The sequence below is a fragment of the Streptomyces sp. NPDC051211 genome (assembly GCF_040689505.1).
Lineage (GTDB): Bacteria > Actinomycetota > Actinomycetes > Streptomycetales > Streptomycetaceae > Streptomyces.
This window is the reverse complement of the sequence record NZ_JBFBAV010000004.1, coordinates 57,672-114,295: the sequence shown is the minus strand read 5'-3', so window position 1 is coordinate 114,295 and position 56,624 is coordinate 57,672. Positions and strand designations below refer to the sequence as shown.

At 72.8% G+C, this 56,624-nt stretch carries 50 protein-coding genes (2 of these 50 cut by a window edge); 23 read left to right on the top strand and 27 right to left on the bottom strand.

Going from position 1 to position 56,624, the window contains the following annotated elements; translation table 11 throughout:
- On the bottom strand, positions 1-473 hold the 5' portion of the coding sequence (locus tag AB0447_RS06775) for a GNAT family N-acetyltransferase (protein WP_366475435.1). The gene continues 67 nt to the left of window position 1, outside the view; only the first 473 of its 540 coding nucleotides appear in the window; the start codon lies at positions 471-473; its stop codon lies off the left edge, out of view.
- A gap of 547 nt (positions 474-1,020) precedes the next feature.
- On the opposite strand from AB0447_RS06775, the gene AB0447_RS06770 reads away from it, so the two are divergent.
- Positions 1,021-1,551 (top strand): tetratricopeptide repeat protein, encoded by a 531-nt coding sequence (locus tag AB0447_RS06770; RefSeq protein ID WP_366475434.1) that lies wholly within the window; start codon positions 1,021-1,023, stop codon positions 1,549-1,551.
- Positions 1,552-1,635: 84 nt separating this feature from the next.
- On the opposite strand, the gene AB0447_RS06765 is transcribed toward AB0447_RS06770, so the two are convergent.
- The 6 genes from AB0447_RS06765 to AB0447_RS06740 all read right to left on the bottom strand — a co-directional run bounded on the left by AB0447_RS06765 (position 1,636) and on the right by AB0447_RS06740 (position 7,285).
- On the bottom strand, positions 1,636-2,034 hold the full coding sequence (locus tag AB0447_RS06765; RefSeq protein ID WP_366475433.1) for a roadblock/LC7 domain-containing protein: 399 nt from the start codon (positions 2,032-2,034) through the stop codon (positions 1,636-1,638).
- A gap of 151 nt (positions 2,035-2,185) precedes the next feature.
- A complete protein-coding gene (locus tag AB0447_RS06760) occupies positions 2,186-2,803 on the bottom strand; it encodes an ATP/GTP-binding protein (protein WP_366475432.1) in 618 nt (205 codons plus the stop codon).
- A complete protein-coding gene (locus AB0447_RS06755; RefSeq protein WP_366475431.1) occupies positions 2,803-3,180 on the bottom strand; it encodes a DUF742 domain-containing protein in 378 nt (125 codons plus the stop codon). Before AB0447_RS06755 ends, AB0447_RS06760 begins: the two co-directional genes overlap by 1 nt.
- A 15-nt stretch (positions 3,181-3,195) precedes the next feature.
- Positions 3,196-3,639: a roadblock/LC7 domain-containing protein gene (locus AB0447_RS06750; RefSeq protein ID WP_366475430.1), complete on the bottom strand. Its 444-nt coding sequence runs from the start codon at positions 3,637-3,639 to the stop codon at positions 3,196-3,198.
- Entirely contained in the window at positions 3,639-6,371 is a 2,733-nt protein-coding gene (locus tag AB0447_RS06745) for a nitrate- and nitrite sensing domain-containing protein (protein ID WP_366475429.1), read from the bottom strand. The genes AB0447_RS06750 and AB0447_RS06745 overlap by 1 nt, the downstream gene beginning before the upstream one ends.
- 134 nt (positions 6,372-6,505) lie before the next feature.
- Positions 6,506-7,285 (bottom strand): MHYT domain-containing protein, encoded by a 780-nt coding sequence (locus AB0447_RS06740; protein ID WP_366475428.1) that lies wholly within the window; start codon positions 7,283-7,285, stop codon positions 6,506-6,508.
- 188 nt (positions 7,286-7,473) lie between these two features.
- Here AB0447_RS06740 and AB0447_RS06735 point away from each other — a divergent pair, with 188 nt between their 5' ends.
- Positions 7,474-8,073, top strand: a complete 600-nt coding sequence (locus AB0447_RS06735) for a methyltransferase domain-containing protein (protein ID WP_366475427.1) — start codon at positions 7,474-7,476, stop codon at positions 8,071-8,073.
- 156 nt (positions 8,074-8,229) lie between these two features.
- Here AB0447_RS06735 and AB0447_RS06730 read toward each other — a convergent pair whose 3' ends face one another.
- Positions 8,230-9,150, bottom strand: coding sequence for an oxygenase MpaB family protein (locus AB0447_RS06730; RefSeq protein WP_366475426.1), 921 nt, complete (start codon positions 9,148-9,150; stop codon positions 8,230-8,232).
- 229 nt (positions 9,151-9,379) lie between these two features.
- Here AB0447_RS06730 and AB0447_RS06725 point away from each other — a divergent pair, with 229 nt between their 5' ends.
- Complete coding sequence (locus AB0447_RS06725) at positions 9,380-10,123, top strand: hypothetical protein (RefSeq protein ID WP_366475565.1); 744 nt, start codon at positions 9,380-9,382, stop codon at positions 10,121-10,123.
- Between the two features lie 191 nt (positions 10,124-10,314).
- Entirely contained in the window at positions 10,315-10,776 is a 462-nt protein-coding gene (locus AB0447_RS06720) for an SAM-dependent methyltransferase (protein WP_366475425.1), read from the top strand.
- Between the two features lie 52 nt (positions 10,777-10,828).
- Here the strand turns inward: AB0447_RS06720 and AB0447_RS06715 are convergent, their stop codons facing one another.
- Positions 10,829-11,374 (bottom strand): MOSC domain-containing protein, encoded by a 546-nt coding sequence (locus tag AB0447_RS06715; protein WP_366475424.1) that lies wholly within the window; start codon positions 11,372-11,374, stop codon positions 10,829-10,831.
- An 18-nt stretch (positions 11,375-11,392) separates the two neighbouring features.
- The gene (locus tag AB0447_RS06710; protein ID WP_366475423.1) at positions 11,393-11,578 is read right to left on the bottom strand and encodes a hypothetical protein; all 186 of its coding nucleotides are present in this window, start codon (positions 11,576-11,578) and stop codon (positions 11,393-11,395) included.
- A gap of 222 nt (positions 11,579-11,800) precedes the next feature.
- Between AB0447_RS06710 and AB0447_RS06705 the strand changes: the two genes are divergently transcribed.
- Both AB0447_RS06705 and AB0447_RS06700 read left to right on the top strand, forming a co-directional pair.
- Positions 11,801-14,803 carry a DEAD/DEAH box helicase gene (locus AB0447_RS06705; RefSeq protein WP_366475422.1) on the top strand — a complete coding sequence of 1,001 codons (3,003 nt, stop codon included), beginning with the start codon at positions 11,801-11,803 and terminating at the stop codon, positions 14,801-14,803.
- On the top strand, positions 14,800-16,038 hold the full coding sequence (locus AB0447_RS06700) for an SWF or SNF family helicase (RefSeq protein WP_366475421.1): 1,239 nt from the start codon (positions 14,800-14,802) through the stop codon (positions 16,036-16,038). The genes AB0447_RS06705 and AB0447_RS06700 overlap by 4 nt, the downstream gene beginning before the upstream one ends.
- 14 nt (positions 16,039-16,052) lie before the next feature.
- On the opposite strand, the gene AB0447_RS06695 is transcribed toward AB0447_RS06700, so the two are convergent.
- The 6 genes from AB0447_RS06695 to AB0447_RS06670 all read right to left on the bottom strand — a co-directional run bounded on the left by AB0447_RS06695 (position 16,053) and on the right by AB0447_RS06670 (position 23,930).
- Positions 16,053-17,450: an FAD-dependent oxidoreductase gene (locus AB0447_RS06695; protein WP_366475564.1), complete on the bottom strand. Its 1,398-nt coding sequence runs from the start codon at positions 17,448-17,450 to the stop codon at positions 16,053-16,055.
- 54 nt (positions 17,451-17,504) lie between these two features.
- Positions 17,505-18,677 (bottom strand): polysaccharide pyruvyl transferase family protein, encoded by a 1,173-nt coding sequence (locus tag AB0447_RS06690; RefSeq protein WP_366475420.1) that lies wholly within the window; start codon positions 18,675-18,677, stop codon positions 17,505-17,507.
- A 235-nt stretch (positions 18,678-18,912) separates the two neighbouring features.
- Positions 18,913-19,947, bottom strand: a complete 1,035-nt coding sequence (locus tag AB0447_RS06685) for a glycosyltransferase family 4 protein (RefSeq protein WP_366475419.1) — start codon at positions 19,945-19,947, stop codon at positions 18,913-18,915.
- 7 nt (positions 19,948-19,954) lie between these two features.
- On the bottom strand, positions 19,955-22,150 hold the full coding sequence (locus tag AB0447_RS06680) for a glycogen debranching N-terminal domain-containing protein (RefSeq protein ID WP_366475418.1): 2,196 nt from the start codon (positions 22,148-22,150) through the stop codon (positions 19,955-19,957).
- Positions 22,151-22,481: 331 nt separating this feature from the next.
- Positions 22,482-23,504, bottom strand: coding sequence for a DUF6745 domain-containing protein (locus AB0447_RS06675; protein WP_366475563.1), 1,023 nt, complete (start codon positions 23,502-23,504; stop codon positions 22,482-22,484).
- 99 nt (positions 23,505-23,603) lie between these two features.
- Positions 23,604-23,930 carry a hypothetical protein gene (locus tag AB0447_RS06670; RefSeq protein ID WP_366475417.1) on the bottom strand — a complete coding sequence of 109 codons (327 nt, stop codon included), beginning with the start codon at positions 23,928-23,930 and terminating at the stop codon, positions 23,604-23,606.
- A gap of 199 nt (positions 23,931-24,129) precedes the next feature.
- Here AB0447_RS06670 and AB0447_RS06665 point away from each other — a divergent pair, with 199 nt between their 5' ends.
- The 7 genes from AB0447_RS06665 to AB0447_RS06635 all read left to right on the top strand — a co-directional run bounded on the left by AB0447_RS06665 (position 24,130) and on the right by AB0447_RS06635 (position 31,867).
- Positions 24,130-25,092 (top strand): STM4015 family protein, encoded by a 963-nt coding sequence (locus AB0447_RS06665; protein ID WP_366475416.1) that lies wholly within the window; start codon positions 24,130-24,132, stop codon positions 25,090-25,092.
- Positions 25,093-25,102: 10 nt separating this feature from the next.
- On the top strand, positions 25,103-26,239 hold the full coding sequence (locus AB0447_RS06660; protein ID WP_366475415.1) for an STM4014 family protein: 1,137 nt from the start codon (positions 25,103-25,105) through the stop codon (positions 26,237-26,239).
- Positions 26,240-26,264: 25 nt separating this feature from the next.
- The gene (locus tag AB0447_RS06655) at positions 26,265-27,071 is read left to right on the top strand and encodes an STM4013/SEN3800 family hydrolase (RefSeq protein ID WP_366475562.1); all 807 of its coding nucleotides are present in this window, start codon (positions 26,265-26,267) and stop codon (positions 27,069-27,071) included.
- On the top strand, positions 27,068-28,480 hold the full coding sequence (locus AB0447_RS06650; RefSeq protein WP_366475414.1) for an STM4012 family radical SAM protein: 1,413 nt from the start codon (positions 27,068-27,070) through the stop codon (positions 28,478-28,480). Before AB0447_RS06655 ends, AB0447_RS06650 begins: the two co-directional genes overlap by 4 nt.
- Positions 28,481-28,485: 5 nt before the next feature.
- The gene (locus AB0447_RS06645) at positions 28,486-29,379 is read left to right on the top strand and encodes an STM4011 family radical SAM protein (RefSeq protein WP_366475413.1); all 894 of its coding nucleotides are present in this window, start codon (positions 28,486-28,488) and stop codon (positions 29,377-29,379) included.
- 142 nt (positions 29,380-29,521) lie between these two features.
- Positions 29,522-30,325 (top strand): VOC family protein, encoded by an 804-nt coding sequence (locus AB0447_RS06640; RefSeq protein WP_366475412.1) that lies wholly within the window; start codon positions 29,522-29,524, stop codon positions 30,323-30,325.
- Positions 30,326-30,526: 201 nt separating this feature from the next.
- The gene (locus AB0447_RS06635) at positions 30,527-31,867 is read left to right on the top strand and encodes an NAD(P)-binding domain-containing protein (RefSeq protein ID WP_366475411.1); all 1,341 of its coding nucleotides are present in this window, start codon (positions 30,527-30,529) and stop codon (positions 31,865-31,867) included.
- Positions 31,868-31,888: 21 nt separating this feature from the next.
- Here the strand turns inward: AB0447_RS06635 and AB0447_RS06630 are convergent, their stop codons facing one another.
- From AB0447_RS06630 to recQ, 7 genes are all read right to left on the bottom strand, one after another.
- On the bottom strand, positions 31,889-32,950 hold the full coding sequence (locus AB0447_RS06630; protein ID WP_366475410.1) for a tryptophan dimethylallyltransferase family protein: 1,062 nt from the start codon (positions 32,948-32,950) through the stop codon (positions 31,889-31,891).
- A gap of 266 nt (positions 32,951-33,216) precedes the next feature.
- A complete protein-coding gene (locus tag AB0447_RS06625; protein WP_366475409.1) occupies positions 33,217-34,566 on the bottom strand; it encodes a cytochrome P450 in 1,350 nt (449 codons plus the stop codon).
- 9 nt (positions 34,567-34,575) lie between these two features.
- Positions 34,576-35,169, bottom strand: coding sequence for an ATP/GTP-binding protein (locus AB0447_RS06620; RefSeq protein ID WP_366475408.1), 594 nt, complete (start codon positions 35,167-35,169; stop codon positions 34,576-34,578).
- Positions 35,144-35,521, bottom strand: a complete 378-nt coding sequence (locus AB0447_RS06615) for a DUF742 domain-containing protein (protein ID WP_366475407.1) — start codon at positions 35,519-35,521, stop codon at positions 35,144-35,146. Before AB0447_RS06615 ends, AB0447_RS06620 begins: the two co-directional genes overlap by 26 nt.
- The gene (locus AB0447_RS06610) at positions 35,518-35,919 is read right to left on the bottom strand and encodes a roadblock/LC7 domain-containing protein (RefSeq protein WP_366475406.1); all 402 of its coding nucleotides are present in this window, start codon (positions 35,917-35,919) and stop codon (positions 35,518-35,520) included. The genes AB0447_RS06615 and AB0447_RS06610 overlap by 4 nt, the downstream gene beginning before the upstream one ends.
- Complete coding sequence (locus AB0447_RS06605) at positions 35,916-37,169, bottom strand: ATP-binding protein (protein WP_366475405.1); 1,254 nt, start codon at positions 37,167-37,169, stop codon at positions 35,916-35,918. The genes AB0447_RS06610 and AB0447_RS06605 overlap by 4 nt, the downstream gene beginning before the upstream one ends.
- Before the next feature lie 463 nt (positions 37,170-37,632).
- Positions 37,633-39,648: a DNA helicase RecQ gene (gene recQ / locus AB0447_RS06600; RefSeq protein WP_366475404.1), complete on the bottom strand. Its 2,016-nt coding sequence runs from the start codon at positions 39,646-39,648 to the stop codon at positions 37,633-37,635.
- Positions 39,649-39,807: 159 nt separating this feature from the next.
- Here recQ and AB0447_RS06595 point away from each other — a divergent pair, with 159 nt between their 5' ends.
- The gene (locus tag AB0447_RS06595; RefSeq protein WP_366475403.1) at positions 39,808-41,079 is read left to right on the top strand and encodes a cytochrome P450; all 1,272 of its coding nucleotides are present in this window, start codon (positions 39,808-39,810) and stop codon (positions 41,077-41,079) included.
- Between the two features lie 39 nt (positions 41,080-41,118).
- On the opposite strand, the gene AB0447_RS06590 is transcribed toward AB0447_RS06595, so the two are convergent.
- Positions 41,119-42,159 carry an NAD-dependent epimerase/dehydratase family protein gene (locus AB0447_RS06590; RefSeq protein ID WP_366475402.1) on the bottom strand — a complete coding sequence of 347 codons (1,041 nt, stop codon included), beginning with the start codon at positions 42,157-42,159 and terminating at the stop codon, positions 41,119-41,121.
- Between the two features lie 149 nt (positions 42,160-42,308).
- On the opposite strand from AB0447_RS06590, the gene AB0447_RS06585 reads away from it, so the two are divergent.
- The 7 genes from AB0447_RS06585 (at position 42,309) to AB0447_RS06555 (ending at position 52,316) form a co-directional block, all read left to right on the top strand.
- A complete protein-coding gene (locus AB0447_RS06585) occupies positions 42,309-43,265 on the top strand; it encodes a TIGR03557 family F420-dependent LLM class oxidoreductase (protein WP_366475401.1) in 957 nt (318 codons plus the stop codon).
- A gap of 57 nt (positions 43,266-43,322) precedes the next feature.
- The gene (locus tag AB0447_RS06580; protein ID WP_366475400.1) at positions 43,323-44,513 is read left to right on the top strand and encodes a glutamate--cysteine ligase; all 1,191 of its coding nucleotides are present in this window, start codon (positions 43,323-43,325) and stop codon (positions 44,511-44,513) included.
- Positions 44,514-44,550: 37 nt separating this feature from the next.
- Positions 44,551-45,519 carry a cyclase family protein gene (locus AB0447_RS06575; protein ID WP_366475399.1) on the top strand — a complete coding sequence of 323 codons (969 nt, stop codon included), beginning with the start codon at positions 44,551-44,553 and terminating at the stop codon, positions 45,517-45,519.
- A gap of 119 nt (positions 45,520-45,638) precedes the next feature.
- Positions 45,639-48,413: a SpoIIE family protein phosphatase gene (locus AB0447_RS06570; protein ID WP_366475398.1), complete on the top strand. Its 2,775-nt coding sequence runs from the start codon at positions 45,639-45,641 to the stop codon at positions 48,411-48,413.
- 111 nt (positions 48,414-48,524) lie between these two features.
- On the top strand, positions 48,525-50,075 hold the full coding sequence (locus AB0447_RS06565; protein ID WP_366475397.1) for a sugar ABC transporter ATP-binding protein: 1,551 nt from the start codon (positions 48,525-48,527) through the stop codon (positions 50,073-50,075).
- Positions 50,072-51,148, top strand: coding sequence for an ABC transporter permease (locus AB0447_RS06560; protein WP_366475396.1), 1,077 nt, complete (start codon positions 50,072-50,074; stop codon positions 51,146-51,148). Before AB0447_RS06565 ends, AB0447_RS06560 begins: the two co-directional genes overlap by 4 nt.
- A gap of 34 nt (positions 51,149-51,182) precedes the next feature.
- The gene (locus AB0447_RS06555) at positions 51,183-52,316 is read left to right on the top strand and encodes a substrate-binding domain-containing protein (RefSeq protein WP_366475395.1); all 1,134 of its coding nucleotides are present in this window, start codon (positions 51,183-51,185) and stop codon (positions 52,314-52,316) included.
- A 32-nt stretch (positions 52,317-52,348) separates the two neighbouring features.
- On the opposite strand, the gene AB0447_RS06550 is transcribed toward AB0447_RS06555, so the two are convergent.
- Together AB0447_RS06550 and AB0447_RS06545 are read right to left on the bottom strand one after the other, a co-directional pair.
- Entirely contained in the window at positions 52,349-53,020 is a 672-nt protein-coding gene (locus tag AB0447_RS06550; protein ID WP_366475394.1) for a response regulator transcription factor, read from the bottom strand.
- On the bottom strand, positions 53,017-54,225 hold the full coding sequence (locus AB0447_RS06545; RefSeq protein ID WP_366475393.1) for a sensor histidine kinase: 1,209 nt from the start codon (positions 54,223-54,225) through the stop codon (positions 53,017-53,019). The genes AB0447_RS06550 and AB0447_RS06545 overlap by 4 nt, the downstream gene beginning before the upstream one ends.
- Before the next feature lie 133 nt (positions 54,226-54,358).
- On the opposite strand from AB0447_RS06545, the gene AB0447_RS06540 reads away from it, so the two are divergent.
- Both AB0447_RS06540 and AB0447_RS06535 read left to right on the top strand, forming a co-directional pair.
- Complete coding sequence (locus tag AB0447_RS06540; RefSeq protein WP_366475392.1) at positions 54,359-55,279, top strand: ATP-binding cassette domain-containing protein; 921 nt, start codon at positions 54,359-54,361, stop codon at positions 55,277-55,279.
- Positions 55,276-56,160, top strand: coding sequence for an ABC transporter permease (locus AB0447_RS06535; RefSeq protein ID WP_366475391.1), 885 nt, complete (start codon positions 55,276-55,278; stop codon positions 56,158-56,160). Before AB0447_RS06540 ends, AB0447_RS06535 begins: the two co-directional genes overlap by 4 nt.
- Positions 56,161-56,232: 72 nt before the next feature.
- Here AB0447_RS06535 and katG read toward each other — a convergent pair whose 3' ends face one another.
- A protein-coding gene (katG, locus tag AB0447_RS06530; RefSeq protein ID WP_366475390.1) for a catalase/peroxidase HPI crosses the window boundary here: on the bottom strand, positions 56,233-56,624 show its end. Its footprint extends 1,840 nt past the window's final position; only the last 392 of its 2,232 coding nucleotides appear in the window; its start codon lies beyond the right edge, outside the window — the gene reads right to left on this strand; it ends in the stop codon at positions 56,233-56,235.

The window sequence follows — 56,624 nt, the reverse complement described above, 5'->3', positions numbered from 1 at the left end:
GCTTCCGGAACCCGCTTGTCGTAGGTGAAACCTGACCGTCTCGCGACCGCTGCCGACCGGGAGTTCTCCGGGTCCACCCGGATCACTCCTTGGGTCGCCCCTTCAGCTGCGGCGTACCGGCAGACCAGGCGGACAGCGCGGGTCACCAGTCCCTGACCCCGCCAGGCAGGGTAGAGACCGTAGGAGATGTTGACTTGTCCAGGCGCCAAGCCCGCCATCTCGAACCGCAGGTCTATGTAACCCGCCAGCGTCGACTCGGGCGCCACACGGATCCCGAACGCACGCAATGGTCCACGCGTGGCCCACTGCTCGATGCAGTGGCGGAAGTACACCTCGGTGCCTTCCCGGGTGCTTGGCCCCCCACTGAGCCACCGCACCAACAGCTCGTCCTCGCCTGCCAGGTGCTCATCGGCGTCATCCACGCGCGGAGGAGACAGAGTGACAACGCCGTCCGAAAGCTTCACGTCATGCATGCAGCCACCATCGGCCTTGCGGCACCGGCGTTCAAGCAGGTATTCGAGGAGTAGTGCACCGGCGCCTCACCCGGCTGCTGGCCGGGCCGTCGGATGGGGCGGTCCACGTCCTGTGCGGGCCCGGCGGGTGCGGGAAGACCGCCCCGCACTCGAAGTGGCCCACCGGGTGCCGTTCCAGTGCTGGTGGCTCGACGCCCGGCACCGGGCCTCCCTGGAGGCCGGGCTGCTCGCTGTCGCCCGTCGCCTGGGCGCTCCCCCCGAGCCGGGCAGTGGCCCCAGAAGACGACGCCCCGCACCTGCTCTACCTCCATCCGCTGGTCCGCGCCTTCAACGCCGACCGCTCCCTGCTCCCGCTCGCCGTCCGACTCCTGAGCCGCGCGGCCGGAGCCGACCGTCCCGCGGACCCCCACGAGGTCCAGCGGCGGCCGGACTGGAACCTGCTGGCGGCGCACGCCCGCCACTTGGCCCGTCGGGCCGTCGGGCCGTCGGCACGGACGCCGCCGACGCCGTCGTCGAGCCCGCGCTCACGGCCGCGCTCGGGGCGGCCGTGCACCACCGCGACAACGGCCTGTTCCAGCAGGCCCACGCGGGCATCGAGTTCGTCCGCGACGCCGCGGGGCGACGCTGGGACCGCGAACACCCGGTCGTCCAGGCAGCCGCCCACGCCTGCGCCACGACGCTGCGGACGATGGGCCGGCTCCGAGAGTCCGAGTACGGACTGCGCGAGGTGGTGGAAGTCCGCCGCCGTACGTCGGGAGAGCGGCACCCGGACACTCTGGCCGCCCGGCACGACCTGGGCGCGGTCCTGAACTCCCTCGCCCGGCGCTCCGAGGCCCGGGCAGAGTTCGAACTCGTGCTCCGCGCCCGGGTGGAGCTGCTCGGCGCGCCGAGAACCTCGCCGCGTCGGGCCGTACGGCGGAGGCGACGGCGGAGCTGGCGGAGGTCCTCGCCCGCCGCACCCGGACCCTGGGAGCGGACCACCCCCAGCCGTGGGCCACGCGCACCGCCCTGCACGCGATCGTGCCCCCGCCCGGCGGCGGTCGAATCCGTCAGTGATGCAGGTACTGCAGGGCCGTGAGGACCAGCGGGTCCTCGAATTCGGTGCCTGGTCCCTCGCCCGCCACCTGCGCAGTCCAGGGGCGCGGTCCAGGCGCGTCCGGGGCTAGCCGCCCGTGGTGCGTCGTTCGGCGACACCGAGGTGTTCCCCGACCCGGTTCACCAGCAGCGTCATCTCGTACGCGACCTGGCCGATGTCGGCCTCGGCGGCGCTGAGGACGCACAGGCAGCTGCCGGCGCCGGCGCCCATCACGAAGAGCACGCCCTCGTCGTACTCGACCATGGTCTGCCGGACCTCGCCCGCCCTGAAGTGCCGTCCCGAGCCCTTGGCCAGGCTCTGCAGTCCGGCCGATACGGCGGCCAGGTGCTCGGCGTCCTCCCGGGCCAGGCCGGCGCTCGCGCCGGTGACCAGCCCGTCGTTGGAGAGCACCACCGCGTGCCGGACCTGCTGGACCCTGCGCGTCAGATCGTCCAGCAGCCAGTCAAGCTGCTTGTCCAGTGCCATTTGAGTCCCTCCCCGTTCACGCGGTGTTCCCGCCCCGCGTCGTCGTTTCGCAAGCCTTCCCCACCAGGGGCTTTCCGGCAAGGAGGATGCCCTCATGGCGAAGAAGATGACTGAACTCCTGTGGAGGCCGATGAGGGGGAGGTCCGGCCGGTCAGGCCGGGTCGGCCTGGGGGGAGACGGAGTCGAGGAGGCGGGCCGTGTGGACGCGGCCCGCGTACTCGACCAGCCGGATCAGGACCTCCTTGCCGGAATCCTTGTCGCGTGCGTCGCACAGGACCACCGGGGTGCCCTGGTCGAGGTCGAGGGCCCGGGAGACCTCGTGGGCGCCGTAGGCGCGGGCGCCGGGGAAGCAGTTGACGGCGACCACGAAGGGGATGTGCCGGTGTTCGAAGTAGTCGACCGCCGGGAAGCAGTCCTCCAGCCGGCGGGTGTCGGCGAGGACCACCGCTCCCAGGGCGCCCTGGGAGAGTTCGTCCCAGAGGAACCAGAAGCGGTCCTGGCCGGGGGTGCCGAACAGGTACAGGGACAGGCCTGAGCGGATGGTGATGCGTCCGAAGTCCATCGCGACGGTCGTGGTGGTCTTCTGGTCCACGCCGCCGGTGTCGTCGACCTGTTCGCCCGCCTCGCTGAGGAGTTCCTCGGTGCGCAGCGGCCTGATCTCGCTGACCGCGCCGACCAGGGTGGTCTTGCCGACCCCGAATCCCCCGGCCACCAGGATCTTCAGGGCGAGCGCGGCCAGCTCGCCGGTGTCCGTGGTGTCTTGTCCCATCACAGCGCTCGCAATCCTTCGATGACTTCACGCAGAATCCGCTCGTCCGGCAGCTGGGCGGGCGGTACCGGGCGGCTGACCCGCACGTGGCCCGCTTCGAGCAGGTCGCCGAGGAGGACCCGGACGACGCCGACGGGCAGGTCCGCGTCGGCGGCGAGTTCGGCGACCGACTGGGTTTCGGCGCGGCAGAGTCCGAGCAGGGCCCGGTGTTCGGGGCCGAGCAGGGACTCGTCCGCGTCGGGGCCGCCGGGGTCGACGGCGACCAGGGCGATCAGGTCGAACCGGACGCCGTGGGGCCCGGGTTTGGTCCGCCCGCCGGTCATGGCGTACGGACGGACGAGCGGGCCCGCGTCGGCGTCGTACCACTGGCCGTTCATGTCGTGGGTCCGTCCTCAGCCCGCGGCCGGGGGGTGCGCCGCGAACCGCGGCGGGGTGTACAGGTGCTCGCCGACCCGTTTGACCAGGCGGGCCATTTCGTAGGCGATCAGGCCGATGTCGGCGGCGGCGGAGCTGAGCACGGCCAGGCAGGAGCCGTCGCCGGCGGCCGCGACGAAGAGGAACCCGTCGTCCATTTCGACCATGGTCTGCCGGACGCCGCCGGCGTGGAAGTGCCGGCCGGCTCCTTTGGCGAGGCTGTGGAACCCGGAGGCCACGGCGGCGAGGTGCTCGGCGTCCTCGCGGCTGAGGGCGCTGGACGAGCCGACGGCCAGGCCGTCGTTGGACAGCACCACGGCGTGCCGGACTTCGCGGACCCGGTGGACCAGGTCGTCCAGCAGCCAGTCCAGTTCGCCGCCCCGGCGGGCACCGTCGAGGTCGATTCTGCGGTGTTCGATCATCACTGTTCTCCTTCGCTGCTGTGTGCGTGCGTGGCGTCCTCGGTGCCTCGGGCCCAGCCCGCCCGGTAGGCCGTCATCCGGTCGCGGGCCTCTTCGGGGCTGCGGCCGGGCGGGTCCTGCGGAAGGCGGGTGCCGGGGCCGGCGGCGGCCGGGGTGGGGGCTTCGCGCAGTTGGGGGACGAGGCTGGCCTGGCGGACGCGGCGGGGCAGTTCGGTGACCTCGGCGAGGGGGGCCTTCCCGGCGGGTCCGTCACTTCCGGCGGCTCCGGAGGGGCCGGCCGGGCCGGTACGGGGAGCGGCGGACGGCGTGCCGGGGCCGGTGCGGGAGGCCGGGCCGGCCGGGCCGCGCAGCCGGAGCGTGGTCACCGGGGCGGGCCGGGCGGACTCCTCCGGCCCGGCTTCCGCCTCCCGGCGCCGCTGCGGCTCGCCGGTGCCGCGTACGGCTTCCCGTACCGCCTGCGGCTGCGGGGCCGGCCGGTCGGTCCGGCGTACGGATTCCCGTACGGGCTCCCGCACCGACTCCCGTACGGGCTGCTGTACGGGTTCCCGTGCGGCGGGTACGGCGGCCGGCTGCGGCGCGAGGGCGGCGGGCTCCTGCGGGGGCTCGCCCGCCGTGAGGACGCCCTGCAGCAGGCTGTTGGGCAGCAGCACCACGGCGGTCGTGCCGCCGTACGGGGAGGTACGGAGGTGCACTCGGACCCCGTGCCGGGCGGCGAGGCGGCTGACCACGAACAGGCCGAGCCGGTCGCTGTCGAAGAGGTCGAGCGCCTCGGACTGTTCGATGCGGCGGTTGGCATCGGCGAGGGTGTCCCGGCCCATGCCGAGTCCGCGGTCCTCGACCTCCAGGACGTATCCGGCTCCGACGGGTTCGCCGCTGACCCGGACCTTGGTGTGGGGCGGGGAGAACTGGGTGGCGTTCTCGATGAGTTCGGCGAGCAGGTGGGTGAGGTCGGCGACGGCGCCGCCGATGACGGCGGCCTCGGCGAGCCGGCTGACCTCGACGCGCGGGTAGTCCTCGATCTCGGACACGGCGGCCCGGACGACGTTGGTGAGCGGGACCGGCATCCGCCAGGCGCGGCCGGGGGCCGCTCCGGACAGGATGATCAGGCTTTCGGCGTGGCGGCGCATGCGGGTGGTGAGGTGGTCGAGGCGGAACAGGTCGCCGAGCTCGTTGGGGTCGTCGGCGCGGCGTTCCATGGAGTCGAGGAGGGTGAGCTGGCGGTGGACGAGGACCTGGCTGCGGCGGGCCAGGTTGACGAAGACGCCGGAGACTCCGCTGGCGAGTTCGGCGCGTTCGACGGCGGCGGAGAGCGCGGCCCGGTGCACGGTGGAGAGGGCTTCTCCGACCTGGGCGATCTCGTCCTCGGCGGGATCGCCGGGCGGGGCCTCGGCGAGGACGTCGATGTCCTCCCCGGCGCGGAGCCGGTCCATGGCGTGCGGGAGTTTGCGGTGGGCGATCTCCAGGGCGCTGTTGCGCAGGGAGACGAGTTCGACGACGAGGGCCCGGCCGATCCGGACGGAGATGACGAGGGAGGCGGCGACGGCGGCGAGGCCGAGCAGGACGGCGGCGCCGGCGGGGCCGAGGGCGCCTGCGGCGAACGGGTCGGTGCGGTCGGCGGCGCTGCTGCGGGCGGCGGACTCGAGGTCTGCCATGGCCTTGGCGATGCCGGTGTAGGCCGTGTCCCAGCCGTGCGGGGCACCGTGGGCGTCGCGGCCGGTTCCGGCGGCGAGGGCGCGGTCCTCGGCGGCGGTGAGGTCGGCGTAGGCGGTGCCGGCGAGGAGGGTGCGCCAGGTGGCCGCCTGGGCGGCGGGCAGGTCGCGGGCGGCGGTCTCGGTGAGGGTGCGGCGGGCTTCGACGGTGCCGGTGAGGCGGCGAAGCGTTTCGGCCGAGCGCTGGCCGGGGGCGGCGAGGAGGGCGTCTTCGCGGGCGAGGAGTTCGCCGCTCCGGGCGAATTCGAGGAGGACGCGTGCGTCGGCGCCGAGGTCGGCGTCCTCGATGCCGGTGAGGGCGCCGGCGGCGCTCAGGGCCGAGTCGATGACCTTCGTGTACGTGTCGTAGGCCGCGTCGGGGGTGGCCCGGCGGGCGCCGATGTCGGTGCGGGCGGAGCCGAGGGCTTCGGCGGCCTCGACGAGGGCGCGCATCCGGCGGACGACCTCGGCCGGGTAGTCGCCGGCGTCGGCGACGGTGTGGCCGGGGCCGAGCCGGAGCCGGTGGACGGCGGTGTCGGTGCGGCGGCCCTGTTGTTCGAGGGCGGCGGCCTGTTCGGTGCCGGGGCCGGCCAGGAAGCGGATGGCGGCGCGGCGTTCGGCCTGGAGTTCGGCGACGGTCCGGCTGACGGGGGTGCGGAGTTCCGCGTCGATGCGCTGGATCCGGCTGAGGCGGGCGATGTCCTGGGCGGTGCTGACGGTGGCGAAGGCCCAGAGGGCGAGGAGCGAGACGACGGGGACCATCAGCAGCGAAACGATCTTCGCGCGGACGGTGCCGGGGCGCAGGCGGAACCGCGCGGCCGCCGGTCCTGGACCGGAGGCACTGCCGGCGCCGGGGGCGGCGGATATGCCCGTGGACGCGGTGGCGGTGGGCGCGGTGCCGGCGGGTATGCCGGAGGCGGGCGGCGGGGTCGGCTCGGCCCGGTGTTCCTCGGCGGGCGGCCCTGCGTGGGCCCGGCGGCCGCGGGCCGGGGGCGCGGGCAGCCGGGGCGCCGGGGCGTCCGGTCTCCTGCGGGGTGTACGCATGGACTCCTCGTTCCGGGTGCGGGGTTCGCGTGGGGACGCCGGGGCGGCCGGGGTGGTCGCGGGCGGATGGGTGGGCGTGGTCTCGGTCGGCGGGGCCGGCTCAGTCGGCGGGGCCGCTCAGTGGGCGGGGGCGCTCAGTGGGCGGGGGCGGCGCGTTCGCCGAGGCTCCGGGCCTGGGCGGAGGCGGCGCGTTCGTCGGCGGTCGGGGACAGGGCGACGAAGGCGGAGGTGAGGAAGAGGTAGGAGCCGAGGCCGACGGCGAGGGGGAAGATGAACTGCATGGCGGTGGCGCCGGGGAGGGCCGCGTCGGAGGGGGCGACGGTGACGCCGACGGCGAGCATGCCGGTGTAGTGCATGCTGCTGACGGCGGCTCCCATGACGAGGGAGGCGACGGCGACGGCCACCGGGGACTTGATGTTGAGCGCGGCCCAGAGGGCCGCGGTGGCGGCGACGACCGCGATGGCGACGGAGATTCCGACGGTGAGCGGGTCGTAGGTGATCCGCCCGTGCAGGCGGAGGGCGGCCATGCCGAGGTAGTGCATGCTGGCGACGCCGAGGCCGGTGGTGAGGCCGCCGAGGACGAGGGCCCGGCCGCGTTCCCTGCCGTAGCCGACGGCGAAGACTCCGGCGCCGACCACGGTCATGGCGACGAGGAGACTGAGGATGGTCAGCGGCACGTTGTAGTGGATCTCGGTGCCGGTGACGCTGAAGCCGAGCATGGCCACGAAGTGCATGGTCCAGATGCCGGTGCCGATGGCGGAGGCCGCGGTGATCAGCCAGTTGCGGCGGGAGCGTCCGGTGGCGGCGAGCGCCCGGACGGTGCAGCGCAGCCCGAGGGCGGCGCCGATCGATGCCATCACGTAGGAGAGTGCGGGTGTCAGCCAGCCATAGGCCGCGTGGTCCAGGTGTCCCATGGCCAACGGACGCTAGTCCGGGTGAGGGCGCGAACAGGGGGCGCATTTCGAAAGCTGCTGGAACTGCTGGAATATGACAGAGATACGTTCACGTTCGATCACACCGGGTGTCACTCTGCACACGGTGCGCACGGGTCGCCCCCGCCGGGGCGGGGCGGATGCCGGCTGTGGTGCGGAATCATGGGCGCATGAGCGACGATCACACACACGTGCAGGAGTTCTTCGGGGCGCGCGCCGCCGACTGGGACCGGAAGTTCCCCGGGGACGGGCCCGCCTTCGCCACCGCCGTGGCCGAGTTCGGCCTGCGGCCCGGCGACCGGGTGCTGGACGCCGGCTGCGGCACGGGGCGGGCGCTGTCCGCGCTGCGGGCGGCCGTCGGCCCGTCCGGGACGGTCGTCGGGGCGGATCTGACCCCGGAGATGCTGGCTGCCGCGCTGCGCGCCGGGCGGGACGCCGAGGGAGCGCTGCTGCTCGCGGACGTGGCCCGGCTACCGCTGCGCGACGGCTGCCTGGACGCCGTGTTCGGGGCGGGCCTGATCGCGCACCTGCCCGATCCGGCCGCGAATCTGCGCGAGCTGGCCAGGGTGGTCCGCCCGGGCGGGCGGCTGGCGCTGTTTCACCCGATCGGGCGAGCCGCCCTGGCGGCCCGGCAGGGTCGCGAGCTGACTCCGGACGACCTGCGGGCCGAGCACAATCTCGGCCCGCTGCTGGCCGGTTCGGGCTGGGAGCTGACCTCGTACGCCGACGAGGACGACCGCTTCCTGGCGCTGGCCGTACGGGCAGCCTGACGCCCGGCGCTTCGGCGCCCCGGCGCTTCGGCGCCCCGGCGCCCCGGCGCCCCGGCGCCCCGGCAACGGGCGGCCTGAGGCCCGGCGCCCCGGTGCGGCGGGCGGGGTCGGGGCCGGGAGGAGACGGGCCCTGGCCGGCTACGGGTCGCCGCCGGGTCAGCTCCCGGCCGGCGGCTGCGCGTCGGCGCCCTCGGCGCGGCGCTGGTGCGGCACCGGGCAGCCCCCGGTGCCGGGCACCGGGTGGGTGCCGAGCTCGCCCACGTCGTAGCCGCGGGGGTAGCTCTTGATCTCCGGGTTCTGCCGGGCGTAGTGCGGGGCGCTGCGCGGCGGCAACAGCCGCACCGCGCGGCCGCGCAGCCGCAGGGCGCCCTGGACCAGCTTCCGGACGGCGGGGCGGGGAGACTCGTACCGGAAGGCGCGAAGCAGCGGTTCGTCGAGGAGGGCCAGGCTCGCGCCGCGCAGCAGCGGGGCGAGCGGGGCGGGGTACCAGGACGCCATCAGGTCGAGGGTGGCGTCGGCGACCTTGCGGCCGCCCTCGTCCCAGCCGAAGTGTTCCTTCTCGTAGGCGTCGAGGGTGGTCTCGAACTCCTCGTAGGACTCCGGAATGTCCTTGATGCCCATGTGCCGGCCGAGGGTGGCGTAGTAGTGCGCGCACGCCCGCCGTTCCTGGCCGGTCAGCGGGCGCCAGCCGTAGTCGTCCAGCCAGCGTTTGGGAATCACCACAAAGGTGCACAGGACATAGCGCATGTCCTCGTTGCTGATGTCGTAGCTGCGGTGCATCTGGTTGATGCGGCGGATCGCGGTGCGCCCGGTGTCGCTCTCGAAGCCGTGCTCCACCACCGCGTCGAGGAGCAGTGCGGTGTCGTCGTAGCGGCGCTGCGGACGGTCGGTGAACTCGGCGGTCTCGGCGAGCAGGCGTCCGATGCTGGGGACGGCGTAGGTGCGGTAGAGGGCGAGCTCCAGAGCGCGGGTGAAGTCCCAGGGGAACTCGTAGGTGGCGGTCAGCCGGTAGATGGTGAGGAAATCCTGGTCGGCGTCGAGGCGGAGGATTTCCTTCAGCCGGTCGTAACGCTGCACCGGGGTCTGCCTTTCTGTGGCGGATGTCCAACTCTACGTGCAGGTAGCGGGCTTGGAAATCGCCGCCTGTGGACTCTCGACGTCCGGGTTACCCGCTGGTTAGGGTGCGCCGACGAGAGAACGACCGGGAGGCGATGTGTCCGAGGAGTCCGAGGAATCGGCGGGGTCCGCCGGGGCGGACGCAGCAGGCGGGGCGGACGGCCAGGGGGAGGGTGATGGCGACGGCTCGCTGTACGTGCTGACCGCCGTACTGCTGACCCCCGCGCAGTTCCCGAGCATCCTGGGCGACGACTATCCGGAGGCGTGTGCGCTGCTCGGGGTCCGGCCGGTGCCGGACGGGTACGGGCTGGTGCTCGGCCAGGACGAGCTGGGCGCGCGGTGGACCGTGGTCATCGACGATGTGTCGCTGGTCGCGATGGCCATCGCCTCCTGGGACTGCGGGATGGAGTACGACCTTTCGCCGGACGAGCGGACCATCGTGGTCTCGCTGGCGGGGTGGCCGCTCGACCTGGCGGTGGCGGCTCCGGGACTTCCGGACCCGCACGACCCGGAGCAGGGCGCGGACGGCACCGGGCGGGTGCCGCTGGCGCCGCCGTCGGCCGGGGTGTGGGGGTCGGCGCAGCGGCGGATGGGCGCGGACCAGATCGCGTTGCAGTGGACGGACTGGCGGGAGCGGTTCGAGACGGACGGGGAGGCTCCGGTGGCGCATCCCGGGCTGGCCCGGGTGCTGACGGAGGCGCGCGGCTACACCGAGAGCCCCCCGCCGCCCGGGCGCGTACGGTCGGCCTTCGCGGGCGAGGAGGCGCGGATGCTGCGGGTGGACGGGCCGGGCTGGTCGCTGGTGGCCCGCACCGACGACGTCGCCTTCGTGCTGCTCGACGAGGAACCGAGCGGGGTCATTCCGGTGCCCCGGGACGCGGACCTGCCCGAACTCCTGGCCGGGCTGGACCGGGTGGCCGTACGGCCGGCCTGAGGCAGAGCACGACGGAGCACAGGAGCCCGACGGAGCGGACCGGAGCGAACCGGACCGAATCGGTCTGGGCAGGACCAGTCTGGGCCGGAGCGTCCTGGACCGGAGCGTCCTGGACCGGAGCGTCCTGGACCCGGCCGAAGCGAAATCAGGCCGGAACGAAGCGGATCGGACGAACGGAGGGCAGGGGCGCGATGCTGGTGGAGTGCGAACCGGTGGGCACGGTGGTGGGCGGCCGGGCTGAAGTGGCCGATGACGACTGGGGTGCGGAGACGGCAGTGATCCGCCTGGACGCGGACCGGTTCGGTCCGGATGCCCTGTACGGGCTGGAGGACTTCTCGCACGTGGAAGTCGTCTTCCACTTCGACCGGGTGCCGGTCGAGCGGATCGAGTCGGGAGCCCGGCGGCCCCGGGGCAATCCCGACTGGCCGCTGGTCGGGATCTTCGCGCAGCGGGGGAAGAACCGGCCGAACCGCCTGGGGGTGTCGCGCTGCCGGGTGTTGAAGGTGGACGGGCTGGACGTCCACGTGGAGGGTCTGGACGCGGTGGACGGCACGCCGGTGCTGGACCTCAAGCCGTATCTGGAGGAGTTCGGGCCGCGCGGCCCGCGCCGTCAGCCGGAGTGGGCCACTGCGCTGATGCGGGACTACTACTGATGCGGGACTGACCGCAACCGCACCCGTCGCGCGCCCGGGGAGCCCGGCCGGCTCAGACCCGGTCGAGCTCTTCGTGCGGCTCGGGGGGCAGGGTGACGGTGATGGGGTCGCCGGGGCGGACGGTTCCGCCGCGGCGGACCACGCCCATGATTCCGCCCTTGCGGACGATGCGGCCCTCGCCGTCCCGGCCGACCAGCTGCTTGAGCAGGCCGTCCTGGAAGTTGTCCACCTGCCGGCAGGGGTTGCGCAGGCCGGTGACCTCGATCTCGGCCTCCTCGCCCAGCCGCAGGACGGTGCCCCGGGGCAGGCCGAGCAGGTCGATGCCCGCGGTGGTCACGTTCTCCCCCAGCTGGCCGGGGGTCACCTCGAAGCCGGACTCGGCCAGCTCGTCGAACAGTTCGCGGTGGATCAGATGGACCTGCCGCAGATTGGGTCGGCTAGGGTCCCGGGCCATCCGGGAGCGGTGCTTGACCGTGACCCCGGCGTGGACATCGCCCGCCACGCCCAGTCCGGCGAGCAGCGTGATGCTCTCGCGGTTGGGCTTGGTGAAGGAGTACTCCGCGTTGCTGCTGACCGCCGTGACGACCGCCGCGCCCATGGGATTCCCCTGCCTCGGTCAGCGGCGGCCTATCTGCTTCCTGCTGACGTGCTTCAGCCGGCGCCGCTGGGAGGAGTCCAGCAGTAGGTACGCGGCCGCCGGAACTCCGATCAGGACCAGCAGTCCCGGCCAGAACCCGACCGTCCAGAACAGCACGATGGCAGCCACCACTCCGGCAGCGGCGACCTTCCCGCTCGTCGACATCTCCTGACACCTCCTCCTGCGTCGGCAACACTTCCTACAACGCAGCGGCGCCTCCCGCCGTTCCCGGCTCCGTACCCGGCTTGGAACAGGCCGGCGGCGGCCGGGCGCCGGCTGGCCGCCCGCACGAACGTGACCCGGGTCACGACCGAGGTGCGCCCGTCGGGGCCACCCTGTGAGGTAGCGTCGGCCGCCCTGTACCTGGTAGTCAAGTTTGAGGAATGCGTGCTCCCCGAGATCTCCGACCTCATCCGCTGCTCCGCCGTCTTCCTGCCCGCCGATCCCGCCCGCACCGGCCGCATGGCGTTCTGGCGCCCCGACGGCCAGCCTCCACCCGCCCCGGCCCGGAACGGCAGAGTCACGGCACCCACCGAACCGACCGAACCCACGGAACCCCCCGAACTCCCTGACCTCACCGAACCCCCTGGCCTCACCGACCTCGGCGAACTCGTCGAACTCACCGTGGTCACCTCCGGGCTCCAGCCGACCACCGTGACCGCCCGGGTGCTGCCCCTGGCGGCCGCGCTGCCCCTGCTCACCCGGGCCCGCACCGCCCCCGGCCCGGTGACCGCCCCGGCGTTCTGGGGTGCCGCCGCCCTGCTCGCCCTGCGCTTCGCCGCCCGCGGCCTGCTGCTGCCCGGCCTGTCCGCCTCCGACCACGACGCCTGGCGCATCGGCCCGCTGGACGCGGCGGACCTCGCGCAGGTGCGTGCGCTGGCCGCGGCGATGCCGGCCGCCGCGCGCTGCGTACCGAGCCCGGCCGGAGCCGATCCGCTGCGGCTACCCGCGGCCGAGCCGCTGCTGCGCGCCTTCCTCGACGCGGTCGCCGACACCCTGCCCCGCTCCCCCGCCGCCCCGGCCGCCGCCGGCGCACCGGCCTTCGCCGCGCCCGAGCCCGGCCGGTTCCCCGACCTGCGGCCGTGGGCCGCCGAGGTGGCGGCGGGCCACGATGCCGGCGTACGGATCTCCCTGCGGGTGGAGTTGACGGAGCGGACGGGCTCGCCGGACGCGCCCGGTTTCCGCGCCGTCCTCCAGTTGCACAGCCTCTCCGACGCGGCCCTGGTCGCCGATGCCGCCGAGGTGTGGGCGGGTTCCGGACCGGCGGCTGCCGGTTTCGCCCCGCGGGCTCGGATGGACGCGCTGCTCGCACTGCGCCGGGCCGCCCGGCTGTGGCCTCCGCTCACCCCGCTGCTCACCGCCGCCGTTCCGGACTCCGTCGAGCTGGCCGACGAGGAGGTCATCGAACTGCTGGGTGCGGCCGCTGCGGCGTTGGCCGCGGACGGGGTGCAGGTGCACTGGCCCCGGGGACTCGCCCGCGACCTCACCGCCCATGCCGTGGTCGGCTCCGGCCCGGACGCCGGCACCTCGGACGCCGGCACCCCGGCTCTGGCCCCGGCCCCGGCGGCCGACCCGGCCCGGCCCGCACGGACCGGTCTCCTCTCCCCCGATGCCCTGCTCTCCTTCGACTGGCGCCACTCCCTCGGGGACCAGGCCGACCTCACCCCCGCCGAACTCGACCGGCTGGCCGAGTCGAACCGCCCCCTGGTGCGGCTGCGCGACCAGTGGGTGCTGATCGACCCGGCCGAAGCCCGCCGCGCCCGCGCCCGCCAGGACCGGAAGGTCACGACCGCCGACGCGCTGGCCGCCGTACTCACCGGCGCGGCCGAGGTGGACGGCCTGCGGGTGGCGGTCACCGCGACCGGTCCGCTGGAGCGGCTGCGGGCCGAGCTCGCCGCGGACCCCGAGGACCCGGCCGCCCGGACGTCGTCGGCGCGGCAGCCGGTCGCCCAGCCCGCCGCCCTCGCCGCCGAGCTCCGCGACTACCAGCTGCGGGGCCTGGCCTGGCTGGCCCGGATGACCGCGCTCGGCCTCGGCGGCTGCCTCGCCGACGACATGGGCCTCGGCAAGACCATCACGCTGATCGCCCTCCACCTGCACCGCCGGCAGGACCCGGCGACGGCCGGCCCGACCCTCGTCGTCTGCCCGGCCTCACTGCTCGGCAACTGGCAGCGGGAGTTCGCCCGGTTCGCTCCCGGCACGCCGGTCCAGCGCTTCCACGGGGCGGGGCGCAGCCTGGCCGGACTGCCCGCCGACGCCGTCGTGCTCACCACGTACGGCACCCTGCGGCTGGACGCGCCCGCCCTCGCCAAGACGCCCTGGGGTCTGGTCGTGGCCGACGAGGCGCAGCACGTGAAGAACCCCCAGTCGTCCACCGCCCGGGCGCTGCGCACGGTGCCCTCCCCGGCGCGGGTGGCGCTGACGGGCACTCCCGTCGAGAACAACCTCACGGAGCTGTGGGCCATCCTCGACTGGACCACTCCCGGTCTGCTCGGCCGCCTCGGCACCTTCCGCCGCCGTTACGCCGAGGCCGTGGAGCAGGGCCGGGACCCGCAGGCGGCGGCCCGACTGGGTTCCCTGGTACGGCCGTTCCTGCTGCGCCGCAAGAAGTCCGACCCGGGCATCGCCCCCGAGCTGCCGCCGAAGACCGAGACCGACCACGCCGTGGCGCTCAGCCCCGAGCAGGCAGGACTGTACGAGGCGGTGGTCCGCGAGACGCTCGCCGCGATCTCGGCGGCGGACGGGATGGAGCGCCGCGGGCTGATCGTGAAGCTGCTGACCTCGCTCAAGCAGATCTGCAACCATCCCGCGCAGTACACCAAGGAGGGCGGCAGCGGTGGCGGCCGGTCCGGGAAGCTGGAGCTCCTCGACGAGCTGCTGGACACCATCCTGGCCGAGGGCGGCTCGGTGCTGGTCTTCACCCAGTACGTCACCATGGCCCGGATCCTGGAGAAACACCTGGCCGCCCGCGGGATCAACTCGCAGCTGCTGCACGGCGGCACCCCGGTGCCGCGCCGCGAGGAGCTCGTGGACCGCTTCCAGTCCGGCGAGGTCCCCGTCTTCCTGCTGTCCCTGAAGGCGGCCGGCACCGGGCTGAACCTGACCCGGGCCGCCCACGTCATCCACTACGACCGCTGGTGGAACCCGGCCGTGGAGGAACAGGCCACCGACCGCGCCTACCGGATCGGCCAGACCCAGCCCGTCCAGGTCCACCGCATCATCGCCGAAGGCACCGTCGAGGACCGCATCGCCGAGATGCTGGCACGCAAGCGGGCGCTGGCCGATGCGGTCCTGGCCGGGGGCGAGGCCGCGCTGACCGAACTGACCGACGCGGAACTGGCGGAGCTCGTCGCGCTGCGCGCGGAGCGGGACGGAGGGAACGGGCGATGACCGAGCACGAGAAGATCTTCCCGGCGCTGCCGGCGGCGACCGGCCGCGGCTTCGCCGGGACCTGGTGGGGCCGGGTCTGGCTGGCCGCGCTGGAGGACAGTGCCCTGGACGGGGAACAGCTCCGGCACGGCCGGCGCTACGCGCGCGCCGGGGCGGTCGGTGCGGTGTCGGTCCGCCCGGGACGGCTCACCGCGGTGGTCCGGGATCCGGACGGCACGGCCCACCGGACGGACGTCCTGGTGCAGGTGTTCGCGGAATCCGACTGGGACCGGGTGCTGGGCATGGCGGCCGGGCAGGCGGGCCACATCGCGGCGCTGCTGGACCGGGAGATGCCGCCGGAGCTGGTGGAGGACGCGGCCGCGGCCGGGGTCGACCTGCTGCCCGGCATCGGCGATCTCGATCCGAACTGCGACTGCGGGGAATGGGACCACTGCCCGCACACGGCGGCGCTCTGCTACCAGGTGGCGCGGCTGCTGGACCGGGATCCGTTCGTGCTGCTGCTGATGCGCGGCCGGGCGGAGCGGGAGGTGCTGGCCGAGCTGGAGGAGCGGAGCGCGGCGGAGGCGACGCCCGCGGCGGCGCGGGACTTCGCGGACGAAGGGGTGCCGGCGGCGGCGGTGTTCGCTGCGGAGGGCGGCCTGCCGCCGCTGCCGGCCCTGCCGGAACTTCCGGAGATGCCGGGTCAGCCGCCGCTGCTGGATGCGGAGTCGGAGCCGGACCTCGATGTGGACGCGGTGGAGCTGCTGGCCCGGGCTGCGGCCGCCGAGGCGTACCGGCTCCTGGCGGAGGCGCTCGCACCCGGCCATGCGGACCGGCCGGTTCCGGAGCGGCCGACGGTGGCGCAGGATGCGGTGCGGCTGGCCGCCGAAGACTCCGATGTACGCGTACGGACGCGCCTGGCGCGGGCTTCGGGCCGGGACCGGGCCGCACTGGAGCTCGCCGTGCGGGCCTGGCGCTCCGGCGGGGCGGCGGCCCTGGCCGTACTGGAGGAGGACTGGACCCCGAACCGGCCCGCCCTGGCCCGGGCCGCGGCCGCACTGGAGGAGGCAGAGGCGTCCGGGCTGCGCCGGGTACGGGCCCGCTGGACCCTCCCGGGCGGCGAGGCGCAGCTGCGGCTGGGCCGCGAGGGGCGCTGGTGGCCGTACCGCAAGGAGGCGGGCCGGTGGGTCCCGGCGGGCCCGAGCTGCCCGGATCCGGCGACCGCACTGGCGACCTGCGTCACGCTCCCCGACTGACCGCGCCGAGGGCATCACGGGAGGCTGGCGCCCTGGGAGCGGAGCGCCTCCTGGACCACGCTCGCCGGGATGTCCTGGGGCCGTTTGCCCTGGGCCGCCGCCAGGGCCGCGCAGACGCCCGCCGCCTGACCGGTGGCCATCGCGATCGGCATGACGCGGTACGAGGAGTGGGCCACGTGGTCACCGGAGATGCAGCGGCCCGCGACCAGCACCCGGTCCACGTCACGGGGAAAGAGGCAGCGCAGGGGAATGTCGTACGACTGGCCGCGCGGGAGCCGTTTCAGCGTGGTACCGCGACCGCTCGGGTTGTGGATGTCCACCGGGTACGCCCCGCGGGCGATGGCGTCGTCGAACTTGCGGGCGGTCAGCACGTCCTCGCCGGTCAGCTGGTACTCGCCCGTGATGCGGCGCGTCTCCCGGACCCCCACCTGGACGCCGCTCTGGACGACGTACGAGTCGGCGAACCCCGGCACGCGGTCGCGCAGGAAGCGGGCGATCTGGGCCATCTGGCGGTGGGCGGCGAATTCGGCACGGGTGAGGTCCCAGACGCTGGTGCCGAGCACTTCCGTGACGCGGGTGGAGTTGACGGCGACCTCGCCGGTGTTCGGCGTGGCGAAGAACAGCATGTCCTCGCGCGGCAGGTCCAGCTCCCCGGCGTCGGTGGCGGCGCGGACCAGGTCCCACAGCCCGTGCACGCCCTTCCACTGGTCCGGGTGGGCGCGGGCGTACCCGGCGAATTCCTCGTGGTCGAAGCGGACCATGCGGAACATCAGCGTCATGGGCTGCGTCCAGCCGTCCTCCGGCCGGCCGATGTCGTACGCGGCCCCGGCCGCCGCCGCGATGTCGCCGTCGCCGGTGCAGTCGATGATCACGTCCGCGTCGATGACGATCGGCCCCGACTTGGTTTCGAACACCGCCCGTGCGCGGTCGGGCATGTCGACGACACCGGAGGCGAAGGCGTGCAGCAGTGTGCGGACCTCGTGCGTTTCCAGCAGGTCGTAGACCACGAGCTTGAACAGCTCCGCGTCGAAGGGCACGGTGTAGCCGGTCTCGAGCGAAGGGCGGATCGCCGCTCCCGCGCGCACCAGCCGTTCGAGCAGCACCCACAGCACGCCGCCGACGACCGGCTCGCCCTCGCCGTGGTCGGGCGGCAGCAGGCGGGCGGAATCACCGGCGACGGCCTGTTTGACCTCGTTGTGGAAGCTCATCAAGGGCATGACCAGCGCGGCGGTGGCGTTGCCGCCGAGGAATCCGTACCGCTCCACGAGGATCACCTCGGCGCCTGCGTTCGCGGCACCGAGGGCCGCCCCGATACCGGCCGGCCCTCCACCGATCACCAGCACCTGGGTGGAGCCGGCGTGAAGGGCCTGGCGCGGGGGCAGCTCCACGCTCCGGGGGACCCGGGGTGGCATCAGGTGGGACACGATTCCTCCCTGGGGAGACCATGGCGTCGCGTACCGGCAGGCTCAGCCGGCTGCGGACGCGACCGCCGGCGCGGCGCGGTCGACGGGGGGACGGGGCGCGATGCGGTCCAGGTAGGCGAGCAGCCGGTCGGCGGTCAGAACGGCCCGCAGCCGCATCGACGCCGTGCGAGCGGACGTGTGCGCCGCGCGGGCGGGCCGCTCGTCCCACAGGCGGTCCACTTCCGCGAGGAGCAGGCCGGTGTTCTCCCTGACCACGCCGCGCAGGGCGGGGGCGCCGACCTGCTGGGCGAAGTCGAAGACCTTGCCCGCGTAGGGCAGGGGCAGCAGGGGGATGCCGGCGAGCGCGGCGAAGATCAGGAAGTGCAGCCTCATGCCGATGGCCATGTCCAGCCGCGCGACGATGTCGAGGACCTGCTGCGGGCGATAGTTGCCGCGCAGCACCGTGCAGCGATCGGCGTCCGCCATGTGGGACACCACCGCGTGCGAGTGCCGGATGTCGTCGCGTTCCATCGGGACGAAGACGACGTGCGCGTCCAGCCGGTGGACGAGGAAGTCGCCCACGTTGGCCAGGAGCTGGTGGTAGCCCTCTTCGTCGAGGCTCTCGGCCGCACGGCCGGGTTCCCGGACGCTCATCCCCACCAGCCGCACTCCCTGCGGAACCGCCTCGGCCCGCAGGAGCTCCGCCCCGCCGTCTCCGGGCTCCAGCAGCAGCGCCGGGTCGGCGGTGACCGAGACGGGCCGGGACAGCCCGGCCTCCTCCAGCACCAGCCTGGACTCCTCGTCGCGCACCGTCACCTCGGCCGCGTCGGAGAGCGTCGTACGGACCCATGCACAGTCCGCCTCGTCGGTGAGCGGACCGGCGCCCACGGCGTAGGTGAAGACGGGAACGCCGAGTTCCTGGGCGGTCCGGGCCAGGCGCAGGTAGCGGCGCGCTTCGGTGTCGTAGAGGATTCCGCCGCCCCCGAGCACGAGCACGCTGAGCCGGCGCAGGTGCTCGGAGATCCGCTCTTTGCACAGGCCTTCCCACCCGGCGACCTCGATGTCCGGATGGACACTGCGGCTGTGGTCGGGATTGCGGGAGAACACCAGGATCCGGACGTCCGGACGCTCGGCCCGGATGCGGTCCAGCATGGCGGTGAGGATCGCCTCATCGCCCACGTTCCGCCCGCCGTAGGAGCCCAGGACCCCTACGGTCACACTGCTTCGGTCATCCATGATCGGTCCCCCAGCGTGTTCCCGCGCCAAGTGACGGAAGGGCGAGCATGCGGCCCACGCCGCGACTCGCCGTGACCGCAGGCACCGGCTTGCACCGGGCCGACAGCCGTTCCCAGCCCTTTCCCATGCCATACCCTTTCAGGCACTTCTGCACCGGTTTCACCCATGGTGGATTCGGTGCGGATTGCCACACACGGCCCGTTACGGATACCCGCTCGAACAGTGACAAATCGGTTCAGGCACTCGTCAGGCGATGGTAGAGCGATTCGTACGCCGCTGCCATGCCGGTGACATCGAACCGGTCGAGCACCCGCCTGCGGCAGTCCCGCGCGGACAGCCGGTCGACCGACTGAATGGCGTGGGCCAGTTCCGAGGGGTGATCGCAGATGTATCCGGTCACGCCGTGTTCGACGATCTCCGGTACGGACCCCCGGCGCAACGCCACCACGGGTGTGCCGCAGGCCATGGCCTCGATCATCACCATGCCGAAGGGTTCTTCCCAGCAGATCGGGAACACCAGACAGCGTGCATCCGCGAGGAGCTCCCGTTTGGCGTGGTAGTCCACTTCGCCCACCCACTGGGCGTCCTCGCCCAGGCGGGGCACGACCTCCGTTTCGAAGTACGGTTGCTCTTCGGGGTCGTTGCACATGCCCGCGATGGTGATCGCCCTGCCCGCCTCGCGGGCGGCGTCGATGGCGAGGTGGACGCCCTTGTCCGCGGCGATCCGGCCGAGGAAGAGGACACGGTCGCCCTTCTGTTCGCGGAAGGGATGGTCAAGGGTGCGTACCGCGTTGTGGACTTGGCCGGACCATGCGAGGTCAGGTGCCTGTTCCTGCTGGGCCCGCGAGATCGCCACCAGGTTCACCGATCCGGCCAGGGCCCGGTAGTAGTCTCCGATCTCACCGGAGACGGGCCCGTGCGCGGTCACCACGGTCGGAACCGGTCGCTGGCCCGCCTGGAGCGGTCCCGCGGTGGAGTGGTCGTGGACGATGTCCGGGCGGAGGGTGCGGAGCACCTGTCCCACACGGGCGGCGTGCAGTACGTCGGGTCCGGACCTGCCGAGCCGTCTGTCGCCCTGCGGGGTGACGTCGGTGGCGATGAAATCGCCCTTGGTCCCATTGACGCCCACGCCGAGGACGGTCACCTTGTGACCCAGCTCCACGAGACCGTCGACCAGGTCCGCGCACATGGACTCGATCCCCCCGTACGCGGTGGGAGGCAACCCGAACCACGGCGTCGAAACCATGGCGATCTCGAGACGACGGTTCACGACCGCATCACTCCCCGGCCTCTACGGCACCGGGACCGGCGGGCGGCGGCGCCGACGACCGCCGGTGGCTCGGTGCCGCGGCAAGGGGCCGACGGGGCTGCAGGATGACCTCCACGTCGTCGGCCAGACCATCGAGACGGGTCGAGCCGCCGTTCACCCACAACTCCGCGCGGCCACCGGCCAGCGGAAGGTTGTGGACGTGGAGGCGCCCGTAGCGCTCCGGCCAGGCCGGCGCCACCCACACCTGCCGGTGTGACATCCACGGGTCCAGGCGCAGCAGCGCCCGCATGAGCTGCACCGGGGCGGCCGCCGCCCACGCCTGCGGGGAGCACGAGGTGGGGTACGGCAGGGGTGCTTCGTACTCGCTGCGGTCGAAACCGCAGAAGAGCTCGGGGAGCCTGCCCCCGAACGCCTCGGCGGCATCCAGGATGCCGGTCGCCACGCGCTGGGCCTCCTCGACGAAGCCGTAGCGCATCAGGCCCGTGGCCACGATGGCGTTGTCGTGCGGCCACACCGACCCGTTGTGGTAGCTCATCGGGTTGTAGGCGCCCATGGAGGAAGCCAGCGTGCGGATCCCCCAGCCGGTGAACATCTCCGGCGACAGCAGGCGCTCGGCCACCTGGGCCGCCTTGTCCTCGTCGACGATCCCGGTCCACAGGCAGTGGCCCATATTGGAGGCGAGCGAGTCGATGGGGCGTTTGTCCCGGTCGAGTCCGATGGCGAACCACCCGCGGTCGGGCAGCCAGAACTGCTCGTTGAACGCCTGCTTCAGCGAGGCCGCCCGCTGCGCCCAGTGTTCGACGGCCGCCATGTCGCCCGTCTCATGTGCGAAGTGCGACCGTACGACGTATGCCGCGTACACGTACGCCTGCACCTCGCACAGGGCGATCGGCGACTGGGCGAGGCGGCCGTCGGCGAAGTTGACGCCGTCGAAGGAGTCCTTCCAGCCCTGGTTGAGCAGGCCGTCCTCGGTCATCCGGTGGTACTCCACGAAGCCGTCGCCGTCGCGGTCCCCGTACTGCTCGATCCACTCCAGCGCCCGGTCGGCATGGGGCAGGAGGGCATCGACGGCCTCCGGGGCGATACCCCAGCGCCGCAGCTCCCCGAGCATCACCACGAACAGCGGTGTCGCGTCCGCGGTTCCGTAGTAGACGCTGCCGCCGCCTCGAGCCAGCGGGAAGTCCAGGCCGAAACGGGTCTCGTGCAGGATCCGCCCGGGCTGCTCCTCCGTTTGCGGATCGACGGTGCTGCCCTGTGCGCGTGCCAGGGTCTGCAAGGTGCCGAGAGCCAGACCCGGGTCCAGCGGCAGCGCCATGTAGGAGGCCAGCAGCGAGTCCCGCCCGAACAGCGCCATGAACCACGGCGCGCCGGCCGCGACCGCCACGTTCTCCGGGTGCTGCGGGTCGAAGATGCGCAGCGCTCCGAGGTCCTCCACGCTGCGCCGCAGGGTCCGCCGGAGTTCGGGGTCCTCGATTTCACCGACACGCGGGGCGGCCTCGCGCCACGCCCGCATGCGCCGAGCGGGTGAGGAGTCGCTCACCTCGGCTTCCGTCGGGAAGGTGCCGGTGAATTCCTGGCCGTCGACGCTCGGCTGGACCAGGACGGTCGTGCGCCACTCGCCGTGGGCCGGAAGGCTGATGCTGAACTCCAGACGGTCGGGCTTGGCGCGGGCGCCGGCTGCCGTCACCCGTACCCCGCGCTCCCCCTTCCCCGCCTTCAGAGCAAGGCTCAGGCTGGAGTCCTGGGGCGTGGCGGAGACTTCGCCGCGGGACTGCAGCCGGTTCTCCTTCACGTCGAACAGATCGGCGAAATCGGCTCCGACGTGCAGGGACAGCACCAGCGACACGGGCCGGTTGCCGAGATTGCGCAGATGGAGGTCCTCGCGCATGCCCTCACCGACGTACCGCCGGCGCTCCAGCAGCACCTCCGTCTCCGAGCCGCGCGGCGGGACACGGGACACGAACGTCGTGCTGTACGGGTCTCCCGACAGCACGGTGAGCTCGTGGGGAAGGCGGTCATCCAGCCGTAGACGCCAGTCGGAGATGACGCGGGTGTCCCGGAAGAAAAGCCCCTGCGGGGAGCCCGCGTCCATGTCCCCCAGCGTTCCGGAGACGCAGAACGTCGGCCCCTCGACCAGCGTCACCGTGGCTGTGGTGTGCACTGCGGGCTCATGTTCGACGATCGCGTCGAATCCCGCGCTCATGCTTCCTCCCGATGGCGCCGAAGCCCCACGACACCGCCGTAGCGCCGACCCGCTGCTTCACGCTGCTTCACGATGCTTCACCGCCTCGGTCGGATCCGCCGGCCCTGTGAGGAGACGCAGGCACCCCTCAAGTCCTACAGCACGGACACGGTCCCCGCCCGGGCAGAACGTCCGGCCACGCCATCCCGTCCACCACCTGGGCCAACGCCTGACCGCCTGCGCCGTGCGCCTTCGGTTCAGCGCGGCCGCAGTCCGTCGAGGACCACCTCGAAGATCCGATCCCGGGGCGCCGGATCCGGTCCCGGCTCCGCGCCGGGCCGAGGGCGCCCCGTCAGGTCTCGCGTACCGGCGAGTACACCTCCGCGTCGAGGCCGAAGGTCCAGGCCACCCCCTGCCGCGCGGTCTGCGTGTCCGGCGGCACCCGCAGCCAGTACGTGCGGCTCGTGCCGTCCGGCTCGGGCGTGGAGTTGACCACCTCGACCATCACGACGTCCTCGTCGCCCGGCAGCGGCGACCGCCACAGGACGCCCGTCCCGTCCCGGTGCACCGGCTCTGCACCCGAATCGGTGAGGTAGCGCTCGTAGCCGTAGTGCTCCAGCATCACCCGGCGCAGCTCCGCGTTCTCCTCCTCCCGGATGCGCTCGGGCGTCAATGCGTCCAGCCCGGCCAGGAAGTCCGCTGGCACGGGCATCCCGCGCCACGCGAACAGCGCGAAGCCGTCCGGGAACGCGAGGGCGGGCCCGTCACGGCGGTCCAGGCGGCCCGCCTCGTCCCGGTGCAGTTCCACCGGGCGCTCGCAGAGCACGGCCAGCCGCTCGTACGGCCACCACCAGCCCGCCGCCCGGGCCACCGCGGCCAGCCCCTCCAGCGGTGTGCCCTCGCCCGTGTCGAAGGCGCAGAGCCAGGCGGCGTCGTGCTGGCCCAGCACGGCGTCCAGGAGCAGCAGCCGGACCTCGGCCTCCTCCGCGGCGTCCTCCGCCAGGTCCTCGACGATCCCGGTGCGGATACGGCCGGCCAGCCGCTCGGTGTTCTCCCACAGCCGGGCGCCCGTCAGGGCCCATCTCCGGCCCCAGCCCTGGGGACCCAGCCGCCCGTGCAGGCGGGCACGCTCGGCCGCCCACGGCGCGCTGCGGACCTGCTCCCGCACGCCGGGCCCCCGCACGTCCGTCCCCCACGGGCCGTCCGGATCGCCCAGCAGGCCCACCGCGGCCCGCGGCGAGTCCGCCCACACGATCCGGTCGGGTTCGGGCAGTCCCGCCGTGCGGTAGGCGAGACGCACGCCCGCCTCCGCCGCCGCACGGTCCGCGGGCCCGGTCGCCGCCGCGTCCGCCCGCCACCCGTCCACCCCGCGCACTCCGCCCGTCACTTCCATCAGTTCCGTCACTTCCGCCACGTCCGGCCTGTCCGTCCCGTTCGCCTTCTCCGTCGCCGTCATCCCGCCCCCCGGCGTCACTCAGTCCGCCACGATCCGCACCGAGCCCGGCACGTACTCGCGCTGCCGCACCACCCGGTACCAGCCCTTCGGCAGCGGTATCGCGGCGTGTTCCTCGTGCACCACCCGCCCCCCGTCGGGCAGATGCAGCAGGAGCGGCGCCAACGGGCCCGGCTCCCGCACCAGTCGGCCCGGCGCCGGCACGGCGTGGGCGTGCCCGGTCACCTCGCCCAGCGCCAGTACGAGCCGCCCGCGCCCGTCCCGTGGCTCCGAGGGCGCGTCCGCGGCGTACGACGGCACCGCCGATTCCTCGAGCGGCACGATGAGCACGTCCCCCTGCCGGTACATACGTGTCCCCCTTCCCACGCGCCGCCCGGTGCGCCGCGTCGTTTCCGACGTTAGGGCGGGGGTCTGACAGCGGCCCTCCAACCGCCCCTGCCTCCGCCGTTGTCAGCGCCGCTTGCTACAACTTGCAGGCGCATCGCAGCGCGGCACACCGGGCGCAGCACCGGATCAGGACAGGACTGGCGAGGAACGGGCGGGGAACATGAGTTACGCGAGCCATCTGCGGGAGTCGTACGGACTGCCCGTCTTCGACTTCCCGGGGCCCGACGACGAGAAGGGCATGGACCGGCTGCCCGAGGCGGACGCCGTCGCATGGCGGGTCTCCTCCGACACCTATGACGCGGAGGAGGCCTGGCCCGAGGCGTTCGCCCGGTTCACCGCGGCCGTCGACACGACCCGCGTCCGCGCGATCGTCGTCGGCGCGTGGGAGGACGCGTACGACAACGGCCCCGAGGAGATCATCGCCGCGCTCCTCGACGCCCGCCCCCGGCTGCCCGCCCTGCGGGCCCTGTTCCTCGGGGACATGGAGTCCGAGGAGTGCGAGATCTCCTGGATCAACCAGGGGGACGTCGGCCCGCTCCTCGACGGCTTCCCCGAACTGGAGGAGTTCGGCGTCCGCGGCGGCAGCGACCTCGTCATCCCTCCGTTCACCCACCGGCGGCTGCGCTCCCTCACCGTCCAGACCGGCGGCATGCCCGCCCGGGCCGTCCGCAACGTCGCCGCGAGCGACCTGCCCGCCCTGCACCACCTCGACCTCTGGCTCGGCACGGCGAACTACGGCGGGGACTGCACGCTGAGCGACGTGGAACCCATCCTGGCCGGCGACCGCCTGCCGAGCCTGCGTCACCTCGGCCTGCGCAACAGCGACATCCAGGACGAGATCGCCACCGCCATGGCCTCCGCGCCCGTCGTCGCCCGGCTGGAGACCCTCGACCTTTCCATGGGCGTCCTCACCGACCAGGGCGGCACCGCGCTGCTCGGCGGCCAGCCCCTCACCCACCTCGCCGCCCTCGACCTCCACCACAACTACCTCGGCGACCCGCTGCAGCAGCGCTTCCGGGACATCCTGGAGAGCGCCGGCGTGCAGCTGAACCTCGACCGGGGCCATGCCGACGAGGACGAGTGGGACGGCCGCGTCTGGCGCTTCGTCGCCGTCGGCGAGTAGCGCGGCGGCCATGACGGAGCACACGCCCCCGCGCTGGGCGGTCGTCGGCAACCCGGAGAACCGCCGCGTCGCCCTGTTCACCCGGGCCGTCCGCGACGCCGGGCTGCCCGCGCCCCGCATCGTGCCCTGGGCCGCCGTCCTGCGCGAGGGCGGTGCCGCGTTCGGCCCCGACGAGCTCGTACGCCTGGACTCCCCGGGGGAGAACGCCGAGGTGGACCGGGCCCTGCGCGGCCTCGACGACCCGACCCGCGTGGAGGGCGGCGCCCGCTGGTACGCGCGGTTCACCGCGGCCGTACGGAGCCTCACCGGCGGGGTACGCCTCGACGACCCCGACGAGCTGGCCGTCCTCTTCGACAAGCGGAACTGCCACCGCGCCCTGGAGGCCGCCGGGGTGCCCGTACCCCGGTCCCCCACCTCGGGTGGCGGCGCACCGGTGCGCGGCTGGGACGACGTACGCGCCCTCATGGACGCGCACGGCATGCCGCGGGTGTTCGTGAAACTCGCCCACGGCTCCTCCGCGTCCGGCATCGTCGCCGTCGAGACGGCCGGCCGGGGCCGCATCCGGGCCACCACCTCGGTCGAGACGGCCGAGGACGGACGCCTGCACAACTCCCTGCGGGTGCGCCGCCTCACCAGCGAGCGGGAGACCGCCGCGCTGGTCGATGCGCTCGCCCCCGACGGACTGCACGTCGAACGCTGGTGGCCCAAGGCCTCCCTGGGAGGCCGGGCCGCCGACCTGCGCGTGGTCCTCGTGGCCGGCCGGGCCACCCACGCCGTGGTGCGCACCAGCCGCTCGCCCATGACCAACCTCCATCTCGGCGGGAGCCGCGGCGACCTGTCCGCCGTGGTCGAGGCCGCGGGCCCCCGCTGGGCCGACGCCCTGGACATCTGCGAACGGGCCGCGGCCTGCTTCCCCGGCACCCTGTGCGTCGGCGTCGACCTGCTGCCCGCCGTCGGCTGGCGGCGGTTCGCCGTCGCGGAGCTCAACGCCTTCGGCGATCTGCTGCCCGGCCTGACCGGCCTGCCGGGCAGCACGGCCGAGGGCCTCGACACGTACGCCGCCCAAGTCGCCGCCGCACCGCCGTACGCACGGCACCGCGCACCCCTGCACCACCACCCGAGGAACCACCACCGTGCACCAGCCTGAGACCGGCCCGCTGAACGAGCCCGACATGAACGAGGTAGTCGGCCGCGACGACCTGCTCCTGCTCACCCTGGACACCCTCCGCCACGACGTCGCCGCCGAGCTGGCCGCAGCCGGGCGCATCCCGCACCTGGCCCGCCACCTGCCCGGCGGCGCCTGGGAGGCGCGGCACGCCCCGGGCAGCTTCACCTACGCCTCCCACCAGGCGATGTTCGCCGGGTTCCTGCCCACCCCGGCCGTGCCGGGACCGCATCCGAGGCTGTTCGCCGCGCGCTTCGCGGGCAGCGAGACCACCGCCGGGCGCACCTACGTCTTCGACACCCCCGACCTGGTCTCCGGTCTGGCCGCGGCCGGGTACCGCACCGTGTGCGTGGGCGGCGTCGGCTTCTTCAACAAGCAGGGCGCGCTGGGCGACGTACTCCCCGGGATGTTCCAGGAGAGCCACTGGGAGCCGGAGTTCGGCGTGGCGTCCCCCACCTCCTTCGAGGCGCAGGTCGAGCGGGCCGAGCGGATCGTCGGCTCCCTCCCCGCGGAGCAGCGGCTGTTCCTCTTCCTCAATGCGTCCGCGCTGCACCAGCCCAACTGGTTCCACCTGCCCGGCGCCACCCGGGAGGCCGGGGACAGCCGCGCCACGCACGCCGCCGCCCTGGAGTACATCGACCGCCACATCGGCCGGCTCTTCGCCGCGATGAGCTCCCGCCGCCGCTGCTTCGCCATCGTCTGCTCCGACCACGGCACGACCTACGGCGAGGACGGCTACACCGGCCACCGCCTCGCGCACGAGGCCGTGTGGACCGTGCCGTACGCCCACTTCTTCCTGGAGCCGTCCGCATGACCGCCACCGCCTTCGCCCCCGCCACCCCCACCGAGGCGGTTACCGGTCCCCGCGTCCGGCCCTACCAGAGCTACGTCTACGCCTACCCCCACAAGACCGCGTACCGCCCGCTGCCCGACCGGCCCGTGCTGCGCGACCTCTGGCGCGGCGAGGACAAGAGCGCGCTCTCCCTCTACCTCCACATACCGTTCTGCGAGGTCCGCTGCGGCTTCTGCAACCTCTTCACCCGCATCGGCGCGCCCGACGGCCTCACGGGCCGCTACCTCGACGCACTCGACCGCCAGGCCGCCGCCGTCCGCGAAGCCCTCGACGACGACGACGGCGACGGCGACGGCGACGGGAGCGGCGGCGACGGCCCGGTCCGGTTCGCCAATGCCGCTTTCGGCGGCGGCACACCGACCTTCCTCACCGCCGACGAGCTGACCCGGCTCTGCGACATCGCCGAGCGGCGCATGGGCGCGGACCTGCGCGCCGTCCCCCTCTCCGTCGAGACCTCGCCCGCCACCGCGACCGCCGACCGGCTCGCCGTCCTCGCCGAGCGCGGCGCCACCCGCCTCAGCATCGGCGTGCAGAGCTTCGTCGACGCGGAGGCGCGGGCCGCCGTACGCCCTCAGCGCCGCGCCGACGTCGAGGCCGCGCTCGGCCGGATCCGCGAGGCCGGCATCCCGGTCCTCAACATCGACCTCATCTACGGCATCGACGGCCAGACCCCCGCCACCTGGCGCCGCTCCCTGGACGCCGCCCTGGCCTGGGAGCCCGAGGAGCTGTACCTGTACCCGCTGTACGTCCGCCCGCTCACCGGCCTCGCCCGGCGCACCGCGCACACCGACAGGGAATGGGACGAGCAGCGCCTGAACCTGTACCGGCAGGGCCGCGACCACCTCCTCGCCCAGGGCTACGAACAGGTGTCGATGCGCATGTTCCGCCGGGCCGGCACCGCCCCGCAGGGGCCCGACGACCACGCCTGCCAGACGGACGGCATGATCGGCCTCGGCTGCGGCGCCCGCTCCTACACCTCCGCCCTCCACTACTCCTTCGACTACGCCGTCGACATGGGCGAGATCCGGGCGATCATCGACGACTTCACGGCCACCGAGGACTTCGGCCGCGCCGTCCACGGCAGGTACGTCGACGGCGGCGAGGCGCGCCGCCGCCACCTCCTCCAGTCCCTCCTGCAGGCCCGGGGCATGCCGCTCGCCGACTACCGCGACCGCTTCGGCACCGACCCGCACGAGGACTTCCCCGCCGAACTCGCCGCCTTCGCCGCCCGCGGCTGGCTGGAAGGAGCCGGGACGGAGGGCGGGGAGCTGCGCCTGACCGCGGAGGGACTCGCCCACTCCGACGCCCTCGGGCCGGCGCTCTTCTCACCCGCCGTACGGGCCGCCATGGCCGCCTACGATCCGAAGTAGCCGCCGTGGACCTGACGATCCTGTACCGGGGCCCGCTCGCCTCCTGCGACTACGACTGCCCGTACTGCCCCTTCGCCAAGCGCCGCGACACCCGCGCCGAGCTGCGCGCCGACCGTGCGGCCCTCGACCGGTTCACCGCCTGGGCGGCGGCGCAGCAGGGCGACCGGCTCTCGGTCCTCTTCACCCCCTGGGGAGAGGGCCTGGTCCGCTCCTGGTACCGCCGCGCCCTCGTGGACCTCTCGCACCAACCGCACGTCGACCGCGTCGCCATCCAGACCAACCTCAGCTGCCGGACCGACTGGCTCGCCGAGGCCGACCCGGCCTCCGTGGCCCTGTGGTGCACCTACCATCCCGGCCAGACGCCGTACGCACGCTTCCTGTCGAAGGTCGGGGAGCTGGCCGACCTCGGCATCCGCCACAGCGTCGGCATCGTCGGCCTGCCCGAGAACCTGCCCCACGCACGCCGGCTGCGCGCGGACCTGCCCGAGGGCGTCTACCTCTGGGCCAACGCCGCCGAGGGCCACACGTACACCGATGCCGAGGCGGACGACTGGACCGCCCTGGACCCGCTCTTCCCGTACAGCCGCCGCCCCCACCGCTCGGCCGGACTGCCGTGCCGGACGGGGGAGTCGGTCATCTCGGTGGACGGCGGGGGCACGGTCCGCCGCTGCCACTTCGTCCGCACCGAGCTCGGCAACCTCTACGACGGCTCCTACCGCGCCGCCCTGGCCCCCCGCCGCTGCCCCCTGGCCGTCTGCGACTGCCACATCGGCTACGTCCACCTGGAGACCCTGCCCCTCTACGACGTCTTCGCGGGCGGCGTCCTCGAACGCATCCCGGGTCCGGCGCACCGGCATGTCCCGGTCGGCGCCGGTGGGGTGTTTCCGGTACCTCGATGAGGACCTCGGGATCGAACACACGTCCACGGACGCCGCGAACCGGCCGAGGGGCAGGAACGGTGCCGCGGGCGGTCGGCCGACGGGCGGGTGTCGGCGTCCGGTGACACGCTGGGTCGTACCCGATCCGCGAAAGGCAGTCACCGTGATCACCACTGACTTCGGCCCCGGCTCCCCCTGCTGGCTCGACCTCGGCGCTCCCGACGTCCGTGCGGCCGCCGCCTTCTACGGCGCCGTGTTCGGATGGGACTACGAGTCCATGGGAGAGGGGGAGGACATGGAAGGCGGGATGTTCCGCAAGGACGGCAAGATCGTCGCCGGCCTCGGCAAGCTCACCGAGGAGGGCGCACGCTCGGCCTGGATGATCTACTACAACGTCACCGACGCGGCGGCCACCACCCAGGCCGTCGAGAGTGCCGGCGGCACCGTGCGGGTGCCGCCGAGGGACCTCGACGAGTGGGGCCGGATGGCGCAGTACACCGACCCGCTGGGGGGCCAGTTCGCGGTCTGGCAGCCCGGGACGGACAAGGGCGTCGAACTGGTGGACGAGCCGGGCTCGCTGTCCTGGACGGAGCTCTACACGAGCGACGCCTCGGCCGCCAAGGATTTCTACGGCAGCGTCTTCGGCTGGCAGTTCAGTGACACGGAGCTGCCGGGCGGCGGAGGCACGTACTCCCTCATCACTCCCGCCGGACTTCCCGAAGAGCGCATGCACGGCGGTCTGATGGAACTTCCCCGGGAGAACCTCGCCCTGGCGGACGGGCGGGCCTACTGGCACCCGGTCTTCAACGTCCCCGACTGCGACGCCGCGGTCGCCAAGGTCACCGAGAACGGCGGCCGTGTGCAGATGGGGCCGGAGGACGCCGAGGGCGTCGGCCGACTGGCCGTCTGCCTCGACCCGTCGAACGCAGACTTCGTGGTGCTGACCCCGGCCTCGGGCCAGGCCTGATCCGTGCGCCGACTCCACTGGACGCGGAAGATCCACTTGGACGTCTGATCGCTATCGTGGGGCGTCCGGGTTCGCGCACGGGGCGGTTGTGACATCCGTTGCAGTAGTCGCTGCGCGTACCTCTTTGCCGTGTGAGGCGAGGGTGCGCTGGGAAGGCAATGCCCGGTGCACGGACGGATGGTGACTTATGGAGGGGGATCCTTGGACGGGTCACGCGTTGTCGACGTTTCCACTGCTGCGACCGTGTGCGTCATCGGTGCGGGCTTGTCGGGGCTGGCGGCCGCACACGCTCTTTCGAGCAGGGGAATCGACTTCGTCTGCCTGGAGAAGGCGCCGGACGTCGGAGGGATCTGGCGTCAGCCGGGGGCCGGCGAGCGGGGCCCGGCCTATCTGTCGCTGCATCTGAACACCGCCAAACAGCTCACCGGCTACGCCGACTTCCCGATGCCGTCCGAACTGCCCCTCTACCCCGGGCACGGCGACGTCGCCGCCTATCTGCAGTCGTTCGCCGAGTGGGCCGGGCTGCTGCCCCGCGTCGAACTGCGCACCGAAGTGGTCTCCGTACGGCAGGACGGCTGCGACGGCGCCTGGACGGTCGTCAGCCGGGACGCGCGGGGAGTGGTGGCGGAACGGCGCTTCGGGCAGGTGATCGTCGCCACCGGCCACAACACCGAGGCGGCGCTGCCGAATCCGCTGCCGCCCGGCTCCGACTCCTTCGCAGGAAGGATTCTGCATTCGATGGACTACCACGACGGCAGCGAGTTCGCCGGGCAGAACGTCGTCGTCGTGGGGCTGGGGGCGTCGGCGGTGGACATCGCGGCGGATCTCTCCCGGCACGCCGCGCAGACCGTGCTGTCCGTCCGCCGCGGGCTGCACATCGTGCCCAAGCAGCTCTTCGGCATGTCCGTGGACCTGATCGCCGATGCGCCGTGGTGGAGCAGCATGTCCTTCCCCGAGCAGCGGCGCTTCGTCGAGCAGGCGCTGCTCGTGGCGCGGGGCAGGCTGGGGGACTACGGGCTGCCCGAGCCGGACCACCCGATCTTCGCCTCGGCCGTGACCATCTCGGACGAGATCCTCAGCCGGATACGGCACGGCGCGGTGATACCGAGGCCCGCGATCGACTCCCTGGACGGCAGCCGCGTGTCCTTCACCGACGGAACCGCGGTGCAGGCGGACGCGATCGTCTACTGCACCGGATTCCGCATGGCCTTCCCCTTCCTTCCCGACGGGTTCCCGGCAGGTCCGCAGCAGCAGGCGGTCGAGCTGTACAAGCGTGTGGTGGCACCCGACCGGCCCGGGCTGTACTTCGTCGGCCTGATCCGCCCCGTGGGCTCGATCACGCGCCTCGTGGAAGCCCAGGCACGGTGGTTGGCGCGGATCGTCGACGGCGACATCACCCTGCCGCCCGCGGACGTCATGCGCGAGGAGATCAAGACGTACCTGAGCGGTATCGAGGAGCGCTACGGGCGGACCGGAGGCGCTTCCATCCAGGTGGACGTCGGCCCCTACCTGCGGGAGCTGCGGGAGCTGCAGGACGCCTGACCACGGGCGGCGGGGAGAGCCTCAGTGGACGGCTTCCGGCCGAGGAGCCCGTGCGGCCACGGTGACCGGCGGCCTCACCTCGTACGCCTCCGAGGAGATGTACGCGTTCATCCGCGGCGGCCGGCCCTGTTGGTGGGCGAGTCCCAAGTACGCGATGAGCCCCACGCCGTCCTGGAGCCGGCGCGAGGTGACGGCGGACAGGGCCCGGACGAGCGGGGCGGGGTCCATGCCGTGGCGGCGGAGCACGGCCACCGCCCGGTCGAGGGCCTCCCCGTCGTGGCGGGCGTAGTCGCGGACCGGGATGTGCAGGGTGAACCCGCTGGGCAGACCGGTCCGGCTCTCGGTGAAGGCGTGGCAGCTCAGGCCCGGCCGGCGGTCGAGCGGTGCGTCCGACTGCTCGAAGCCGTCGGCGTCGATGCCGTGGCCGGCCGCCATGCGGAAGAACCGCTTGATCTCCGCCTGCCCCGCGCCGCCGTCCACGCGGGACAGGCCGGCCGCCCCCGCTGCCGACAGGTCGCGGTGGGCGAGGTAGACCTTCACCCGGGGTTCTTCCCAGTCACCCAGATCCAGGGCGAAGAACAGATGGCGGTCGCCCTCGGGCAGCGCCGCGTACGCCTGGTGGTGGCCGAGCCGGCGCAGCGCCTCGCGCACCGTCGCGGCGGAACGTTTCTGCCCGGACGCCGCGGGGTTCAGGTACACCTTGGCCTTGGGGACCCCGCCGGGGAGCAGCTCCAGTGCGCACCAGAGCGCCAGCGGGCCCTCGGGCTCGGGAGGGAAGAACAGGTCCTCCAGCTCGTCCAGCCGCGTGGTGTCGAATCCCCATCGCCGCGCCATCTCACGGACGACCCGCAGTCCGGTGCGCCCGTTCTCCGCCAGGCTGCCGGCGCCGTACCCGGGCTCCAGCAGCACCCGCAGCGTCGGGTCCGCGTCCGGGACGAAGGCGAGCGAGAACTCCACCGGCGTGTGGTCGTCGGAGAGGAAGGACCGCTCGGGCGGCAGATCGAGCGGCCGCTCGGCAGCGGGGCCCAGCGCGGTGAGCAGCGTGTGCGCGTACTGCGCGGAGTCGGCCCCGCTCAACCCCACGGCCTCGCACAGCCGCAGGACCTGTCTCGCCGCGTGACCGCCGAGCGTTTCCGTACTGCGCCTGAGCGCCCAAGAAGATACCCGCCCGGATGGGCGGGTATCTTGGGGGCCGAACCCACTGTGACCTTGCATGAAACCGGCGTCGGTGGATATGTGCTCCACGACACCTCCTTCACCTCGTCGGCATTCCAGAACAACGCGGTGCTCACTACCCCCGTAGCGGATCTTTCATGCGGTGGCCGGGGAGCCGAGCGGAGTTGTGTCCGTCACTTCGCCAGCCAGTTGAGGAACTGGCTCCACTTTCCGCCGCGTTCGCGCTTTCGGCCCGCCTCGGACGCCTGCGGTCGCGTGGGCTCCTCGGGATGTGCCTGCACGCCGGTCCGGCGCACGCTCTCGACCGGGGTGAACCGGGCGGGCAGCGTGGCGAGGCCCCGGTTGAACGGGCCGGGGCGCCAGACGAGGCTGTCCTCGGGCACGGACAGTTCGACGTCGGGGAGCTGGTTGAGCAGGTTCTCGACGGCGGTGACGGTGATCTGCCGGGCCGGGTCCTTCGACGGGCAGGCGTGCGGGCCCGCGCTCCACGCCAGGTGGGACCGGTTGCTGCCGGCCTGCCGCGCGGCAGACAGCTTCGGCCCCGTGTTGGCGGCCGCGAAGCTGACCAGCACGAGGTCGCCCGCCCGGAACTTCTGCCCGGCGAACTCCATGTCGGCGGCCGGGTAGTGCGCCGCGAAGTTGGACATGGGCGGGTTGTCCCACAGGGTGTCTTCGAGAGCCTCGTCGATCAGGCCGCCCCCGTCGGCGTACCGGTCGTGGGTGAGCAGCCGGTGCAGGGTGTTGCCGATGAGGTTGCCCAGCGGGTCGGTGCCCGCTCCCAGCAGCAGGGCGACCTGGTGGATCATCTCCTCGTCCGTCAGCTTGGCCTGATGCTGCATCAGCCACGAGGTGACGTCCTCGCCCGGCCTGGCCCGCTTGAGCGCGACCAGTTCTCCGACGGCGCCGAACAGGACCTCGACGGCTCGCTCGGCGTTGATGCCGTCGAACATGCCGACGATGCCGAACAGCACCCGGTCGCCGATGTCGGCGGGGCAGCCGAAGAGTTCGTTGAACACGAAGAGCGGCAGCTGCCTGGCGTAGTCACCGAGCAGGTCGGTGGAGCCACGGGAGCCGAACTGCGAGATGAGGTACTCGGAGACCTGCTCGGTGGTCCGGGTCAGCTTGCGCGCATCGACGCGGGCCATGCTGTCCGTGATCGCCTGGCGCAGCCGCAGGTGCTCGGCCCCGTCGCTGAACATGCTGTTGGGCCGGTACGCCAGCGCGGGCACGACCGGGTTGTCCGGGCTGATCAGGCCTTCGTTGAGGTCCCGCCAGCGGCGGGCGTCCTTGCGGAAGGAGCCGGAGTCCTGGAGCAGTTGCAGCGCGGTCGCGTAATCGGTGACGAGGGTGGCCTCCACCCCCGGAGCGAGCTCCACGGGTGCGGTCGGGCCGTAGTGGCGCAGGTAGGAGTAGTACGCCTGCGGATCGGCCGCGAACTCCGGCCCGTGCAGCGGCACCCGGCCGCCGGCGTGGTGGGCCGGGCAGCCGGGCGGGGGCACGGGGGCCGTGGGTTGAGTGTCCATGTCTGCTTCCTAGTGGGCGCGGTCCAGCAAATGCCGCACGAGTGTGATCAATGCGTCGGCGGACGACTTCTCGTCTCGCGCGTCGCAGGCGACGACCGGGGTGTCGTCGAGCAGGTCCAGCGCCTCGCGCAGTGCCCGTGCCTCGCGGTCCGGCGTGCCGTCGAAGCGGTTGACGGCGATCGCGTAGTCGAGGCCGTAGTGCTCGATCAGGTCGATCACGGCGAAGGAGTCCGCCAGCCGCTCGGGGTCGACGAGCACCAGCGCGCCGAGCGCGCCGCGTGCCATGTCCTCCCACATCTGCATGAAGCGCTGCTGGCCGGGCGTTCCGAACAGGTACAGCACGACGCGGTCGCTGATGGTCAGACGGCCGAAGTCCATGGCCACCGTGGTGGTGGTCTTGCCCCGGACTCCCCTGAGGTCGTCGAACGACTCGGCGGCGCGTGTCATCGTCTCCTCGGTGGACAGCGGAGGGATCTCCGATATCGCACCGATGAAGGTGGTCTTGCCCACGGCGAAGTGACCGACGACGAGGATCTTCACCGCGGTCTGCGTCGCCCCGCCGCGGACGTAGGCCTGCTCATCCAAACTTGGCGCGGAGTGCATTGAGCACCTCCTCCAGGATCTGCTTGTCCGCCAGCGGGGCACGCTGCACGGGAGGCCGGGTGATGACGTAGCCGCCCTCGGTGAGGGCGGAGAGGAGGATCTTCACCACACCCATGGGCAGCCGCGTGTGCCCCGCGATCTCGGCGACGGAGAGGTAGCCGGCGGTGCACAGGTCCAGCAGGCTCTGCTCCTCCGGCGAAAGCCGGGTCGGACGCTGCTGGTCGTCGCTCGCCGCGGTGACCAGGGTGATCAGGGACAGCTGCTGCTCGTCGGGCAGGCCGCGCCCCTTGGTGATGACGTACGGTCGAACTAATTCCGCGGCCCCGGGCTCCGGTTCGTGGAAATCGGTCATGAGCGGGCGCCGAGGTTCTCGCGCGGCGGCGTCATCAGGACCTTGCCCAGCTGGCTGACCAGCTGCTGCATCCGGAAGGTGATGTCCTGCATGTCGACGTCCGGCGAGGCCGAGACGCCCAGGTAAGCGCCCTCCCCGGCGGAGATCAGGAAGACCCAGCCGCCGTCGAACTCGACCAGCGTCTGGCGCCACTGCATGTGGCCGTCCTCGACGAAGAACCCGAGCGAGCGGCTGAGCGACTGCACGCCGCTCATCGCGGCGGCCACGGTGTCCGCGTTGTCCCGGTCGAAGTCCTTCGTCCGGGCCATCAGCAGGCCGTCGGCCGAGATGAGGACCGCGTGCAGCGCCCCGGGAATCTCCAAGGCGCTGTCAAGCATCCATGACAGATCGTCGTTCACGAGACCTCATGCCCTTCACTGCTCGCATCACGTGTGCTGCTCGTCTGATCCGCCGCGTCCGAGGGCGTGGCCCGTCCGGACTGCGTGCCCCGCTGGAAGGCCCCCATGATCGCTGCGGCTTCCGCACCGGAGCGGGTCGACGCGGGCACGCCCTGGTCCGACGTGGTGCCGGGCACGATGGCCATCGGCCGCTTGCGGCGGCGCCTCGGCAGACCGTCGACGGTCGAGGACGCGGTCACCGCGGGTTCGGGGCCCCTCGGCTCCATCGCGGCGGCGGGGGCCGCGAAGGACGCGGGGGCGGAGTACGCCGCGGGGGCGGCGTAGGGCGCGGGGGCGGCGTAGGGCGCGGCGGCTGCGGGGGCGGCCGGCGCCGGGGCCTTCCGCTCCGGCATGGCCGTGAGCAGCTCGTGCGGCAGCAGGAGTACCGCGCGGACGCCTCCGTACGGCGAGTCGGAATCCACGGACGCCTCGAAGCCGAAGCGCTCACAGAGCACTCCGGTCACGGCGAAACCGAACTGCGGCGGGCTGCCGAGTCCGGAAACACCGGAGACCCGCTCGGTCGACAGGAGCTTTGCGGCCCTGGCCCTCTCCTCGTCGTTCATGCCGACACCGGCATCGTCGACGACGATGCAAATGCCCTTGGGCACGGTGCGGATATTGATTTCGACCACGGTGTCCGGGCTGGAATAGCTGGTGGCATTGTCGAGGAGCTCGGCAAGTGCCAGCGCCACCGGTTCGACGGCTCGGCTGGTGATGCCGAAGTCGACCTGAGAGAGGATCTCCACTCGCCGGAAGTGACGGATCCTGCCCTGCGCACTGCGGACCACGTCATAAACCGAGGCGACCTCGCGCTGCCGGCCCAGCCACCCGTCACACAACACGGCGATGGACTGGGCGCGCCGCCCGAACTGCGAGTTGGTGTGGTCGATCTCCAAGAGGTCCTGGAGAATGACGGACTCGCCGTACTTGTTCTGCAGTCCGGAGAGGATCAACTGCTGTTCTGCGGCGAGGCCTTGGAGCGTCCGCATCGCGGACTTGAGGACGGATTTCGTCGAGTCCTGGGCCCGCTCCTTCTCCGCCTCGACGGATTTCGCGTAGCTGCTCTCCAACTCGAAATAGTGGCCCCTGAGTTCTTCAATCTCCCGCTGTAAAGCCTGCGCCGCCCTGCGTTGGCGGACAATGACGGCGACTGCGCCCAGGACGGCAAGGAGGAGGGCCCAGAGCACTGGGTTCTGTATGTAAGACGTCATAAGACTCTCTTCAGGTGACCGACGGCCAGCTGCCGAACTCCGTCAATGCGGGCGGACCGGCGGACCGTCCGTACCGGGGTTGCAGCCCGGAAGTCCCCCATGGTCGGAGATGTCGTCTTGCGCCCATCCGCCACTCTTAAGCGCGATGATCGTATCACCGGGCGCGAACACCTGACTGATCGTCAATGTATGGATTTCTGGCCCAAATTGCCCCAACTCGGCCCCGATACACCGGAGTCCGGTGACTGCATGTCCACCCATCGATACTCAAGACGGACGCCCATTTCCGGCCATGGGACGTGCGTGAGTGCCGACTTGGGTTGAGGGCCGAGCAGGCGGAGCAGCAGGGGGCAGCACTTCTCGGACATTCATTGCGCCGCATTCACCGCGCTCACCCTGCCGACCGCCCGGGGGGCGGGCCCCACAGTCCTTCAGGGAAGTTCACCCGCCTGCGCGCAGTGAACTACTGCCAGTCGTCCCAGGGCGGGTCCATCTCGTCCAGGTCGAAGGGCGGCTCTTCGGCGTCCGGCGCCGCAGTCCGTGCCGCCGGTACGAGCGCCGCGGGAGCCGGGGCGGGCTCGGGGGCGACGGCGGGCTCGGGGGCGACGGCCGGGGCGGGCTCGGGGGCGTTGCACTCCGCCAGGGTGTCGAGGACGCCCTGGCCGTACTTGGTGAGCTTGGCTTCGCCGACCCCGCCGATGGTGGCCAGCTCCTCCACCGTGCCGGGCAGCCGGGTGGCGATCTCCCGCAGCGTCGCGTCGTGGAAGACGACGTACGCCGGTACGCCCTGCTCGCGCGCCGTCGCCGCCCGCCAGGCGCGGAGGGCCAGGAAGACCGGTTCGGCGGCGGCCGGCAGGTCGACCGGCACGCGGGCGCCCTTCCCGGAGCGCGAGCCGGACTCCTTCCGGGGCGGGCCGACGACCGCCTTCTCCTTCCGCATCGGGACGCTGCGGCGCCCTCCCAGCACCTCGCCGCTCTCCTCCGTCAGCACGAGCGTCCCGTATTCGCCCTCCACCGCCAGCAGCCGCTGGGCCAGCAGCTGGCGCACGACCCCGCGCCACTCCGCGGTGCTCAGGTCCGACCCGACGCCGAACACCGAGAGGGCATCGTGGTCGAACTGGATGACCTTGGCCGTCTTCTTGCCCTGAAGGATGTCGATGATCTGGCCGGCGCCGAACTTCTGGCGCCGTTCCTTCGCCAGCCTCCACACGGTGGACAGCAGTTTCTGCGCTGCGACCGTCCCGTCCCAGGACTCGGCGGGCGTCAGGCACGCATCACAGTTGCCGCACGGCTCGCCCGACTGTCCGAAGTACGCCAGCAGCCGCACGCGGCGGCAGTTGACCGTCTCGCACAGCGCGAGCATCGCGTCCAGGTGCATGGCCTGGGAGCGGCGGTGCGCCTCGTCGCCCTCGGAGCCGTCGATGAGCTTGCGCTGCTGGACCACGTCCTGGAGGCCGTACGCGAGCCAGGCCGTGGCCGGCTCTCCGTCGCGGCCGGCCCGGCCGGTCTCCTGGTAGTAGCCCTCGACCGACTTGGGCAGGTCGAGGTGGGCCACGAAGCGCACGTCCGGCTTGTCGATGCCCATGCCGAAGGCGATCGTGGCCACCACCACGACCCCGTCCTCACGCAGGAAGCGCGCCTGGTTGGCCGCACGCGTACGGGCATCCATGCCGGCGTGGTACGCCACGGCGTCGATGCCCTGCTCCACCAGGAAGGCCGCGGTCTTCTCCACCGAGGCCCGCGAAAGGCAGTAGACGACTCCGGCGTCCCCCTCGTGCTCGGTCCGGATCAGCTCCAGCAGCTGCTTGAGCGGGTTTTCCTTCGCAACGATGCGGTACTGGATGTTGGGCCGGTCGAAGCTGGCGACGAAGTGCCGGGCTTCGTCCAGGCCGAGCCGCGCCACGATCTCGGCGTGGGTGGCCTCGGTGGCCGTCGCGGTCAGCGCGATCCGCGGCACCTTCGGCCAGCGCTCGTGCAGCATGGACAGCGCGAGGTAGTCGGGCCGGAAGTCGTGACCCCACTGGGCGACACAGTGCGCCTCGTCGATCGCGAAGAGCGCCACCTTGCCCCGGTCGAGCAGCCGCTGGGTGCTCTCGGTGCGCAGCCGCTCGGGAGCCAGGTAGAGCAGGTCCAGCTCGTCGGCGAGGAAGGCCTGCTCGACGGCCTGCCGCTCGTACGGGTCCTGCGTGGAGTTGAGGAATCCGGCCCGCACCCCGAGGGCGGTCAGCGCGTTCACCTGGTCCTGCATCAGCGCGATGAGCGGCGAGATCACGACGCCCGTGCCTTCTCTGACGAGCGCAGGGATCTGGTAGCAGAGCGACTTGCCGCCGCCGGTCGGCATCAGCACCAGGGCGTCGCCGCCGGCCACGACCTGCTCGATGATCTCCTGCTGCTCGCCGCGGAAAGAGCTGTAACCGAAGACGCGGTGCAGCACCTGCAGAGCATCGGAGATCTCGGGGGAAGCGTCCGGAAGGGCCATTCGAGAAGCCTAGCGGCACCGGCCGACACCCCGGCCCCGCCCACCCGGACCTGTGGACGACCCGGCCCGTCCCCGCCCGGCCCGTCCCCGCCCGGACCTCCCGCCCGGGGTGCGCCGAGGCGCCCGATTGCGGTCCCCGGGTCCGGGTAGGCGCAGATCATGTCTGCGCTGCTGACCGAAAGCACCTTGTCCCTGATGGCCCACGGCTACGCGTGGGCCCCGGACCTGCGCCGGGCCCATGACGGTGCGCCCCTGGTCCGCACCCACCTGTTCGGCCGTCCCGCCGTACTTCTGCACGGCCGCGAGGCCGTCGCCTTCTTCTACGACGAGAGCCGCACCCAGCGCCACGGGGCCGTCCCGGCCCCGGTGCTCGACACCCTCATCGGCCGGGGAGCGGTGCACACCCTGGACGGGCCGGCGCACCGGGTGCGCAAGGAGCTGTTCGTGTCCCTGCTCATGTCGCCGGACGGCATCGACGCCCTGACCGACGGCGTCCTGGACGGCTGGCGCGATGCCGTGACGGGTCGGGAAGGCCGCCGGATGGTGCTCTTCGACGAGGTGGCCACCGTGCTCGCCCGGGCGGTCTGCGGCTGGGTGGGTCTGCCGGTCCCGGACGACGCCGCCCGGGAGATCGCCGAGGACTGCGTCGCCATGGTCGACGGCTTCGCCACCGCCGGACCCCGGCACCTGCGGGCCCGACGCGCCCGACGCCGCCAGGAGCAGGCCCTCGCGGCCGCCGTCACCGACCTCCGGGCACAGGGGCAGCACCCGGACGGCATCTTCTCCCCGTCCCGGCATGCCGCCGTGGCCGGGAGCCCGCTGGAGGCGGTCGCCCTGTACCGCGAACCGGACGGCACACCCCTCGATCCGCACACGGCGGCCGTCGAGCTCCTGAACATCATCCGTCCCACCGTCGCCATCACCTGGTTCGCCGTCTTCGCCGCCCACGCGCTGCACCGCCATCCCGGCCACCGTGACCTGCTCCGCGCCGGCGGCCCCGCCCAGGCCCGCGCGTTCGCCCACGAGGTCCGCCGCTTCTACCCGTTCGTACCCTTCGTCGGAGCCCTCGCCGCCCGCGACCTCACCTTCGCCGGTGACCACATCGAGGCCGGGACGCATCTGCTGCTCGACGTGTACGGGCACCACCACGACCCCGAGGTGTGGGAACGGCCGTACCACTTCGACCCCGGGCGCTTCCTCGGCCGCGAGCCCGGCCGCGACGAGCTCATCCCGCAGGGCGGAGGCGAGGCACGCACCGGCCACCGCTGCCCCGGCGAGGACATCACCGTTTCCCTGCTCGCCGCCCTCACGCCCGCCCTGGCCGAGCTGGACTTCACCGTGCCGCCGCAGGACCTGTCCATTCCGCTGAACCGGATCCCGACCCGGCCCCGCAGCGGCTTCGTCATCGAGACAGGAGCGCCGACCTCGTAGGCCAGGCCGTGATCAGGCGGCCAGGGGCCAGGGGTGCGATCAGGCGGCCAGGGGTGCGGTGGACATCCCGGCGCCCTCGCGCAGGCCCGCGAGGAACTCCTCGACGGCCTCCACCGCCGTGTACCGGGGCTGCCAGCCCAGTTCCCTACGGGCCCGGGAGGAGTCGAGCAGGGGCAGGCGCAGGACGGCGTCGAACAGGTCCGGTGAGGCGGGCGCGATGTGCAGGTGCCAGGCGGCGGCCAGGGCGGCCCGGACCGGGGCCGCCGGCATGGGCAGCCGACGGGCGTTGAAGATGCCGGCCAGGACCTCGGCGTCGATGGGCGGGTCGGCCGCCAGGTTGAAGGCGCCGCGCACCGATCCGTCGGTGACGGCGGTCAGGTAGGCCGCGGCCGCGTCGTCGGTGTGCAGGGCCTGGAAGGTCAGGCCGGGCAGGTCGGGGACGGTGGGGATCAGGCCGGGGCGGATGAGCCGTCCGGGCAGGAGCCGCCCCGCGAAGATCCTCCGCTGTTCGGAGGCGGAGGTCCGTTTGAAGAGGAACGCCGGGCGCATGCGGACCACCCGGACTTCGGGATGCGTCTGCTCGAAGGCGTCGAGGACCCGTTCCACATAGGCCTTCTCGCGGGTGTACGCGGCCTGCGGCCAGCCATGGGTGGGCCAGGACTCGTCGACCGTACGGTCCTTGGGGCCGGGCGAGTACGCGCCGACGGAGGAGGCGTGGATCAGGGCCGGCACACCAGCGGTGGCCACGGCTTCGAAGACGCGCACGCTGCCGAGGACGTTGGTCAGCCAGGTCTGGTCCGGGTGGTGGGTGGGCTGGAACTTCCAGGCGAGGTGGACCACGGCGTCGGCTCCGGCGAACAGCGGCACGAGGTCCGGGCCGTCCGGTTCGATGTCCGCGGCGGCCCATTCCGTTTTGGCGGGGTGCCAGTGGGGCACCCGGCGGGCCAGGCCGAGGACGGAGGTGACGGCCCGGCTGTCCGCGCAGGCCTGGACCACGCTGGTACCGACGTTTCCGGTGGCGCCGACGACCACGACCCGCAGGCCGTCGTCACCGGGTTCCGTGGGGCGGGGGCGAGTCATCGCGTGGGCTCCCTTCGGTTCGTGCGATGCGCCTAACCGGGAGGAAGCCCCGCAAACCTGCCGCGGCCCGGTGCCCGGCCAGGGGTGTCCCGGCGGCTGACGGGGGTAGCCGGGTAGCAGGGGGCGGCGGTCTCGAAGGGATCAAGGTGATGACGTCTTTCGGCTATTTCCTGGCCACCGAGGAATTCACTCCGGCCCAGCTCCTGCAGCAGGCGCGCTGGGCCGAGGACGCGGGATTCACCCGGCTGGCCGTCTCCGACCATTTCCACCCCTGGAACGACGCCCAGGGCAACAGTCCCTTCGTCTGGTCGGTGATCGGAGCCCTGTCCCAGGCGGTCGATCTGCCGGTGACCACGCTGGTCACCTGTCCCACCGTGCGACTGCACCCGGTGGTGACGGCACAGGCGGCGGCCACCTCGAGCGTGCTGCTCGGCGGCCGGTTCGCGCTCGGCGTGGGCACCGGTGAGGCACTGAACGAGCATGTTCACGGCGACCGGTGGCCCGCTTTCGACGAGCGGGCGGAAATGCTGGAGGAGGCGGTCGAGGTGATGCGGATGCTGTTCACCGGGCGCCAGATCAGCCATCGGGGCCGGCACTACACCGTCGACAACGCCCGCCTCTACACGGCGCCCGAGGAGCCGCTGCCGATCCTGGTCTCCGGCTTCGGACCGAAGGCGGCCGATCTCGCCGGCCGGATCGGAGACGGCTTCGTCACCATGGGCCCCGACGAAGAGGCGATCGGCCGGTTCCGCGATGCGGGCGGCACGGGCAAACCGGTGGTCGGGGGCCTGAAGGTGTGCTGGGACCAGGACCGGGAAGCGGCCGTGGAGACCGCGTACCGGCTGTGGCCCACCGAGCACCTGCCCGGTGAGCTGAACCAGGTCCTTCCCACCCCCGCCCACTTCGAGCAGGCCAGCGAGCTCGTCACCCGGCGGCACGTGTCCGAGGGCGTGCCGTGCGGCGCCGACACCGATGAGCACGTCGATGCGATCCGCGCGTACGTGGACGCGGGATTCGACGAGGTATATATCGGGCAGATCGGTCAGAACCAGGAGGATTTCTTCGCCGCCTACCGTGAGAAGATCCTTCCCGCCTTCCCCGGGTGACGGGTCTCCCGGCCGCATCCACCCCGGGGCAGGCCTCCCGCGAAGGGACCACCCTCCATGTCGACCACACTGTCCGCGGCAGCCGACGGCACCTCGCCCGGCACGACGAGCGAGAAGGAGCCCGGGCTGTCCGGCCGCGGGCCCGGCGGGACCCGGCTCACGATGGGAGTCGAGGAGGAGTTCCTCCTCGTCGACCGCTGCAGCGGCGCCCCGGCGGGCCGCGCACCGCAGGTCATCGCGGCAACCCGCGGAGTCCTCGGCGCGCAGGTCCAGCAGGAGTTCTACACCGTTCAGGTGGAGGTCTGCACCCTTCCCACGTCCGACAGTGCCCGACTGCGGGCCGAACTGGCCCTGCTGCGGGCCGTCGTGAGGGTCGCGGCCGCGGACGCGGGCTGTCTGCTGGTGGCTTCGGGAACGCCGGTGATCCCGCCCGAAGGGCCGCTGGAGGTGACGCCGGACCCTCGCTACCGGCTCATGGCGGCCCGGTACGTACGCTCCCTCGGAGACCTGCGCCAGGTGGTGTGCGGCTGCCACGTCCACATCGGCGTGCCCGACAAGGCCCGGGCGCTGGCCCTGGCCAACCACATGCGCCCGTGGCTGCCGGTACTTCAGGCCATCGCCGCGAACTCGCCGTTCGACGGCGGCACGGATTCCGGGTACGCCAGCTGGCGGGCCGTCGCGCACGCCCGCTGGCCGACCGTCGGGCCCTCCCCCGTCCTGGACGAGGCCCGGTACGAACGCACCGCGGACCGCCTGGTGCGCACGGGCCTGCTCATGGACCGGAAGATGATCTACTGGTACGCCCGTCCGTCCGAGCACGTGCCGACCGTGGAGATACGCGTCGCCGACGTCAACGCCGACCTGGACGTGGTGGTCCTGCTGGCCGCCCTCGTGCGGGGGCTCGCCACGGTCCTGTCCCGGGACGCCGAGGAAGGCCTGCCGCCTCCGCCGGTCGCCTCCAGGGCGCTGCGGGCCGCACACCACCTCGCGGCCCTCCACGGCCTGGAGGGAGACGGACTCGACCTGAGGAGCGGCCGGCGGATACCTGCCTGGGACCTGGTCGCCGCCCTTCTGGAGCGGGCCGCCCCGGGGCTGGAGGCGGCCGGAGACCTGCCCATGGTCGCCACCCTCCTCGGCCGGCTCCACACCCAGGGCGGCGGCGCCAGCCGGCAGCGCTCCACTCACCGGCGCCGGGGCAGCCTGTACGGCGTCATCGACGCCCTGGCCGCGACCACCGCAGCCTCCTGAACCGCGCCGCGGACTCCGATCGGAGCGCCGAGTACCCATGAGCAGCAACCCCGCCGATGCCCCCGCTCCCCCGCCGGCCGGCCCCGGCCGTGAGGCCTCCGTCTCCCGCGAGGAGTTCGACGCGCTCTTCGAGGCGGTCCGTACGTGGGGCCGCTGGGCTGCGGCCGACCGCGGCGCCTGGAACAGGGTGACGGCGGGCCACGTGCAGCGGGCCGCGGCCCTGGTCCGGTCCGGCACGGTCGTCCCGATGGGGCGGCCCTGGGACACCCGGCCCGGCCCGGACAACGCGAAGCCCGCGTTGCACTACATGTCCGACCTCGGCGACGTGGAGGCCCCGGAACCGTCCACCTACAAGGACTTCCTGGCCGTGGACTACCACGGGAAGGGCGTGAGCCACCTCGACGCGCTGTCGCACATCGCCTACCGGGGGCAGCTCTACGACGGCCGCGCGGCGCGCGAGGCCGTCGATGCCGGGGGTGCCCGCTTCGGCGCGGTCCCGGCGCTCGGCCCCCTCGTCACCAGGGGCGTACTCCTCGACCTGCCCGCCGTCCTCGGCGTCGACTGGCTGGAACCGGGGCGTGCGGTGCACGCGCGGGACGTCGTCGCCGCGGAGAAGGCGCTCGATGTGGCCGTCGGGGACGGCGATGCGGTGCTGCTGCGCTCCGGCCACCTGCGCCGGCGCCGGGAGACCGGCCCCTGGAACCCCGACGCGGCGAGCGCGGGCTGGCACGTGGACGCGATGCCCCTGCTGGCCGGACGGGCCGTTTCCCTGCTCGGCGGGGACGGGGACAACGACGTACGGCCGTCGCCGGTCGAGGGCCTGCACTCCCCCGTCCACGCGCTCGCGATCACCGCGATGGGGGTGCCGCTGCTGGACAACCTCGACCTCGAACCGCTCTCCGCCGCCTGCGCCGAGGCCGGCCGCTACGCGTTCATGCTCGTCGTGACGCCGCTGAACGTCCCCGGCGGGACGGGCTCGCCCGTCAATCCGGTCGCGGTCCTGTGAGGGCCGGCGGATCCGGGGGCCGGCCGACCCGTGGGAGTCACTCTGCTCCCACCCCCACCCCCGAAATGTGAGGAATATACTCAAACCGGGCGATCGAGAGTGTTAGGGAAGTGGTGCAGATGGGGGTCGTCGGAGACCGCATCGGCCCCGTGCGTTCCCGTGACCGGTTCCTGCACGGCGAGTCGGTCGAGGGGAGCGTGAGAAGTCCGATCCTGAGCTCGTGGCAGCGCAGCTTGCTGCTGGGGCTGTCGCCGGACCAGTCCGACCTTCCCTTCAGGCAGGACTTCGACGCGGACGGCCGGCTCGTCCGCGCCGCCGGGCCCGTGCTCGACCGGCTGCAGTCCATTTTCGCGGGCAGCCAGATGAACATCTGCCTGGCCGACGGGCTGGGCACGGTGCTCGAACGCCGTTTCGGAGAGAAGTCCATGGTCGGGCGTCTCGCCGCGATCCAGACCGTCCCCGGTTTCGTGTTCGCCGAGCGGTTCGCGGGGACCAACGGCATCGGTCTCACCCTCGCGGAACGGCAACTCTGCCAGGTCTTCGGTGCCGAGCACTTCGCCGAGCGGTCCCAGTCGAGTGCCTGTACCGCCATTCCCCTCCGCGACCAGCTCAGCGGGCACATCGAGGGCGTCCTCTGCCTCGGCTATCCCTACACCGATGCCGACCCGGCACTGGTCCCCCTGGTACGCAAGGCGGCCGAAGCCATCGAGCGACGGCTCATGGAGCAGAGTTCGGCGCGGGAGCGCGGCCTGCTCCAGGCGTACCTCGACGCCGGGAGCCGCACCGCGACCGGCGGCCCGGACGCCCGGAACGGGTACCCGGTCGGAATGGACGACCTGCTCCAGAGCGACCTGGACCAGAGCGATCAGACGCTCCTCAAGGAGAAGGCGACGGAGCTGATGTCCTCGGCGCAGCGGGCTGCCGCCCAGGTGCCCCTGTCCCGCGGCCGGTGGGTCACCCTCGTGAGCCGTCCCGTGACCAGCCCCTCCGGGGTGGAGGGCGTCGTCGTCGAGGCGCTCCTCCCCGAGGACACGGAGCGGCACGCCCCCGCCCCCACCCCCTCCACACCGCCCCCGCCCGGCCCCCGTCCTCTCGCCACACCCGTCCCGACCCCGACGGCGGTCGGCGCACCCCCCGGCGCACCGCGCACCGGGGACTCCGCCACCGGCGTGGTCAGGGGGCTGGTGCTGGTGGGCGAGCCGGAAGTGGGCAAGTACGCCGTCGCGGCGCGGCGCCGGCTGGAGTTGCTGGCCGAGGCCAGCAACCGCATCGGCACCACCCTGGACGTGACCCGTACCGCCTGGGAACTCGCCGAGACGGCCGTCCCGCGCCTGGCCGACTTCGTCACCATCGACGTGCCCGAGGCCGTGCTGCGCGGCGAAGAGTCCGTCCGGCCCACCAACGAGATGCACCGCACGGTGGTCCACGGCATCCGCGAGGACTGCCCCTTCTATCCGGTGGGCGAGCAGGTCGTCCTTCGCCCGACCACCCCGCACATGCGCTGTCTGGCCACCGGGCAGCCCGTGCTGGAACCCGACCTGAAGGCCGCCTTCGGCTGGATCGCCCAGGACCCGGAGCACGCCGAGCTGCTCCTCGCCCACAACATCCACTCGCTCATCACGGTCCCCCTGCTCGCCCGCGGCGTCCTCCTGGGCATCGCCGCCTTCTACCGTTCGCAGGACCCCGCCCCCTTCGGGGACGACGACCGCTCGCTGGCCCAGGAACTCGCCGCCCGCGCCGCCCTCTGCATCGACAACGCCCGCCGCTACACCCGCGAGCACACCCTGGCCCTGTCCCTGCAGCGCAGCCTGCTGCCGCGCGGCCTCCCCGAACAGGGCGCCGTCGAGGTCGCCCACCGCTACCTGCCCGCCGAGTCCGGAGTGGGCGGCGACTGGTTCGACGTCTTCCCCCTCTCCGGCACCCGTGTCGCCCTCCTCGTCGGCGATGTCGTCGGCCACGGACTGCACGCCGCCGCCACCATGGGCCGGCTGCGCACCGCGGCACGCAACTTCGCCGAACTGGAACTCGCCCCGGACGAGCTCCTCACGCACCTGGACAACCTCATGGTGCGCCTCGACAGGGAGGAGGGCGGCGACCATCCCGCCGGTGGCAGCACCGGCATCGTCGGCGCCACCTGCCTGTACGCCATCTACGACCCCACCTCGCAACAGTGCACGATGGCCCGTGCCGGCCACCCCCCGCCCGTGATGGTCCGCCCCGACGGCAGCGTGACACTCCTCGACCTTCCCGCCGGGCCCCCGCTGGGCCTCGGCGGTCTGCCCTTCGAATCCATCGAGATCCACCTCCCCGAACACAGCCAGCTGGTCCTCTACACCGACGGGCTCATCGAGGACCGCCACCGCGACGTCGACGCGTCCCTCGACGCACTGCGCCGCGCGCTGGCCCACCCGGACCGTGCCCCCGAGGACACCTGCGAGGCGGTCCTCGACGCCGTGGCACCCGAACACCCCGCCGACGACATCGCCCTGCTCGTCGCCCGCACCAACGCCCTGCCCGCCGACCGGATCGCCACCTGGGAGCTGGCCGCCGACCCGGCCCTCGTCTCCGACGTCCGCGCCGCCGCCGTGGACCGGCTGAGCCAGTGGGGGCTGGACGAGTCCGCCTTCGCCACGGAACTGCTGCTCAGCGAGCTGGTCACGAACGCCGTCCGGTACGGCACCGGGCCCATCCGAGTACGCCTCATCCACGACAGCACCCTGATCTGCGAGGTGCACGACGCCAGCAGCACCGCCCCCCGCATGCGCCACGCGGCCACCACCGACGAGGGCGGCCGGGGCCTGTTCCTCGTCGCACAGCTCGCCCAGGCCTGGGGCACCCGCTACACCACCTCCGGGAAGGTCATCTGGGCCGAGTGCGCCCTGGAAGCGGCGTGATCCGCGACCGGCGCATTCGAGAGGGGCAAATGCCGGACATACCGGGGTAGATCCGCATAGAATTCCGCGTGCAGTCGGGAAGAACTCGGAGGCCGACCCCCGGAGAAGTCTGTGCATGACGCTCCCGACACCTCGATGGGACCGCCCTCGCGCTTCGGCGGCGACCCTCTCGTCCGCATCCGCGGTCTCGGCAAGCGGTTCGGCGGCACCGTCGCGCTGGCCGCGGTCGACCTCGACATCCGCAGGGGCAGCGTCCTCGCCCTGCTCGGTCCCAACGGTGCCGGAAAGTCCACCCTCATCAAGGTGCTCGCCGGGGTCCACCACGCCGACGAGGGCGAGGTGACGGTGGCGGGGCACCCGCTCGGCTCCCATGCCGCCACCCGCACCATGTCCTTCATCCACCAGGATCTCGGTCTCGTCGACTGGATGACGGTGGCCGAGAACATCGCCCTGGGCACCGGCTACCCGCGCCGCCGCGGACTGATCTCCTGGCGGCGGACCCGGGAGCGCTGCGAAGAGGCCCTGCGACTCGTCGCCGGGCACCTGGACGCCGACGCCCGGATCGCCGACCTCGCCCCCGCCGAGCGCTCCCTGGTCGCCATCGCCCGCGCCCTGGCGACACGGGCCGAGCTCGTCGTCCTCGACGAGCCGACCGCCACCCTGCCCGCCGCGGACTGCGCCCGGCTGTTCGACGTACTGCACACCCTGCGCGACCGGGGCCACGGCATCCTCTACGTCAGCCACCGGCTCGACGAGGTGTACAAGGTCGCCGACACGTTCGCCGTGCTGCGTGACGGTCACCTGGTCGACCGGGGTCCGCTCGCCGGCCACAGCCCCGCCCGTCTGGTGCACGCCATCGTGGGCCGCGAACCGCCCGGCCACCGGCCCGCCACCACCCCCGCCGCCGGCCCGCCCCTCCTGAGCCTCGACGGCGTGACGACCGAACACGCCGAACGGGTCAGCCTGGAGCTGCGGGCCGGGGAGATCCTCGGCATGGTGGGCCTGACCGGCGCCGGCCACACGGACCTGGGCCGCGCCCTCGCCGGGGCCCGGCCGATCCTCGGCGGCCGGGCGCTGCTCAACGGCCGCCCGTACCACCCGCGTACGGTTTCCGCCGCTCTCGACTCCGGCGTCGGCTTCGTGGCGGGCAACCGTCAGGAGGAAGGCTGTGCCCCCGAACTGACCGTGCGGGAGAACTTCCTGGCCAACCCCCGGGCAGCCGGTGTGCCGGAGTCGCTCTGGATCAGCCCCCGGCGTGAGCGCGCCGAGGCCACCGCCCTGATCGACCGGTTCGCGGTGCAGCCCCGCGACAGCGAGGTGCCGATCGCCACCCTGTCCGGCGGCAACCAGCAGAAGGTCATGGTCGGCCGGTGGCTCCGGGGGAGCCTGCGCCTGCTCATCCTCGAAGAGCCGACCGCCAGCGTGGACGTCGGCGCCAAGGCCACCGTCTACCGGCTGCTCGACGACGCGCTGGCCGCCGGCCTGGCCGTACTGCTCGTCTCCACCGATTTCGAAGAGGTCGCGGGCGTGTGCCACCGCGCCCTGGTGTTCGTCCGCGGGAGCGTGGGCGCCGAGCTGACCGGCGCGGCCCTCACCGTCGCCGAACTCACCCGGGCCGCCTCGGCCATGCCCCCCGTCACCGGAGCCGCGACGAGCCGATGACCCCCTCCCCCTCGCCCCGATCCGTGCTCGGCCGCCTCCGCGGGCACCACATCGGCACCTACGGCCTGCTGGTCCTCGCCGCCCTGCTCTTCCTGGTCTTCTCCCTCACCCTGCCGGACACCTTTCCCACCCGCGACAACGTCTCCTCGATCCTCTCCAACCAGTCGATCCCCGCCATCCTGGCGCTCGGCGCGACGCTCCCCATCGCCACCGGCAAGTTCGACCTGTCCATCGGCTACGGTCTCGGCCTGGCGCACGTCATGGTGATGCACCTCATCGTGGACGGAGCCTGGCCCTGGCCCCTCGCCTGCCTCGTGGTGGTGTGCGGAGGTGCGGCGGTCGGCGCCCTCAACGGTGTCATCGTCGAATTCGGGCAGATCGACTCCTTCATCGCCACGCTCGGCACCGGCAGCATGATGTACGCCTGCACCGGCTGGATCACCGACGGCGCCCGGATCGTGCCCGGCCCGGACGGCCTGCCCGCCTCCTTCACCGGCCTCTACGACGCCCGGTTCCTCGGGCTGCCGGTACCCGCCTTCTACACCCTGGCCGTCGCCGCCGCCCTCTGGCTGCTGCTGGAGCGGCTGCCGCTCGGCCGCTACCTGTACGTCATCGGCTCCAACCCCCGCGCCGCGGGCATCATCGGCATCCCCACCCGCACCTACTCCGTGTACGCCTTCGCCGGATCGGGCCTGGTCGTCGGCTTCGCCGGGGTCCTCCTCGCCGCCCAGCAGCAGACCGGCAACCCGAGTGTCGGGCTGGACTACCTGCTGCCCGCCTTCGTCGGCGCCCTGCTCGGGTCCACCACGATCAGGCCGGGCCGGGCCAACGCCCTCGGCACCCTGGTGGCCGTCGCCGTCCTGGCCATCGGCCTCGCCGGCATCGGCCAGCTCGGCGCCCGGTTCTGGGCCACTCCGCTGTTCAACGGCGGCACCCTGCTCATCGCCGTCGGACTGGCCGGCTACTCCGCGCGCCGCCGGCTGCGCTCCGGTGCCACCGCGACCCGCCGGCCGCCCGCCGAGCCGCCCCCCGCCGGATCGCCGGCCGCACCGGCCGAGGACGGCCACCCCTAGAACACTTCGTACGCGCACCCGCGTCAGGAGCACCGTGTACCCACATCGCCAGGCCACCCTCACCGCCGCAGCCCTGCTGACAGCGGCCGCCGCCCTCGTCACCGGCTGCGGCGGCGGCGCGTCGACCGGCGGGCCCGCACAAGCCGGCTGTCCCGCCGCCCTCGCGAAGGCCGAGGCAGCCGTCCGGCAGGCCGAGAACACCGACGCCTCCTGGAACGGCCCCACCAGCGGCCCCGCCGCGGTTTCCGGCAAGAGCATCGTCTACGTCGCGCAGACCATGACCAACCCGGGCGTCGCAGGCGTCGCCAAGGGGGTGGAGGAAGCCGCGAAGACGATCGGCTGGAAGGTCCGGGTGATCGACGGCGAGGGCACCCCCGCCGGCATCCAGGCGGCGCTCAGCCAGGCCATCACCCTCAAACCCTCGGGCATCGTCATCGGCGGCTTCGATCCCCGGCTGACCTCGCAGCAGGTGGCGCGGGCCCGGGCGGCGGGCATCCCGGTCATCGGCTGGCACGCGGTGGATTCCCCCGGGCCGAGCGAGAGCACCGGGCTCTTCACCAACATCACCACGAAGGTGGGGGACGTGGCGAAGATCAGCGCCGACTGGATCATCGCGCGCTCCCGGGGCGAGGCAGGAGTCGTCCTCTTCACCGACGACTCCATCCCGTTCGCCAGGAACAAGGCCGAACTGATCAAGAAGGAGCTCGCCGGCTGTTCCGGCGTGGCGCTCCTGGCGTACGAGAACATCCCCATCCCCGACGCGAGCAGCCGCACCCCCCAGGAGGTCTCCTCGCTCCTGTCCCGCTTCCGGAACAGGTGGACCCACTCCGTCGCCATCAACGACCTCTACTTCGCCGATGCCGCCCCGGCCCTCCGAGCAGCGGGCAGACCGGGCTCCGGACCGCCCTTCAACATCGGCGCGGGCGACGGCGACCCGTCCGCCTTCCAGCGCATCAACAGCGAGCAGTTCCAGGCCGCCACCGTCCCCGAGCCGCTGTCCCAGCAGGGCTGGCAGATCATCGACGAGTTCAACCGCGCCTTCGCCGGCCGGCCCGCCAGCGGCTACGTGGCCCCCGTCCACATCGCCACGGCCGACAACAGCAGCGGCGCCGAGTCCTGGGATCCGTCCGGTTACCGCGAGGCGTACCGGAAGATCTGGGGCACCTGACGGCACCGGACCGGCATCTGACCGGCATCTGCTCAGCGCGAGGCCGACACGAGGCCCAGCTCGTAGGCGGTGATGACCAGTTGGACCCGGTCACGGGCCGGCAGCTTGGTGAGCAACCGCCCCACGTGCGCCTTGGCCGTGGCCGGGCTGATGGTGAGCTCGGTGGCGATCTCGTGGTTGGACAGGCCGCGTCCGACGAGGGTGAGTACCTCGCGCTCCCGGTCGGTGATGCCCTCGACCGTTCTGCGCCGGGGCGCGGCCGCGGGTTCGGGGCGTGCGGCGAACTCCCCGATCAGGCGGCGGGTCACGCTCGGCGCGATCAGGGCGTCGCCGGCGGCGACCACGCGGATCGCGGTGAGGATGTCGTCCAGGTCCATGTCCTTGACGAGGAATCCGCTCGCGCCCGCGCGCAGTGCGCCGTAGACGTACTCGTCGTCGTCGAAGGTGGTGAGGACCAGGACCCGTGCCGTGCCCGGGCCTGCCGTGATCAGTGCGGTCGCCTCGATGCCGTTCATGCCGGGCATGCGGATGTCCATGACCACCACATCGGGCCGGACGTCCCGGGCCAGCCGGACCGCCTCGCTGCCGGTGCCGGCTTCTCCCACGATTTCCAGGCCGGCGCTGTCCGCGATGAGTACGCGCAGCCCGGCGCGGACCAGCGGCTGGTCGTCGACGAGTACGACGCGGACGGGGGTCGCGGTCATCGCACGCCTGCCGGCGGCACGGGGAGCCTTGCGGCCACGCGGAAGCCGCCTTCGGGGCGGGGCCCGGCGGTGAACCGGCCGTGCAGCAGGGCGGCCCGCTCGCGCATTCCGGTGATGCCGTAGCCGGTGCCCGCAGGTGCGGTCCCGTGACCGTCGTCGGTGATGTCGATGGACAGTTCGTCCTCCCGGTAGTCGATGACCACCCGGCACTCATGGGTGCCCGCGTGGCGGACCACGTTGGTGATCCCCTCCTGGATGATGCGGAAGGCGGACAGTTCGACCTCCCCGGGCAGCGGGCGCCGTACTCCCCGCCACTCGACGTCGACCCGTACCCCGCCGTCCTTCGTGGTGGCGACCAGCGATTCGATGTCCGCCAGGCCCGGCAATGGGGTCGCCGGCGCGCCTTCCGGTTCGGCCTTGCGCAGGGCTCCGAGCATGCGCCGCAGGCCGGCCAGGGTGTCCCGGCTGGTGGTCTCGATGGCGGCCAGCGCGTTGCGGGCCTCGGTCGGCTGGGTGTCGATGACCCGGCGGCCCGTGCCGGCCTGGATGGCGATGATGCCGATGCTGTGCGCGACCATGTCGTGCAGCTCGCGGGCGATCCGCAGCCGTTCGGCGGTGACCGCCTGGACTGCGGCCTGGGCCCGCATGGTTGCTGCGTGTTCGCGGCGCTCGCGGACGAGGTGGCCGGCCATCCAGGCGAGGGCGAGCGTCAGGACGAGGAACACGAGGCCCGAGACGAAGGCGTCGGACCCGCTGCGGTAGTAGGTGGCGGCGGCGATCTGCACGACGAGGGCCGAGGCCGCGGCGACGAGCACGGTCCGGGGCCTCCGGGTGGCGGCGATCCAGCCGACGGCGAGATCGGTCACCAGCGCCTGCAGAGCGCCCATCTGCCATCCCTGCTCCGGTGCCGAGAAGGGGAAGGTGGAGGCCAGTTGCGAGGCCGCCGTCACCGTCGCGGCGAACGAACCGGCCAGCATCAGCGCCAGGGTGGGCAGCGGCCGGCGCCGTAGGAGGGGAAGGGCCAGAACGGAGAGTGCGGCCGGCAGCAGCAGCCGCACACCGGTGGACTCCTGCTCGTTCAGGACCGCGACGAACAGCAGGACCGGGTAGGCGAGCGCCCCGCACCAGGCCAGGGTCTCGGCCGCGGCCGGTCGCAGGCGCAGGCGCCAGGGGCGGGCGGCGGGGTGGATCGGTGGGGCGCTCATGTCGCGATCATAGGTACGGGCCCGGTGCCGGGGCATCGGCCCGCAGGCGTACGCCCGCGGGCCACCGGCGGATCCCGCGGGTGTGGCCGCCGGGCCGATGCCCCGCGGGCACCTCCCGCGGCACCGTGGCCTGGTGATCGAAGTCAACGAACTGACGAAGCGATACGGCGCCACCACCGCCGTCGACGGCCTGACCTTCACCGTCCGCCCCGGCCACGTCACCGGGTTCCTCGGCCCGAACGGCGCCGGCAAGTCCACCACGCTGCGGATGATCCTCGGCCTGAACGACCCCAGCAGCGGCACCGTCACCGTCGGCGGGCAGCCGTTCCGGGGGCGCCCGCGGGGGCTGCGGCACGTCGGGGCACTGCTCGACGCCCACGACGTCCACGGCGGACGCAGTGCACGGGCGCACCTGTCCGCGCTGGCGCACAGCAACGGGCTGCCGCGGCGCCGGGTGGACGAGGTACTGGAGGAGGTCGGGCTCGCAGCCGCCGCCCCGCGCCGCATCGGGGGGTTCTCGCTCGGGATGAAGCAGCGGCTCGGCATCGCCGCCGCGCTGCTCGGCGACCCGCCCGTCCTGCTGTTCGACGAGCCGCTCAACGGGCTGGACCCGGAGGGCGTGCTGTGGGTGCGCGGCCTCTTCCGGCGGCTGGCCGCGGAGGGCCGTACGGTGCTGGTCTCCAGCCATCTGATGCGCGAGATGGAGCACACGGCCGAGCAGTTGGTCGTCATCGGCCGGGGCGAGCTGATCGCCGCCGAGAGCCTGGCGGAGTTCGCGGCACGCGGCACCCGGTCGAGCGTGACCGTCCGTACGCCCGACGTCGCCGGACTGACGTCCGTCCTCGGCCCGGAGGGGGCGGTCGTCCGCGAGGAGGACGACGGCTCGTGCACGGTGACCGGCCTGGGTGCGGAGCGCATCGGCGAACTCGCCTTCCACCACCGCGTCCTGCTGCACGAACTCGCTCCCCGGGCCGCCTCCCTGGAAGAGGCCTTCATGGGACTCACCGCCGACAGCGTCGAATACGGCGCAGGAGAAGCAGGAGGAGCACGATGACCACCACACGGTCGGTGTCCGGACCGGAGATGTACGCGACCACCCCCGACCCGCGGGCCCGGTTCCGGGATCTCCTCACCGCCGAGTGGATCAAACTGTGGTCGCTGCGCTCCACCTACTGGGTCCTCGGACTCGGCCCGCCGGCGGTCATCGGGATCAACGTGAACTCGGCCCGGTCCAATGCCGACCGGCTGGCGCACCAGCCCGAACTGCCGCCCGCCCCGCCGCCCGGGTTCACCGACGGGCCCGAGATGCTGTTCGATCCCCTGGCGACCGCCTTCGTGGACCCGGCCTGGCAACTCCTCATGGTGATCGCCGGCAGCGTGGGTGCCATCGCGGTGTTCGGCGAGTACACCACCGGGCTGATCCGCACCACTTTCGCCGCCGTCCCCGCGCGCCGTGCGGTGATGGCGGCCAAGGTGACCGTCATGGCGGCGGTCATGCTCGTCCTCGGCGCCGTCGTCGCGGTCACCTCGTTCGGGGTGACCCAGGCGATCCTGCGCGACCACCACGGCGTGTCCATCGGCGACCCGGGCGCCCTGCGGGCCGTCGCCGCCTCCGCGCTGCTCGCCCCGCTGTGTGCCCTCGTCGGGATGGCTCTCGGCGCCCTGGTCCGGCACGCGGCGGGCAGCATCGTGGCGGTGGTCGGCGTGCTGCTGATGCTGCCGTCGCTCTTCGGGGGCGAGACGTACCGGTGGGTCAAGGAGATTGGCAACGCGATGCCGCTCACCGCATGGCACGCCCTGGTCCAGAACCCGACGCGGGACTACGGGGTGGACAAGTACCCGGTGTCGGTGGCCGAGGCGTGGATCGTGTTCGGTGCGTGGTCGCTCGTCGCGGCATGCGTCGCGGTGGCCGTCGTGCACCGCCGCGACGTGTGAGCCGGCCCGGGCCCCGGGCGAGCCGGTGAGGACGTCCGGGCCGGCCGGGGCGGGCCGGCCCGGACGTCGTGATCACACGAGGTCGAACCGGTCCAGGTTCATGACCTTGTCCCACGCCGCGACGAAGTCCTTCACGAACTTCTCCTTCGCGTCATCGCTCGCGTAGACCTCCGCGAGCGCGCGCAGTTCGGAGTTGGAGCCGAAGACGAGGTCGGCGCGGGTGCCCGTCCACTTGACCTGGCCGGTGGCCGCGTCGCGCCCCTCGAAGGTGTTCCGGTCCTCGGACGTCGCCTTCCACGTCGTGCCCAGGTCGAGCAGGTTGACGAAGAAGTCGTTGGTCAGCGTCCCGGGGGCGGCGGTGAACACACCGTGCGGCGACTGCTGGTGGTTCGTGCCCAGGACGCGCAGGCCGCCGACGAGGACGGTCAGCTCGGGGGCGCTCAGGTTCAGCAGGTTCGCCCGGT

Bases quoted from the DNA above. Each gene is read 5' to 3' on its own strand.
- AB0447_RS06765 (WP_366475433.1), bottom strand. From the start codon at position 2,034: ATGGCACTGGACAAGCAGCTTGACTGGCTGCTGGACGATCTGACGCGC.
- AB0447_RS06760 (WP_366475432.1), bottom strand. From the start codon at position 2,803: ATGGGACAAGACACCACGGACACCGGCGAGCTGGCCGCGCTCGCCCTG.
- AB0447_RS06755 (WP_366475431.1), bottom strand. From the start codon at position 3,180: ATGAACGGCCAGTGGTACGACGCCGACGCGGGCCCGCTCGTCCGTCCG.
- AB0447_RS06750 (WP_366475430.1), bottom strand. From the start codon at position 3,639: ATGATCGAACACCGCAGAATCGACCTCGACGGTGCCCGCCGGGGCGGC.
- AB0447_RS06745 (WP_366475429.1), bottom strand. From the start codon at position 6,371: ATGCGTACACCCCGCAGGAGACCGGACGCCCCGGCGCCCCGGCTGCCC.
- AB0447_RS06740 (WP_366475428.1), bottom strand. From the start codon at position 7,285: ATGGGACACCTGGACCACGCGGCCTATGGCTGGCTGACACCCGCACTC.
- AB0447_RS06735 (WP_366475427.1), top strand. From the start codon at position 7,474: ATGAGCGACGATCACACACACGTGCAGGAGTTCTTCGGGGCGCGCGCC.
- AB0447_RS06720 (WP_366475425.1), top strand. From the start codon at position 10,315: ATGCTGGTGGAGTGCGAACCGGTGGGCACGGTGGTGGGCGGCCGGGCT.
- AB0447_RS06715 (WP_366475424.1), bottom strand. From the start codon at position 11,374: ATGGGCGCGGCGGTCGTCACGGCGGTCAGCAGCAACGCGGAGTACTCC.
- AB0447_RS06710 (WP_366475423.1), bottom strand. From the start codon at position 11,578: ATGTCGACGAGCGGGAAGGTCGCCGCTGCCGGAGTGGTGGCTGCCATC.
- AB0447_RS06700 (WP_366475421.1), top strand. From the start codon at position 14,800: ATGACCGAGCACGAGAAGATCTTCCCGGCGCTGCCGGCGGCGACCGGC.
- AB0447_RS06695 (WP_366475564.1), bottom strand. From the start codon at position 17,450: ATGCCACCCCGGGTCCCCCGGAGCGTGGAGCTGCCCCCGCGCCAGGCC.
- AB0447_RS06690 (WP_366475420.1), bottom strand. From the start codon at position 18,677: ATGGATGACCGAAGCAGTGTGACCGTAGGGGTCCTGGGCTCCTACGGC.
- AB0447_RS06680 (WP_366475418.1), bottom strand. From the start codon at position 22,150: ATGAGCGCGGGATTCGACGCGATCGTCGAACATGAGCCCGCAGTGCAC.
- AB0447_RS06670 (WP_366475417.1), bottom strand. From the start codon at position 23,930: ATGTACCGGCAGGGGGACGTGCTCATCGTGCCGCTCGAGGAATCGGCG.
- AB0447_RS06665 (WP_366475416.1), top strand. From the start codon at position 24,130: ATGAGTTACGCGAGCCATCTGCGGGAGTCGTACGGACTGCCCGTCTTC.
- AB0447_RS06660 (WP_366475415.1), top strand. From the start codon at position 25,103: ATGACGGAGCACACGCCCCCGCGCTGGGCGGTCGTCGGCAACCCGGAG.
- AB0447_RS06655 (WP_366475562.1), top strand. From the start codon at position 26,265: ATGAACGAGGTAGTCGGCCGCGACGACCTGCTCCTGCTCACCCTGGAC.
- AB0447_RS06650 (WP_366475414.1), top strand. From the start codon at position 27,068: ATGACCGCCACCGCCTTCGCCCCCGCCACCCCCACCGAGGCGGTTACC.
- AB0447_RS06625 (WP_366475409.1), bottom strand. From the start codon at position 34,566: ATGGACACTCAACCCACGGCCCCCGTGCCCCCGCCCGGCTGCCCGGCC.
- AB0447_RS06620 (WP_366475408.1), bottom strand. From the start codon at position 35,169: ATGCACTCCGCGCCAAGTTTGGATGAGCAGGCCTACGTCCGCGGCGGG.
- AB0447_RS06615 (WP_366475407.1), bottom strand. From the start codon at position 35,521: ATGACCGATTTCCACGAACCGGAGCCCGGGGCCGCGGAATTAGTTCGA.
- AB0447_RS06605 (WP_366475405.1), bottom strand. From the start codon at position 37,169: ATGACGTCTTACATACAGAACCCAGTGCTCTGGGCCCTCCTCCTTGCC.
- recQ (WP_366475404.1), bottom strand. From the start codon at position 39,648: ATGGCCCTTCCGGACGCTTCCCCCGAGATCTCCGATGCTCTGCAGGTG.
- AB0447_RS06595 (WP_366475403.1), top strand. From the start codon at position 39,808: ATGTCTGCGCTGCTGACCGAAAGCACCTTGTCCCTGATGGCCCACGGC.
- AB0447_RS06590 (WP_366475402.1), bottom strand. From the start codon at position 42,159: ATGACTCGCCCCCGCCCCACGGAACCCGGTGACGACGGCCTGCGGGTC.
- AB0447_RS06585 (WP_366475401.1), top strand. From the start codon at position 42,309: ATGACGTCTTTCGGCTATTTCCTGGCCACCGAGGAATTCACTCCGGCC.
- AB0447_RS06580 (WP_366475400.1), top strand. From the start codon at position 43,323: ATGTCGACCACACTGTCCGCGGCAGCCGACGGCACCTCGCCCGGCACG.
- AB0447_RS06575 (WP_366475399.1), top strand. From the start codon at position 44,551: ATGAGCAGCAACCCCGCCGATGCCCCCGCTCCCCCGCCGGCCGGCCCC.
- AB0447_RS06570 (WP_366475398.1), top strand. From the start codon at position 45,639: ATGGGGGTCGTCGGAGACCGCATCGGCCCCGTGCGTTCCCGTGACCGG.
- AB0447_RS06560 (WP_366475396.1), top strand. From the start codon at position 50,072: ATGACCCCCTCCCCCTCGCCCCGATCCGTGCTCGGCCGCCTCCGCGGG.
- AB0447_RS06550 (WP_366475394.1), bottom strand. From the start codon at position 53,020: ATGACCGCGACCCCCGTCCGCGTCGTACTCGTCGACGACCAGCCGCTG.
- AB0447_RS06545 (WP_366475393.1), bottom strand. From the start codon at position 54,225: ATGAGCGCCCCACCGATCCACCCCGCCGCCCGCCCCTGGCGCCTGCGC.
- AB0447_RS06535 (WP_366475391.1), top strand. From the start codon at position 55,276: ATGACCACCACACGGTCGGTGTCCGGACCGGAGATGTACGCGACCACC.